This is a genomic window from Rhodococcus sp. MH15 (assembly GCF_019266045.1).
GTDB classification, from domain to species: Bacteria; Actinomycetota; Actinomycetes; order Mycobacteriales; family Mycobacteriaceae; genus Rhodococcus_F; species Rhodococcus_F qingshengii.
Map to the genome: position 1 here is coordinate 96,077 of NZ_LPNP01000081.1, position 56,720 is coordinate 152,796.

Below are 56,720 nucleotides of genomic sequence, written 5' to 3' on the forward strand. Positions count from 1 at the left end.
CGTTTCCGGGGTGCGGGACACCGTCGGGGTGGTGTGATGCCCATCATATTGTTCACTGGAACGATGGTGGCCCAACGGATCTCGATAATCTGATCTTGTTGTGCGGTCATCATCATCGGACGATGCATCACACGGAGTGGCGGGTGGAGATCGGGCCGGATCGGAAGACGGTGTTTTATCCACCGATGTCGATCGATCCGTATCAACAGCCGATCGGCGGGAACAGCCCACCTACAGCAGCCTGAACGGGCGCAACTGAATACGTACACACCGGGGCATAGCCATGCCCCGGTGTGTACGGCGTGTGCGGTCAGAGCATCGTCGAGATATGGTCCGGAAGCGCGACACCTGAGTCGAGATCCTCGGACGGGATCGGTTCACCGAAGTGCGTAGCTGCGGGAACTACTCCAGCCCAAACGGTTTCGATACCGATGTCGGCGGCATCGTCACCGGGGCCGCCGGTGCGAGCCTTGACGGAAGCCTCGTACAACGGCAGCGCAAGAACGATGGTTGCCGCCATTTCCTTGCGCGTGTGTTCCCGCAAGTGTTGGGAACGTCCGGGAACCACCTGGTCGACGATCAGATTCAAAGCCTTCACGCGCTCGTCGCCGTCGGTCACGACTCGAGGTGATCCGACGATGACGCCGCTGCGGTAGTTCATCGAGTGGTGGAAGCCCGACCGAGCCAACACGAGCCCGTCGAGGATCGTGATGGTGATGCAGATTTCGCTGTCGGGAGCCAAGCTCCGTGAAGCGACTGAACCGTGAACATAAATAGATCCGCCGCGGTCGGGGCCGTCGAGGTCGAACCCGTAGGCGGTGGGAAACACCATGGGAACTCCGCCGACGTTCACGCCCATGTGGCACAGCTTCGCGGACTGCAAGACGTCGACGAGTGCCGCGCGTTCTGCGACGCCGTGGTGGCGGGCGCGCTTGTGCGTCGTACGTGCTGTCGGGGACAGTGGAATAGGTGCAGTGGGGGCAGGAGCAGGAGCAGCAAAGACAACGGAATCTGTCATGCAGACAATGCTGGTGGCAAAGTGGCTTCAAGTCATGGTCCAATCAGTGGAGACTTCGATAGGCCACTTCGATTTGCCACTTCCGGGAGGGTTCTGAATGTTTCTGCCTTCGGCGGTAGCCGTGGTCCTCGATCGGACAGATCGGCGGGCGCTCCCGGTCCAGATTGCCGACCACCTGAGAGCTGATATCCGCAGTGGTAAGGCGGCAGTGGGTCTGAGGTTACCCAGTTCCCGGAAGCTGGCGGCGGAGCTCGAGGTGGCGCGGGGCGTCGTGGAACGGGCGTATGAGCAGTTGATCGCCGAGGGTTGGCTTGTCGCTGTGCACGGCTCAGGCACCTTCGTTGCCGAGGCGCCCTCCCCCATGGTCACTCCCACGACTACACCGAAGAAGGCCGCCGACAAGATGTCATCCAGGGTGCAGCTCCGGCCGGGCGTGCCGTGGACGCCGCCGCGTGCATCGGCAGCGTGGCGGCGGGCGTGGCGTGACGTCGGGTCCAAACCGCCACCTTTCGAGGATCCCGATCCTGCGGGTGACTACGAATTGCGTTCGGCACTATCGGAATTGCTGGCAAGAGCCCGCGGAATGTCGGTTGAACCCGAGAGAATCCTGATCACCTCAGGTGCCACGCATGGTCTCGGCCTCGCCCTGTCGGCTCTGCGTACCCGTGGTGCTGTTCTGGCGATGGAAGATCCCGGATACCGGTATGCGTCCTCGGCCGCAACAGCCTGTGGATGGTCGCTGCTCGACGTGCCCGTCGACGCTCATGGTCTCTGTGTCGACCAACTCGAAACGGCGTCGGAGAGCGTCCGCGGTGTGTATGTGACACCGTCCCATCAGTATCCGACAGGAGGGCTGCTTCCGATAGGTCGGCGCAACCAGTTGATCGAGTTCGCACGCGCCCGCGACGTCGTCCTGTTCGAGGACGATTACGACTCCGAATTCCGTTACGACGTAGCGCCTTTGCCTGCGCTTGCCCAGCTGGCTCCTGATCGGGTGGTGTATCTCGGAACGGTTGCCAAGACGCTCGGCGCCGGAATTCGATTGGGCTGGTTGGTAGCTCCCCTCGACCTGGTCGACCGCATAGCATTACACCGCAAGCGAATCGGCGACTTCCCGTCGGTTCCGCTGCAGCAAGCACTCCTGTCCCTGCTCCGTGACGGCGAATGGGATCGAGCGGTGCGTACCGCCCGGCGCAGGTACCGGGAGCGTGATCGGGCGGTCGAGGAAGCGCTGTCACCGTTCGGCGAACTGCGCGGACTCGGCGCCGGCATGCATACGACGCTCATACTCGACGCGGATCTGGCAGCCACCGTCGCTCGCGAGGCACTTGAACACGGCGTCGAAGTGCCCACCCTGGTCGAGTCCACCCGAACGCACGGAGACCCCGGCGGATTGGTCATCGGCTACGGGCGAGTGGAATCCGCGGACCTCGAATATGCGCTCGAGGTGATAGCCGAGTGCCTCGCACGTCACAGCGCGTGAAGTCTCGTTGATCGGGAGTGCGGCAACGGATGGGCGTGGTCCAGTTCTAGCGTCTGCTCGTGACGATCCGAAGCCAGACCTTTCCGCACCTGCTCGCACCAGGCACCATCGGCCCGATGACCGTGCCCAATCGCGTGGTTCTCCCTGCGATGGACATGAACCTGTGTGAAGACGGGGAAATCGAAAAGGGCGACATCGACCACTTCGTGGCGCGTGCAGCTGGTGGAACGGGTCTGATCATCACCGGTTGCTGCGCTGTTGCGTATCCGCTGGGCTGCACCAGCCGCAAGGAACCGGGGCTTTCGGAAGACCGGTTCATCCCCGGTCTCAAGGCGTTGGCCGACGCAGTCCACGACGCAGGCAGCAAGCTCTGTGTGCAGATGACACACCACGGCAAGGTGGCGCGCATCGATACCCTCGACGGCCGACCGCAGTTGGTCCCGTCCACGCCGAAGCCGCCGGGTGACATGAGCGCGATGGCCGATTGCACGCCAGAAGAACTGGGCAAGATGGCTGCCATCAACGAGGGCAAGAGGGCTACGTACCACGAGGCAACCAAGGAAGATCTTGATTGGCTGGTTCGCATGTTCGCCGAGGCTGCCGGACGGGTGAAGGCGGCGGGCGGCGACGCCGTCGAGATTCACTGTGCCCACAACTACGTCCTCGGAGCGTTCCTGAGTCGGTACACGAATCAGCGCAGCGACGAGTACGGAGGTTCCATGGAGAACCGTGCTCGCCTGGCTTGTGAGGTCATTCGAGCGGTCAAGGAGGAGGTCGGCGGTGCGCTCGCCGTCATCGTGCGTCTGGCCGGTCAAGAGTACGGCGAAACCGACGGGCTGACCGTCGACGAGGCTGCTGCGGCTGCCAAGATGTTCGAAGAGGCCGGCGCTGACGCCATTCACGTCACCGGTACCGCGCTGAATGCTTTTGCCAACTTCACCGACGGCCCCCTGCCCGACAAGGTCGGCTATTACACGGACAATGCAACGCGAATCAAGCAGGCGATATCGATCCCCGTGATCACGGTCGGACGTATGCTCCCCGAGGTTGGCGAGAAGATGATCGCGGAAGGTCGCACGGACTTCGCCGCAATGGGCCGTCAGCTCCTGGCCGATCCACAGTTGGTGAACAAACTCAAAGACGGTGCACCCGAGCGGGTTCGGCCTTGCATCAATTGCTACGTCTGCGTGCAGGAGAACTTCTGGGACGAGACGCCGCTGTGCGCTGTCAATCCCGCGCTCGGCAACGAAGCGCTTCTCCCCTTCGTTCGGACCAGCACTCCGAAACACGTTGTTGTGGTCGGAGCGGGCCCCGGTGGTCTCGAGACGGCCCGCGTGGCCGCTGAACGTGGGCACCGAGTCACGGTGTTGGACAAGTCCGATCGCCTCGGTGGCACCCTGTGGTTCTCGAGCCTCACTACCCCGGACAACGGGCGTCTGCTCAGCTGGTTGAAAGTGGAAATCGAGCGTCTCGGTGTCGATGTTCGACTGAAGACCGAAGCCTCGGTTGCTTCGATCCGGGCACTGAACCCCGACGCCGTAGTCGTGGCCACCGGTGCAGTCCGTGAGCGGCCTAGTGTTCCGGGCGGCGACTTGCCGCACGTGCACACCGGTGATTCGTTGCGCGCGTTGATGACCGGAGCTGGAGACGTCTCACAGGTACCGCCGTTCCTGCGGACGATGGCCAAGTTGGGCAAGCTGTCCGGTATCACCAAGAGCCCCGCGGCGATCCGAGCTGTGACCCGCAAGTTCCTGCCCATGGGTAAAGACGTTGTCGTGATCGGTGGTTCGCTTGTCGGACTCGAGCTTGCGGAGTTCCTGGCCGAGCGAGGTCGCAATGTGACGCTGATCGAAGAAGGCCAGCAGTTGGGTATTCCGATGGCGATGCCGCGCCGCTGGACGGCGGTGCGCCACGCCAAGCATGTCGGTGTGGACATTCACCGCAATTCAACGGTGCAGCGAATCACCAAGGAGCACGTCGAATTCCGTTCCGGTGACAAGACACGGACCGCTCCAGCCGACATGGTTGTCGTCGCGTCGGGAGTGTCGGCGCAGGCGCCACTGGCCGATTCTCTGATCGGTGTCGTGTCCGACGTACATGTGGTCGGTGACGCGGTGAACGTCGACTACATCGAGGGCGCGATGCACACGGCGTGGAAAGTCGCGATGGATCTGTAGTTCAGCATCAGGTAGCGCTTTGTGCCGCAACGATGTCCGGCCACCAGCGGGCCGCGACATCGGGGTGCGCACGTAGTCGACTCTTGAGGGCATTCGCCCCGTAGGAATCGTGTATCGGGTTGTTCGCGTCCACGGTGACGCCGGTGGCGCGCGCCGCCAGCTCGGGCGGTAGGTCGAACTCCGGGATCTGCGCTGCGTAGTTCGGGTTGAAGAAGAACGGCACCGAGATACGTTCGCCGTCGCCCTCGGGTGAAACTACCCGGTGCACAGTCGCTTTCAAGTATCCGCCGGTAGCGACCTCGAGCAGTTCGCCGATGTTGACCACCAGCGCCCCGTCGATCGGCGGCGCGTCGATCCAGTCGCCGTCGTGCTCGACCTGCAGACCGCCCTTGCCCGGTTCGACATAGAGCAGAGTCAGCACACCCGCGTCCTTGTGTCCGCCGACGCCCTGGGAGCCGGCACCTTTCGGGCGGCCCGGGTAACGCACCACCTTGATGAGGATCGACGGATCGTGAGCGAACGCGTCGTCGAAGATGTTCGCATCCTGGCCCAGGGCTACCGCCCATTCGCGTAAGAGGCTCAATGCGATCGAGGTGAGCGTGTCGTTCCACTCGGTGATGACGTCGCGAAGTTCGGGAAGGGCGTCGGGCCACTGGTTGGGGCCCTGCAGGATCTCCCAGGCCGGTGAGGTGTCGGTGCGCTCGGCCGCGGGCTGTTCGGCCCCGATGTCGATCTGCTCGCGCCAGTCCTGCTTGCCTTCGGTCAGTTCGCCGCCGAGCCTGGTGTACCCACGGAAGTGCGGGCTGCGGACGTTCTCGATCGCGAGCTTCTCGGCAGTCGGTAGCGCGAAGAACTCGCGGGCGACGTCGAGGAGGCGTCGCTGCAGTTCGTCGGGAATTCCGTGGCCGACCAGGTAGAAGAATCCGACCTCGTGGGTGGCCTCGCGCAGCTGAGTGCGGAACTGCTCGGCGGTGTCGGGGTTCTGCGCAAGCGACAGATCGAGCACTGGCAGCGACGTAATCGACATGGGGTCCTCGATCCGTGTGATGGTTCTGATGTCCATCATTCCACGCTGAGCGGCACCCGGACCCGCACGGCAATTCGGCAGCCGCAGGCGTGATTACCCGCGCGGATGCGGAAACACCCTGCGGATAACAGAATCGGGGCCTTGCGCCGTTGGCGCAAGACCCCGAATCAGCGTGAACCTAAATCAGGCCTCGTCGGCTCCGATGATGAAGGCTTCGAGCTCGATGCGAGCCTTGTCGTCGGCCATCTGGACCGGCGGGGACTTCATCAGGTAAGCGGAAGCCGGGTAAACCGGTCCACCGATGCCGCGGTCCTTGGCGATCTTGGCTGCGCGGACGGCGTCGATGATGATGCCGGCAGAGTTGGGCGAATCCCAGACCTCGAGCTTGTACTCCAGGTTCAGGGGAGCGTCACCGAAGGCGCGGCCTTCGAGGCGGACGTATGCCCACTTGCGGTCGTCGAGCCACTCCACGTAGTCCGAGGGACCGATGTGGACGTTGCGGTCGTGAACCTTGCCGGCAAGTGCGCCGGTCAGGTTGGACGTCACAGCCTGGGTCTTGGAAACCTTCTTCGACTCCAGGCGATCACGCTCGAGCATGTTCTTGAAGTCCATGTTTCCACCGACGTTGAGCTGGTAGGTGCGGTCCAGCACGACGCCGCGGTCTTCGAACAGCTTCGCCATCACGCGGTGGGTGATGGTGGCGCCGACCTGGCTCTTGATGTCGTCACCGACGATCGGGACGCCGGCGTCCTTGAACTTGGCAGCCCACTCCGGGTCGGAAGCGATGAAGACGGGCAGAGCGTTGACGAATGCAACGCCTGCGTCGATCGCGCACTGTGCGTAGAACTTGTCAGCGTCGTCGGAACCGACGGGCAGGTAGGAGACGAGGACGTCGACCTGAGCGTCCTTGAGTGCCTTGACGACGTCGACGGGCTCGGCGTCGGACAGCTCGATGGTCTCGGCGTAGTACTTGCCGATGCCGTCGAGGGTCGGGCCACGCTGAACGGGAACGTCCAGGGGCGGGACGTCGGCGATCTTGATGGTGTTGTTCTCGCTCGCGAGGATCGCCTCGGAGAGGTCGAAGCCGACCTTCTTGGCGTCGACGTCGAACGCAGCGACGAACTGCACGTCGCGGACGTGGTACTTACCGAACTTGACGTGCATGAGGCCGGGGACCGTCTGGGTCTCGTCGGCATCCTTGTAGTAGTGGACGCCCTGAACCAGGGACGAGGCGCAGTTACCCACGCCCACAATGGCTACGCGCACCGCGGTGCTGTTCTCACCCATGGTCGGGTTCTCCTTCTTTCCGGGATGTTCCTGTTGTCGATTGCTCGGCTGCGATCAATTCGTTGAGCCAACGCACTTCGCGTTCACTCGATTCGAGTCCGAGCTGATGGAGCTGACGGGTATAGCGGTCCAGCGATCCGCTGGCCCGACCGACGGCCTCGCGGAGCCCCTCACGGCGCTCCTCGACCTGGCGTCGCCTGCCTTCGAGGATCCGCATCCGCGCTTCTGCGGGGGTGCGGCTGAAGAAGGCGAGGTGAACGCCGAAACCGTCGTCGGTGTAGTTCTGCGGCCCGGTGTCGGCGACCAGTTCGGTGAACCGTTGCCGACCTTCCGGAGTGAGCTGGTAGACGCGACGCGCCCGACGCTTGAGCGTGCCGGTGGCAGTGTCGACGTCTTCTGAGATCAATCCGTCGGCTTGCATGCGCCGCAGTGCCGGGTACAGCGATCCGTACGAGAACGCGCGGAATGCGCCGAGCAGACCAGTGAGCCGCTTACGCAGCTCGTATCCGTGCATCGGTGACTCGAGGAGCAGCCCGAGGATTGCGAGTTCGAGCAACTGACAAACCTCCCGAGTCGTTGAACCTAACCGCTTGATGCGATAACCAACTATATCGCGCCGATATATAAAACCACACTGCGGCCCGATACGTGTACCAAGGTGTCACGGCTAGATCAGGGGGTGAACGGGTAGATCGACATGATTTCGCCATCGAGGGCAGCGGTCAGGTACCCGCTCTCGTCGAGGTCGTTGCCGACGTGAATCTGGATGGTCGGAACATTTTCGGTGCTGTCGACAGAGACGTACCGAGTGGTCGGATTTTGCACCGACGTCGTTGTTCCGGCGCCGTCGAGAAGGGCGATCACGATGCGAGGATCGAGCTGTCTGACGTCGATCTGTGTCACGTCGGGTTCGCGTGATCCTCCTGAAGTCGTGTCCTCGAGGTCGCCTCGGTAGTAGCTGTCCAGGCTCTTGCGCGGCGCGGCGGGATCGGCGCGCGTTACGCGTGCATAAGTGGGATAGATGGTCATCTCGTCGACCAGTCCGCTGCCGTACTCCGTTTCGATGGCATGGAACATCGCCCCCAGGCCGTCGACGGTGTGTAACTGTGGCTCGGGGCTCGAGAAGATCGTGACGTCGGACGCGGCGTATTTGATTCCGAAACCGACAGCCGAGACCAGTGACAGCGCGATGATCACAACGGCGATCCAACGCGTGTCCAGCGAAGGTTCTTTCCGAAGAATGGGTAGGGACGCCTCGGTCTGCAGATCGGACGTCAAATCTTCGAGATCGCCGAGAGTGACTGCCACCGCGGCGAGTTCGGTCAATTCGTCGTGCTCGGTCGCCGTGAGTTGTCCGTCGGCGAAGGCGGAGTCCAGCACTGCGCAGGTAGCCTCGCGATCGGCATTGCGAGCGCGGGTGGTCCTGGTCAGATCGTTCGGCATGTCCGGGGCCTATCGAGGAGTGAAGGGAGACAAGCGGATCGGGCGGCCATCCGGGGTCAAATCCATTGAGCCGCTCGCGCCGAGGTTGTTGCTGGCGTAGATGGAGACGCGTGGATCGTCGCTCGACGAACTCATGCTGATGTGTGTGATCTCGGCGTCGGGGACGTTGAGATTTGCGGACACTCCTGCCAGATATCCGGCGAGTTTGTCGATGTCGACGGCAGCGAGGTCGAAGGTGACGGTGCTGGCTGCTCGAGTCGACGTGCTGTCGCGTGGTGTGAAACCGCCTCGAAAGTCGATGTCTTCCTCCAGGTTCGGCGAGACAGCGGCGGCGCGAGTGACGCTTGCATAGCCGTCGTAGAAGTTGGCGGAATCGATTATCGTCGTGCCGTACTTGGCGCTGTATCTGGTGATGAATTCCCCGATCCCGCTTGCGGTGACCGTGTTCAACGTCGAACTCACAATGGGGGCAAGCGGTTCGACGTTTTCGGCTGCCGCCGGTGGAGGCGGTGGGGGTGAAGGGTCGGCGGACAAGGTGAGGTACCCGATCAGGCCGGCGAAGATAGTCGATGCGGCTGCGAGGTACCAGATCTTGTCGATACGGCGAACTTTGGCGACGGCGTTGCGCAGCGTTGCTTTCTGCAGATCGCGGACCAGCAGATCGAGCTGTCCGAGCGTGGTCGCGGTCATGGCCGATGCCGTTCGGTTCGCATGCTCGTCGACCGTGATCTGTCCGTCGGACAGGGCGGAGTCGAGAACGGCGCAGGTGTCGGAACGGTCGACGTCGCGCGCGCGGGTGCGCGTAGAGGTAGTAGTCGGGGACCCACTCACCGGCTCACCCTAGCTCCCGTACGGGTAGGAACGAGAGATCTCGCCCCACGGCGTGACCTCGATGCGTCCTTGGTGGCCGAGTCCGTTCTCTGCATAGATCGCGATCTCCGGGACGCCGTAGTTCGCGTCCACGATCAAGTGGGTGATCGCGGCGTCCGAAACGTTGACATAGTCGCCTATGTTCACCATGTACGGCGCGAGCTTGTCGATCTGGATGGAACCGAGGTCGAAGGTCGGCTGGCCCGTTCGCCGCGGAATGGACGTCACTTCCCTCTCGAAGCCGTCGCGAAAACTGATGGACTCGGTGAGAGCGGGAGCATCGGGGACCGCCCGGCTCACTGAGGAGTAGTCGCCGTGGAAGCTGGCGTCGTCTACGAACATGTCACCGAACTCTTCTCGATACCTCTCGATGAATGCGCCGATTCCTTCCGGCGTCAACGTGTCGATGTGTGCGATCAGGATCGGTTCGACGGTCGGCTCCGGCACCGGGGTGGTGGTCGGCAACGGCGGAGCGAGGGAAGTAGTGCTGGCATAACTGGCTGTGATGTCTTCCGAGGGCGTCAACGGTGACCGACTCCACGCCACTGCTGCGATCGCGCCGACGACGATCAGAGCAGCAGCACCGACGAACACGGCCTTTCGTGCCGTCGACGTCCGAGGCACCGTTTTGGTCTCGATCTTCGGCACCTGCAGATCGTTGACCAGGCGTGCGAGTGCGAGCAGGGTCTTCGCGGACTTCGCCTTCTCGGTCCGGTCGAAGTAGTCCTCCGCGCTCAACTGCCCTTCGGCGTACGCGGCGTCCAACACATTGCACGTTTCGACGCGATCAAGATCACGAGCACGCGTCATCGGAGAACGAGAAGACTTCACAGGAAGTGATCGTAATGGCTGGTCGCCATGCCCCCAGCCCCCGAAATGTGTTCATCGTGACCCTCCCGAACCGTCCGTCGCGGCACGGACGCACGTACGCTGGTCAGGTGCGGATACAGCGGCAAGTTGTGGACTACGCGCTCGCGCGTCGGTCTGTGCTGGCCGAAGTGTCTGCGGGTCGGACCGACGTCAAGCAGGTGTGTGACGCCGATCCGTACCTACTCAGAGCCGCGAAGTTCCACGGCCGGGGCAGCGACGTCGTCTGCCCCATTTGCCGCAAGGAACAGTTGACGCTCGTGTCCTGGGTGTTCGGCGACAAGCTCGGTCAGGTTTCGGGATCGGCCCGAACCTCGGACGAGCTCGCTCGGCTTGCGGAAACAGCAGAGGAGTTCACGGTGCACGTTGTAGAGGTGTGCCGTACCTGCAGTTGGAACCACTTGGTGCAGTCCTATGTGCTCGGCGCAGTACCTGCGCCGCCGCGACCGCGGCGAGCACGCCCACCAAGCCGGCGCACCGCCAGCGAGTAACGCCACACCCGAAGAAGGGCCCGATCGAAGTCTGCACGTGATCGGTCCGTGACCACTGGAGATTTGATTCGTGAGTTCCCCCAGCAACAACAACCCGGGCGGCAACAACCCGGGTGGCCGTCCCGTCGGTCCCAACCGTCCCGCCGGACCTCCTCAGGGTCGTCCGCCGCAGGGACGTCCCATGGGCCCACCACCGCAGGGACGCCCTCCGATGGGTCCGCCCCCTCAGGGTCGTCCGCCGCAAGGTCGTCCGATGGGACCCCCGCCCCAGGGTCGTCCGCCGCAAGCCCGACCTTCGGGCCCGCCTCCTCAGGGCCGCCCCGCCGGTCCCCCTCCTCAGGGTCGTCCGCCGCAAGGCCGACCTGCCGGCCCGCCGCCTCGAGATCGCGCCGTAGGCGCTCAAGGAGATCGCGCCTCCAGCACTCAGGCGAACGAACCGACCCAGCGCGTCGCGGCAGCAGCAGCGACCACCCGTAGCAACGCGGGCACCCGCCCGCCGGTCGGACCTCCGCCGACGAAGCCGCCGACAGGTGGCTCCGGTGGCGGTGGCAACGACGGACAACCCCCGAAGGGAAGAAAGAGCACCGTGAAGAAGAAGTCCAAGTGGCGCACAGTTCGCCGCTCGGCCTACGTCTTGGTGGCGCTCGGTCTTGTTCTGCCCGTCCTTGCCTTCATGGCGGCGTACATCGTGCAGGACGTCCCCAAGCCCGGTGACCTCAAGACCAATCAGGTGGCGACGGTCTTTGCCGCCGACGGCACCACGGTGATCAGCACTGTCGTCCCGCCAGATGGCAACCGCGTCGAGGTCTCGCTCGATCAGGTACCGCCGCACGTTCGCAACGCTGTTCTGGCCGCAGAGGACCGCGATTTCTACTCGAACCCGGGCTTCTCGATCTCCGGTTTCGCACGCGCGGCCCGAGACAACGTCCTCGGTCGCGACAGCGCCGGTGGTGGCTCGACCATCACGCAGCAGTACGTCAAGAAGGCGCTTGTCGGCTCGGAGCGTTCGCTGACGCGAAAGATGAAGGAACTCGTCATCTCCTCGAAGATGGCCAACGAGTGGTCCAAGGACGACATCCTCGCCGCGTATCTGAACACCATTTACTTCGGTCGCGGCGCATACGGCATCGGCGCAGCATCCAAGGCTTACTTCGGTAAGCCCGTCGACCAGCTGTCCATCGAAGAAGGCGCCGTCCTGGCGTCGTCGATCCAGCTTCCGTCGCTCCTCGATCCCGAGACCAACCCGACAGGCGCGAAGTCCCGTTGGGATTACGTGCTCGACGGCATGGTGTCCGCCGGCACGCTGGATCAGGCCGCGCGCACGCCGATGCAGTACCCCGCCTACATCCCGCTCGCCCAGGTCGACAACAGCAGCCAGGGCTCGACCGGACCCGAAGGCCTGATCAAGCGTCAGGTGCTCAAGGAGATCGGCGACGCTGGAATCAGCGAGCAGTTGCTCAACACCGAGGGCTTGCAGATCACCACGACCATCGACCCGCAGGCTCAGGCCGCAGCGGTCGAGGCAGCCCGTTCCAACATGGAGGGTGAGCCGGAGAATCTGCGTACCGCAGTTGTCTCGGTCGATCCGAAGACCGGAGCCGTCAAGGCGTACTACGGCGGTGAGGACGGCGCGGGATACGACTTCGCGAATGCCGGACTTCAGACTGGTTCCTCGTTCAAGGTGTTCGGCCTCGCAGCCGCCCTGGATCAGGGAATCCCGCTCTCGCAGATGTACGACAGCTCACCGCTGACCGTCAACGGCATCTCCATCGGCAACGTCGAAGGTGAAAGCTGCGGCACCTGCACCATCGCAGAGGCGCTCAAGCGTTCGCTGAACACCAGCTTCTACCGTCAGATGCTCAGCCTCGACGGCAACGGCCCGCAGGAAATCGCGGACATCGCTCACAAGGCAGGCATCCCGAAGGACATCCCGGGCGTCGGCCCGTCGCTCACCGAGGCCGACGGTTCCGGCCCTAACAACGGCATCGTGCTCGGCCAGTACCAGGCCCGCGTGCTCGACATGGCGTCGTCGTACGCGACACTCGCCGCGTCCGGTACGTATCACGCACCGCACTTCGTGCAGAAGGTCGTCGCGGCCGACGGCACCGTGCTGCTGGACCGCGGCGCGCCCGCCGGTGAAGACCGCATCGACGCTGCCGTGGCGGACAACGTGACGGCTGCGATGCAGCCGATCGCGGCGTACTCGCGCGGTCACAACCTGGCCGGCGGACGTCTGTCGGCGTCGAAGACAGGTACCGCGCAACTCGGTGACACCGGAGCCAACAAGGACGCGTGGATGGTCGGCTACACGCCGTCGCTTTCGACCGCGGTCTGGGTCGGAACTCCCGACGGTGAAGCGATCACCAATTCCGGTGGCGCGATGATCTACGGCTCGGGTCTGCCTTCGGACATCTGGAAGGACACGATGGACGGCGCCCTCGAGGGCACCGACAACGAGAAGTTCCCGACGCCGGGCAAGATCAACGGTCAAGCCGGTGGTGTTCCGGAGTACACGGCTCCCGCACCGCCCAAGACGTCGGCGCCGCCGACCACCGCACCGACGACGACGGAAACCACTCCGCCGCCCGTGGTGACAACGACGCAGGTCGAGGTTCTGCCGGGCATCACGATCCCGATTCCGGGCATCTCCCGGCCGACGACAACCACGCCACAGGTACCAGGGGCAGGCGAGACCACCGAGGAAGAACCGGCAGGTGTGAGCCCCGGCCAGTAGTTGGAGGGTGGTCGGTTCGAAAGACGGTAACCTCGCGGAGTGGCCGCGAATGCTGATGATGCCGAACCGACCTCCCCCGCTCCGCTGGCCGAAGATCTTCGTTCGGCGGATTGGCGGGACGTTCCCAGTCGCAACGACGCGATGGTGTCTGCGCTGTCGGGAACCGTCGGCGGTCCGGTAGGTCGTCACGCACTGATCGGGCGCACTCGCTTCTTCACACCGATGCGAGTGATCCTTCTGCTCGCCGTGGTGTTCTTGGCTTTCGGCTGGTTCGCCAAGGCGGGCTGTATTCAACAGGCGCCGGTCGGCGAGAGCGGGCAGGTCGGCCTCGACTGGAGTGGCAGCCGTCAGTACGTGGCGATGTGTTACTCCGATACCGTTCCGCTGTACGGAGCCGAGCGCCTCGATCAGGGAGCATTCCCGTACAAGACGTCGTGGGAAGAAGTACGCGGCGACGGTTCGATCCAGATGCGGTACATGGAGTATCCGGTCATCTCGGGGCTCTACCAGTACGGCGCAATGAAAGTCGCGAAGGCGTGGGATTCGATCACCTGGCTGCCGGGCGCTATTCAGGTGGCGCTCTATTTCAACGTCGTGGCGTTCGGGTTGGCGTTGGCGTGGCTGGTCACCGTGTGGGCGAGCACCCTGCTGGCCGGACGACGAGTGTGGGACGGCGCGCTCATCGCGTGTTCCCCGTTGGTGATCGTGCACGTGTTCACGAACTTCGATCCTCTGGCGACCGCGTTCGCGGCCGGTGGGTTGTTGGCGTGGGCACGCAAGCGGCCCGTGCTCGCGGGAATCCTGCTCGGCCTGGGCGGCGCCGCAAAGCTCTACCCGCTCCTCCTACTGGGACCGCTCTTGGTCCTGTGTCTGCGCGCGGGCAAGACGAGGGACTGGCTGGTGACCGCTCTCAGCGCGGTCGCGGCATGGCTTGCGGTGAACCTGCCCATTGCCGCGCTGTACCCCCATGGTTGGTACGAATTCTTCCGGCTCAACTCCGAACGCGGGGCCGATCCGGATTCGCTCTACAACGTGATCGCGTCGTTCACGTCGTGGAAGGGCCTCGACGGTCCTCTCGCACAGGGTGAGTCGCCGTCGAATCTCAACGCCGTCTCTCTGCTGCTGTTTGTCGCCGTCTGTATCGGTGTCGGATACGTCGCCCTGACGGCGCAGCGTCGTCCGCGAGTTGCGCAGCTGTGCTTCCTGTTGGTGGCGGGCTTCCTGCTCACGAACAAGGTGTGGAGCCCGCAGTATTCTCTGTGGCTGGTGCCGCTGGCCGTGTTGGCCTTGCCGCACCGCAGACTCCTGCTCGCGTGGATGACCATCGACGCCCTGGTCTGGGTTCCACGAATGATGTATTACCTCGGTGTGTCCAACAAGGGGCTGCCGGAGCAGTGGTTCACCGGAACCGTCGTGATCCGGGACATCGCGGTACTCGTTCTGTGCGCGCTGGTGCTCCGGCAGATCTACCGGCCGTCGGAGGATCTCGTGCGGTACGGGTTCATCGACGATCCGGCGGGCGGTGTTCTCGATCAAGCACCGGACAAACAACCCGCCTGGCTACCCGGTTGGTTGAAGCCGTCCAAGGCGAAGGAACCGGAAACCGTCGCGGTCTGAGGTCACCACTCGTCGAGGGTGGTGTACCCGTCCTGAACCGCGCGGGCGAACAACGCTGCCTTCGTGGGAGCCGGCCGCCCGATGTCGCTGTACTTCGTGCGGATCCGAGTGATGTGTGTGTTGACGGTGCAGACGCGTAGGCCGAGTGTCTCGGCGACCTCGGACTTGGAATCCGAACGTAGCCAGGCAAGAAGTACTTCGATCTCACGGACGCTCAGCTTCGGCTTGTGCTTGCCGTGCTTGGGGTTGCCGACTCGGGACACGTTTGCCTCGATCTTCGGAGAAATGCCGATTGAAGACATGCGAGTAGCGCCTTTCGACGGAGGGGATGGGCGTCGACTGCCGTATTTGCAGAAGGGCTGCTGGCTCAGGGTGCGACTGAGACGAGTATTTCGATCGAGGTGTCTCAGTGGAACGGGTGCAACTCTCTCGATACAGAGTCCATACAACGGAAAAATCCCCTACCTGCTCCGATAGAGTGCGTCGCTATGAACTCGAAGGCGGAAGCCGGTACGCACAATCAGGTCGATCCCGCCCGGATCGAGTCGCGTGGGCAGTTTGCTGAGACGCTCACTGCACTGCGGAACGCAGCCGGACTGACGGTCCGCGAAGCCGTCGAGCGTTCGGGTGGTTTGCACGGAACCGTCAGCGGAAGGTTTGCCGGCCAACACCTGCCGACGCCGGCGAGTACCCCGATGTTTTTCGCGCTCCTCGAGGCCTGCGGCGTCGATTCCGAGGATGAGCGGCAGCGCTGGATCAGTGCGGTGCAACGAGTGAGACAGCTGACGGCCAGACGACGCGGCGACGCCACCGTTCCGTATCGAGGTCTCGAGTCGTTCCGGCAGGAGGATGCCGAGTGGTTCTTCGGTCGAGACGAACTCACTGCCAACTTGGTTGAGCGGGTGGCGTCGGCGATACGAGGTGTCGGTCGCCGTCAGTTCATGGTGATCGGTGCCTCCGGATCGGGTAAGTCGTCGTTGCTGCGGGCCGGGCTCGCCCCCAAGATCGCCGGGGACGATCCACGGTTCGACGGTTGGCGGGTGGAAACCCTGCAGCCGGGTACGGGAGGAATTCCGTCGTCGATCTCCGACGAACCAACCGTCTTGATCCTCGACCAGTTCGAGGAACTGTGGACGCAGTGCGACGGTGATCGGCGCGAGGAAATACTGCGGACCCTCGCGGACCTTGGTGAGAACACCATCGCAGTCATCGGAATGCGCGCCGACTTCTACGGGCTCGCGGCGGAGGAACCGCTTTTGGTGCCGCTGCTCGACGATTCGCCGATGGTGGTCGGGCCACTGACCGACGAACAATTGCGCGAGGTGATCGTCGAGCCGGCGGTCAAGGCCGGGATGACCGTGCAGAGCGAATTGGTTCAGGTTCTGGTCTCCGAGCTGACACCACGCGGCTCGCGTACGGCGAGCGACCCCGGAGCTTTGCCCTTGCTGTCACACGCACTGTTGGGGACCTGGCAACGGTCGACGCGTAAAACTCTGACCGTCTCGGATTACTACGCCACCGACGGGATCGCCGGAGCTGTCCAGCAAAGCGCGGAGGAAGTGTACGGCGAGCTCACAGAGAGGCAGCAGCAGTTGGCGCGCAGGATCTTCCTGCGATTGGTCAACGTCGACGAAGTGACGCAGACGCGTCGGCGGGCACCGCGCACCGAACTTTTCCTCGGTGACGACGTCGACGACGTGAATACCGTCATCGACCGGTTCGCCTTACGCCGCCTTCTCACCGTCGACGAGGAGACCGTCGAGGTTTCGCACGAGGTCTTGCTGTCCGCGTGGAGTCGGCTTCGCGATTGGATCGACTCGGACCGCGCCGGTCTGGCGGTGCATCGCAGGTTCACCTACGCGGCGCAGGTGTGGGAAGACAGTGGACGCGACCCCGGCGCGCTGCTCGGACCCGCACGTCTTCATCTGACGGAAGAATGGCTGCGTTCGGGCGAACTCGGGCTCCCACTGGAACCGAGTCGGACCCGCGCCGCCGACCTCAATGCCACCGAGCGGGAGTACCTCGCCGCGAGCATCGAGCATCGTGATCAGCAGGAATTTGCCGATCGCCGACGTACACGCGTGCTACGACGGCTCGTGACTGCGTTGGCAGCCGCGTCGGTGATCGCTCTGGTGTTGGCGGTGGTTGCGACCGTCGCCGGTATCGGAGCCAATCGTCAACGTGTCCAAGCAGATACCGCGCGAGACGAGGCGATGTCGCGTCAGGTGGCCACCGAGTCGATCAGGATGCGCGAGCGGGATCCGTCGCTGGCGTCGCAGCTTGCTCTGGCGGCATTTGCGGTCAACGAAACAACCGAAGCCCGCTCGGCATTGCTGGATGCGTCGGGCGTTCATTCGGCTACTCGCATCATCGGACCGCCCGGCGCGATGAAGGCCCGGATCAACCCAGCTGGAACTGTTGTGGCGGTGGGTGGTTCGGACGGGAAGGTCAGGCTTTATCCGATGGTGGACGGTGTTGCCTCAGCCGTTCCGCAGGCAGAGTTCCTCGGAGTCTCGGAGGGCACGGCCCTCTTTGCCGTCGCCTACAGCCCGGACGGACGGCTCCTTGCGACCGGTGGTGCCGGCGGCGCTGCACTCTGGGATGTGTCGGACCCGAAGAATCCGGTCCGTGGAACACTTCCCGTCGACGGTGAACGCGTAGTGCAGGACATGGAGTTCAGCCCAGACGGAACCAAGCTGGTCGCCGGTACCTCGACGCCCGACGTCCTGCGATGGAACATCGACACCTCCACGAATGCCGTTGCTTTGCCTGCTCTTCCGCATCCAGCTGACGGCATTGTCACCGCGACGTTCAGCCCCGACGGACGTTTCCTCGTGGCGGGCGGGCGTCAAGCGACTCTGCGCGTGTGGGACGTCGCGAAGTGGGGTGAGGAATCGGCGCCGATCTTCGCGACCGAGCCCAACGGCACCACCGTCCACTACCTCGGCGTTGCCTTCAGCCCGGACGGACGTGAGCTCGCGGCGGGAACCACTGGCAGGGAGGTGGTTCGGTGGGACATGAGCGATCCGGCGCGCCCCTCTCCCCTGCAGGCACTGACGGGATTTTCCAGCTACGTCAACGAACTGAACTACGGCAAAGACGGAACACGTCTTGCCGCAGGAAGTTCCGACAACTCCGTGCGCGTGTGGGACCCCCGAACCGGGGCATTGATCGAAACACTTCCGGACAGTGGGGCGGTGACCACCGTCGACTACAGCGATGACGGCCGCAATCTGGTCACCGGGGGACTCAACGGTGTGACTCGCGTGTGGGCTCTTCCGGGTCCGGTCTGGGCGGGAGCTCGGGACACGATCTTCACCAGTCCCTTTGCCGCGGACGGCTCGCGTCTGGTGGCCGGCGTCGGTGCCAGGGGTGGCGCGATGTTGGCGTGGAACACCGAGGATCTCGATCGCCCCGCGGTGATGCCGGAGTTGAAACCGCAAGGGGCCGACACTTTCAGCGGTGCGTCGGCGGTGTCGGCAGACGGGAACCTGGCTGTGAGCGGCACCGGCGGCGGCGGTGCATATCTTTGGGACCTGAGTGATCCGGCGTCGCCACGTATCTACGGCGAGCCTGCGGTATATGTGAAGGGCATCGTGGCGGTTGTCGCCCTGAATCCCGCCGGAGATCTGCTGGCAGTGTCCTCGCAGGACGACAACAGTATTGCGTTGGTCGACGTTTCCGACCCGTCGGCTCCGAAACTGTTGTCGTCGACCGATGTCGGCTCTTACCCGCAGATGATGGCCTTTCAGCCAGGTACCGACATCTTGGCGATCGCGAACGCCAAGAACGAAGTGGATCTGTGGGACGTGTCGAACGCAGCGTCGCCCCGGGTGGCGGCGACGGTGGGTGGATTCGAAAGCTACGCATTAGCAGTGTCTTTCAGCGCCGACGGAACGCTGTTGGCCGCTGGAAGTGCGGATCACGGTGTCGCCGTGTGGGACGTACGCACACCGTCGGCACCCGAGGAACTCGCTCGTCTCGTCGGCCCCGAGGGCGCAATCTATTCGATCTCGTTCAACCGCGCCGGTGATCGGCTCGGTGCCGGTGTCGGCGACGGAACCGTCTGGCTCTGGGACATCGAGACTCCCTCGCAGGCAACACGATTTGCGACGCTGTCCGCCTACCCGGGTCGCGTCAACGACGCTCAGTTCGCCGGCGAGAGTGACATGATCGCGGGTAGCGGGTCGGACAAGACCGTTCGCTTGTGGGGAATCGACCCCGACGGCGTCGTTGATCGATTGTGCCGCACCGCAGGATCTCCCATCACGGAAGCCGAATGGGAGCGGTACCTGCCCGGTGTTCCCTACCAGGATCCGTGTGCCGGCTGACGTGGGTCAGTTCATCCAGAACTCGAGCGCCGGTTCCCGACCCAGCTCGCCTCCGCTGCCGGTGATCACCAGTCCGGCGGAGGTGAGCTTGTACGTCACGTCCTTGTTGGTGACGGTGAATCCGTTGCCGGTGGGCGTCGGATCGTCGAGTTCGATGGTGGCGCCGTCGCTCAGCCGTTGACCCTTGTAGTAGTAACGCCCGGCTCCGGTTTCGCAGATGACGATTCGTGATCCGGTCGTGACGGCGATGGCGACGGCAGGATTGGTGGAGTTGCAACTGGGGCCGCCGGAGATGAAGCCCTGACGGTTGGTGCCCGAGACGGTCGGCGCTGGTCCGATCGAGGTTGTGACGCGTGGGGGCGTCGTCGTTTTCGGCGCTGTGGTGGGTGCACTCGGCGCCCGAGTCGTGGTCGTGGAGTACGAGTACGGCGTCGTATAGGTGAGACTCCGCGAACTCGCTTCATTGGCGGCGTTGCCGAAAGCGGCGGCGAGCAGCCCGAAGAACGCGATCCACACGATCACGGCCAAGATGCCGAGTGCGGTGAAGATGTAGCCGATGATCAGTCCGGCAAGGGCGAGTCCGTCGCCTTCTTCGCCGGTCCGTTTGATCTGGCCGCGAGCGATGTGACCGAAGACGATCCCCAACGGCGCGATGAGGAACGCGAAGACGAGGGCGAGCACCGCGAGTGTGTTCGTCGGCCGCCTGCCGTACGGATCGGGCTGCCCGTACGGAGACGGTTGCCAATTCTGATTGCCCTGGTACCCGTACCCACCCTGATCGCTCATGAGGTGAATCTTGGCATGGACTTGGCCGAAGAGTGCAGGTGATCGCTAGTTTCGGGTACGTGTCTCGAGCTGAGGTGCGATGGTCGGCCAATCGTCGTCGGTCATCGCGAACAGCGCTGTTGTACGCCAACTGCCATCGGCGCGGCGTCGGTGCTTGCGCAGCAGGCCCTCGAACTGAGCGCCGAGCTTTTCGATCGCGGCCCTGGACTGTTCGTTGAACTCGTCCGTGTGCCACTCGACGCGTACGGCTTCGAGCTGGTCGAAGGCGTGACGAAGCAGGAGCAGCTTCGATTCGGGATTGATCCCGGTTCCCTGAACCGATCGCGACAACCACGTGTATCCGATTGCAAGACTGCGGTTTACCGGGTCGATCTGGTACATGGACGTGGTGCCGACCACGGCGTTCGTCGCGATGTTCACCTGCGCGAAGGCGATCCGATTAGGGTCGTCGGTTGCTGCAGCGATGTACTTCTGTGCCTGTTCCCGATCGGTGATGGGCGATGCGGTCCAACGAAAGATCGCCGGGTCGTCGGCAGCAGCGAGCAGAGCGTCGGTGTGCGCGACGCCCAGGGGTTCGAGTCGGACACGATCACCGGTCAGCGTCGGTGATTCGAACCATGATGCAGTCATCAGGCGTGCTCCCGTGAGTGAGTCGGAAGGTTGTTGTCGGAGTTGGCAATCTGATCGGTCCCACCGGCAAGCGGATACCGCAACGGGACTCGCAGGAACAGGAAGAAGAACACGGCGAGCAGGACGACGTGGCCCCACACACTCGCCTGGACGACGGCTTCGTACTTGCTCGGATCGAGATTCATGTCCAGTTGGTAGAAGTACCGGAAGATGCCGATACCCAACGCTGCGTCGGCGATCAGATAGGCGACGATCCAGAACCACCGGATCTTGAACAGTACGAGGAAAGGCAGGATCCACAGTGTGTACTGCGGTGAATTGACCTTGTGCAGCAACACGAATCCGCACAGCATCGCGGCACTGACTGCAATCCACGGAAAGTAGCCGTCGCGGACGTAGCGGCGCCAACCCAGATACATCGCGAGCGCGAACGACAACAGGATCATCACCGGAGACAGGATGCTCACCAGTGCGTCGTAGTCGGCGTTGAGTTCGCGAACTCCGAAACCGTAGAAGGGGCGCAAACCCCAGAACCACACCGAGTTGGTGGTGATGTCCGCGCTTCGCTTCTCCTGGAAGCTGAACGACGCGCGCCAGCCTTCGTAGGAAATGAGGGCGAACGGCAGGTTGACGAGGACGACGGTGACGATCGCCGCGCCCGCCGTCATCAGCGCTCCACGAACGTCGTAGCGCTTGCCTTCGGTGCCGCGTAGAAGCACGTAGGCCATGAGCGGCAGCACGAACATTCCCGGGTACAGCTTCAAACAGAAACCGATCGCCAGGATGACGGCCGCCAGAACCGCGCGAGTTCGCAGCGGGATCCGCTCGAACGTCATCAGGAAGATCGCGCCGACGCTGGTGGCCACCACCGGGAGCTCCCAGTTGTGGAATGCGTACAGAACCAGGGGCGGAGTCGCCGACCACACGAGCGCGTACGCGCCGCTCATCTTGCCGAGCATCCACGCCGTGAGCAGTCCGAAAGGAGCCAGGATGAGGGCCGAGTGCAGAAGGAAATCGGTGTCGGTGTGTGAGCCGATACCGCCCAGCCACATCAGAATTCCGCTGAGCACCGGGTATTCGACGGTTCCGCCGGTCAGGAATCCTTCGGGCGTTATCCCTCCGGTGACGAAGGGGAACAGATGCTGATCGATACCTCGTCCGAGCCAGAGCAACTGAATGTCGGAGTAGCAGACGTCGATGTTCTTGTTGACGTCGAAGTTCAGGCTTCGACCGTCGGGCGCGAACGGTGCACCGCCGCATCTGGCCTTGTTGAAATAGCCCAGCGCCATCGTCAGCCCGCACAATCCGACGACCAACGCCAGGATCGACGCCGGGGTCTTGCGGTCTGTTCGCATGATTCTCACCCTAGGGGGCGCAGTGGCTCGCGGGGTGATGCGTCTGCACCACGCGTCGCGCATCGACCTGGCGGTCTTCCCGGAGGGCCGGGACGATTTCCCTGGTCAAGGCCCCTCGTGTAACCTACGAGGGTTGCTGACGCAACGACCCTCCTGCCACGGATAGTCCGTGGCCGTTTTCACTTAGTCCACAGGAGGTGATGAGGTCTTATGCGTCATTACGAATTGATGGTCATCCTTGACCCCAGCCTGGACGAGCGCACTGTCGCTCCTTCACTGGATACGTTCCTCAATGTTGTGCGCCAGCACGGCGGCACGATCGACAAGGTCGATGTCTGGGGTAAGCGTCGTCTCGCCTACGAGATCCTGAAGCATGCTGAAGGTATCTACGCGGTGATCGACATCAACGCCACTCCCGCCACCGTCGCTGAGCTCGATCGTCAGCTCGGTCTGAACGAGTCGGTTCTGCGCACGAAGGTTCTGCGCCACAACAAGTAATTACTGTCGGTAGCGAGCTCTACTCTCGCGCCCAACGGTCTTACATCAATGCAGGAGGAACCACATGGCTGGCGACACCATCATCACCGTCATCGGAAACCTGACGGCTGATCCTGAACTTCGTTTCACCCCGGCGGGTGCCGCGGTTGCAAACTTCACGGTTGCTTCCACGCCCCGCACCTTCGACCGTAATTCCAATGAATGGAAAGACGGCGATGCGCTGTTCATGCGTTGCAACATCTGGCGCGAAGCAGCCGAGAACGTCGCGGAGAGCTTGACCCGTGGTTCACGAGTAATCGTGAGCGGCCGGCTCAAGCAGCGTTCGTACGAAACTCGCGAGGGCGAAAAGCGAACTGTCGTCGAGCTCGAAGTCGATGAAATCGGTCCTTCACTGAAGTACGCCACGGCAAAGGTCAACAAGGCCAACCGTGGTGGCGGCGGTGGAGGCGGCAACTTCGGCGGTTCCTCCGGCGGATCGGGTGGCGGACGTCCGAGCGCTGCACCTTCGGGTGGAGACGATCCTTGGGGCAGTGCGCCTCAGGCTTCGGGCTCCTTCGGTGGTGCGGGCAGCGACGAACCGCCCTTCTGATCCGTACCTGATCAGGAACATCCAGAAAAGAGCAAAGACATGCCGAAGCCGCCCTTGCGCGACAAGGTTATGAAGAAGAAGGTCTGCACCTTCTGCAAAGAGAAGAACACGCAGATCAACTACAAGGACACGACGTTGCTTCGTAAGTACGTCAGCGATCGCGGAAAGATCCGTGCTCGCCGTGTCACCGGCAATTGCGTCCAGCACCAGCGCGACGTTGCCATTGCCGTCAAGAACTCACGTGAGGTAGCACTGCTGCCTTACGCCACCGTGGCTCGCTAAGGAAAGGGAGGAAAGAACATGAAGCTCATCCTCACCGCTGACGTGGACAACCTCGGTGCGCCTGGCGACACCGTGGAGGTCAAGGACGGCTACGGCCGTAACTACCTGCTCCCCCGCGGACTGGCAATCGTCGCCACCCGTGGCGCCGAGAAGCAGGTCGAGGGCATCCGTCGTGCACAGGAAGCGCGCGCTGTGCGCGGCCTGGATCACGCCAAGGAGCTCAAGGCAGCTATCGAGGGCCTCGAGTCCGTAACGCTGACGGTCAAGACCGCCGGTGGCTCGGGCAAGCTCTTCGGTTCGGTTACCGTCGCTGACGTCGCTGCTGCGATCAAGGCTGCCGGTGGACCGGTTGTCGACAAGCGCTCCATCGTGTTGCCGAAGGCTCACATCAAGAACACGGGCAAGCACGCCGTGGTCGTGAACCTGCACCCCGATGTGGTTGCCAAGTTCAACCTGAACGTCGTCGGCGCATAGTCGACTGTTCGTCTCGCCGGGCCCCGCACACTTCGGTGTGCGGGGCCCGACGTTTTGTTTCGGGGTGCGGTGTGCCGCCGACAGCGTCCCGAATCGGACCTGGGGATAACTCTCACACTGTGATGTTCGACTTGGTGATCAGTGACGAATCGGGCGAGGCAACACGCCCGACACACCGACGCGCCGACTGTGGAAAAACTATTTTCATCAACAGGCCTGTGAAATTGTGGATAGCCATCTACCTGGTCTTTTGTGGTTGCTAGGCAAAGTAGTCCCCAAATGCTCCACAGGCGGTGCACACCGTGGGGCGGGAGTTTCCACAAAGCATCCACAGGTTTATCCACAGTCCGGTTTGTATGCGGACCTACTAGTCCCTAACGTCATCTCGGCGTCTATCTACAGCCCGGCCGAATGCGGCTAGGGGATGTCGGTGGGGGCAGGTACAAATGATGAGGGCGCTGCGGTTTCTGGCAGTGTCGTCGAGTGTTTTACGGGAAGGTCTCGCTTGTGGCTGTTGTAGATGATCGAGGACCTTCCGACTTCTCAGGGCCGGACTACCCGGGCCCTCCCGAGGCCGAGCCCGACCAGGAGTTCGGACGCCAGCCACCTCAGGACATGACTGCCGAGCAGTCGGTGCTCGGCGGCATGCTGCTGAGCAAGGACGCCATCGCTGACGTCCTCGAGGTACTGCGTCCGGGTGACTTCTACCGGCCCGCTCACCAGTCCGTCTACGACGTGATCCTGGACCTCTACAGCCGTGGCGAGCCCGCCGACCCGGTGACGGTCTCCGCCGAGCTCGACCGCCGAGGTGAGCTCCGCCGTATCGGCGGTGCTGCCTACCTGGTGACGCTGACCCAGACAGTGCCCACAGCCGCCAACGCCGCCTTCTATGCCGAGATCGTGGCCGAGAAGTCCGTGCTGCGTCGTCTGGTCGACGCCGGTACTCGCATCGTCCAGTACGGCTACGCCGGCACCGAGGGTCAGGACGTGGCCGAGGTTGTCGACCGCGCGCAGGCCGAGATCTTCGAGGTCACCGAGCGTCGAACCACCGAGGACTTCGTACCCCTCACCGAGCTCCTCCAGCCCACGATGGACGAGATCGACTCCATCGCCAGCCGCGGTGGAATTTCCCTCGGTGTGCCCACCGGATTCAAGGATCTCGACGAGATCACCAACGGCCTTCACGCTGGTCAGATGATTATCGTCGCGGCCCGTCCTGGTGTGGGCAAGGCGCTTGCCCTCGATACTCCCCTCGCGACGCCTAGTGGCTGGACCACGATGGGTGACGTTGCTGTCGGCGATCTGTTGATCGACAACCACGGCAAGCCGACGCGGGTTGTTGCCGCTACCGACGTGATGGTTGACCGTCCTTGTTACGAGGTCGAGTTTTCCGATGGAACAGTGTTGGTGGCCGACGAGCAGCATCAGTGGTTGACGGAGACGCGTGCTTCGCGCCGTTCAGCGCAGAACGCCAAGACAGGTTACAACCGCTATAAGAATCAAAAGACATTCGCCGAGGTCCGAACCACGGCGGAGATCGCATCGACGGTGCGATGCGCAACGGCGGATGGCCGCGTTAATCACTCTGTCGTGAATGCCAAGCCGCTCGACCTACCAACGCAGGATCTCCTTGTCCCGCCCTACACACTTGGCGCTTGGCTAGGTGACGGTTCTACTGCCTGCGCACAATTCACCACTGCTGATCCTGAGATCATCATGTTGATCGAGGCCGAAGGCCTGGTTGCAGTTCCGTCCAAGTCGGCGCATTTGCGCTACAGCCTTCAATTAGCCCCGGAAGATCCCGTCGCTCCGCGCGATTGCGTTGTGTGCGGAAAGAGCTTCGTGCCGTTCACCAGTCAGGTGCGAACGTGCGGTCAATCATGCGGCGGCAAAGCACGTTTCATGTCTGACCCTGTACCTGCGCCAACCTGTTCACACTGTGGTGGACCTTCGATCGGACTGCGACTGTGCCAGAAGTGCCGCAATGAGTACGGCACGGTTCAAGGACGCCTACGTACGATCGGTGTTCTGGGCAACAAGCACATCCCTGTCCAGTACCTCCGTGGGTCTGAGGCGCAGCGTCGTGCGGTTCTTGCGGGGCTTCTCGACACTGATGGAACTGTGACTGCCGGTGGCTCCGTTCAGTTTTCGGTAACCAACGAGCGCCTCGTCCGCGATGCCCAGGAATTAGTGGTCAGTCTTGGCTATCGCTGCCAAATGAGCACAAAGCGAGTCAACGGTCGCACCGAGGCTTCGTCGACTGCATTCACCTTGACCTTCTCGACTGATGACGAAGTGTTCGGTCTTACGCGGAAAGCGATGCTGCACAAGGAGCGTCGAGCGAGTAAAAGCGCTGCGCGCAGCGGATCGCGCTACATTGTCGATGTTCGACCAATTGCGAGTGTTCCGGTTCGCTGCGTCGAGGTCGACAACGCCGACCACATGTACCTGGCCGGTCATTCGATGGTCCCGACGCACAATTCCACGCTCGGAATGGATTTCCTGCGTTCCTGCTCCATCACGCACGGCATGGCCAGCGTCATGTTCTCGTTGGAAATGAGCAAAACCGAGATCGTCATGCGTCTGCTGTCCGCAGAGGCAAAGATCAAGCTCGGCGACATGCGCTCCGGAAAGATGACCGACGACGACTGGACCAAGCTCGCGCGTCGTATGAGTGAGATCAGCGAGGCGCCGCTCTTCATCGACGACTCCCCCAACCTCACCATGATGGAAATTCGCGCAAAAGCGCGGCGGCTCAAGCAGAAACACGACATTCGCCTGATCGTCATCGACTACCTCCAGCTGATGAGCTCCGGTAAAAAGGTCGAGTCCCGTCAGCAGGAAGTCTCCGAATTCTCACGTAGCCTAAAGCTTTTGGCGAAGGAGCTCGAAGTTCCGGTTGTCGCGATCTGTCAGCTCAACCGTGGTCCCGAGCAGCGAACCGACAAGCGTCCGCAGGTCGCCGACCTTCGTGAGTCCGGATCGCTCGAGCAGGACGCCGACATGGTGATTCTGCTGTACCGCCCCGACGCGACCGAGCGAGACGATCCCCGTGGCGGTGAAGCCGACCTGATTCTGGGTAAGCACCGTAACGGCCCGACCGCGACAATCACTGTGGCGCACCAGCTTCACCTGTCCAAGTTCGTGGACATGGCCCGGGGATAGTGGCTGCCGCCATCGCCTGAAGGTGGGACGGATTTCAGATCTTGTGAGATCCTGCTACAAGCACCAATTCGATTCCACTAGTGCAAAATTCGGTTTTTCTACAGGTGGGGTAGTGCTGCAGTGAGGAAGACGGCGCCGAAGGCGATTCCGGCAATGCCGGTGAGGATCCCGACCACGCCGGCGGTGTTGTCGCCCAGATCGCGTCCGGGGGTGTCGGGTCGGCGCGCTGCCAGGGCGGTTCCGATGGCGGCGGCACCGAGGAGGATGCCGAGGCCGAACATCCAGAACGTCAGTATCGAGAGTGCACCGAGCATCAACGCCATGTCGCTGTATTCGTCGCTGGTGATCGGGCGGTTGTGATCCCACCAATCGGGTGGAGTGTGCGCGCGGGATTCGGCGTTGTCGGTGTTGTCGGATTGTTCGTGCGGGGGGATGGTGGATGCAGTCATGGCAGCTAAAGGGTTCTCGCGCTGATTCTTTCGTGTGGTGGATGTACCGGTGTGCGCCACGGGTGTGCAGTGGGAGATCGAAGCGATGGTGGGTGAGGCCCGAGAACCCATCGCGTGTCCTCGGGAGTCACCCCACCATCAAGCGGTGTTCGGGCTAGGCGGATCAGGCTTCGATCTGCACCTGTGTTGTCGATCCGGCGTTATCGGTTCGGGAGGGCGGTCCGGAGGAGACCTCGATCCGCCGCGGTTTCGCCTTCTCTGCGATCGGCAACGTCACCGTCAACACGCCATTGTCGTACGAGGCCTCGATCTGTTCGGCGTCGATGTCGTCGCTGATGGACAGCTGCCGTTTGTATGTTCCAGCGAAACGCTCACTCGCCAGCCAGCTCACACCCTCTTCGGAGAGGGCCGTGCGATGCGCGGTCAACGTCAGAGTCGAGCCGTCGATGTGAACGTCCACCGAGCCGGGATCGACGCCGGGAAGATCGGCGTGCAGGACGTACTGGTCCTCGACCTTGTAGAGGTCCATCGGCATGAACCGTGGACTGCGTCCGTTGCCGGTTCCCGCGGCGAGGACGGACTTGGTGATCGCATCGATGTCGGTGAAAGGATCGAAACGAAGCACAGCAACACACCTCCCATGTCGTGAAAAGAAAGGTCACCGCCACTGTGGCGGTTGACCGAACTTACTGTGCGAGAACATGATAACCACACGAATTAGCACTCTGCAACCGAGAGTGCCAGACGCTTTGGGGAAGTGTTCCGGTCCCTGAAGATCGCTGCTTTGCCTGGTCCCGACAGCGGTGGCCGCCTTCGGCCTCGATTCGAAGCGGGCGGCGCGGTACGGCACTTCGTCAGTAGCGGCGGTGCGGCAACGGATCCGCCGGAGCCCCGACTCTGCGTGTGCGAGTCGGGGCGTATGACCGACGTCGGCATTGAGCACACAACACCGATGACCCACTATCCGTGCGAAGTCGACGTTCATGTCGTCCGCACATCTTCAACCATAAACAGTGCGATCGGTATAAATCATGTTCAGTCGCCTTCGATGCCAAGAAGTGACATGGCCGTTGCATGGCAAGGTGAACATCTTGGTCGTCACGCTAGCTGCGCAGTAGGCGCGGTGGCTGGAAAGGTGGCCCGTGCCTGGTATTTGGTTTGCAGACGTCTGTTCCGAATGCTTTTGCAAAATAGGTCTTTTCCCGATGTTTGCGGGTGGATCGGGCATCGAACATCGCGGGTGCTCGTTCGTCGGAGTCGCTGCGAACGATGTCGGTGTTCGTGCACACACCGAACCGGCTGTAAGGGAGAACACTTCGGCTACCGTCAAAGCTTGCTCATCACAATGGAACTGGGACTTTCGACCCTGTCGTCTACAAGCAGTGCGCAATAACCTTCGTCGGGTCGGGGGCACCCGTTCCGTTCGAGGGGGCAAACAATCGGGCGGGTGTTCGTCAAGGCAAGGCCATATCACCCTCACTGGTCTCCTCGCCGGGCCTTGAGCTGTGCGCGCCCAGAAGTGCTCAGGGCCCGCCCGATGCGGGGATCGAGAAAGTGAAGACGAAAGGTTCTCAGATGAGCCGAAGGAGTGATCGGCGATCGACAAGTTCTGCTCGCCGCCTGGCCACGCGGACTACCGGTGTCAGAGGTTCGGCGTGTAAGCCGAACTCGCTCACGGCAGAAGATCTGAGGGCTGTAATCGAGTCCCTCACTGGAGTTCTCGCTGCTCGAGAATCGAGCGCGGAAACCGCACCTCTCGCCGGAAATCCTCCGTTGTCGACGCCAACTGACAGGCAGTTCTGAATCGCACCGGTATTTTCGCAGCCGGACAGCATATTCGAACTCGGACGCGCTGTCAGCCGGGACGGGTGGTAATCACAGAAGTAGGTGGAAGATGTCGAAGGCGACTGTCCATTGGGCTGTGCCGGGGTTCTTGCGGTCCGGTTCGACCGTGGCGAAGGTTTGCGCCAGCGCTACGCTCAACCCTCCTGCGATCAGCGGCAGTCGTTGCTCTGTCTCCTCTGAGAGGGCCACGTCCAAGGGCGGGCGGGCCGTGAGCTGATCGAGCAGCGGTTGAAGTTCGATTTCCTCGTCGAGTTTTTCGAACCGGTGGATGCTCTCCTGTAATCCCTTGGTGATCGGCAGGTCCCACGGTTCGATCACGTCGCGCAAGTTTGCTTTCGCGGAGGCTTTCCCGATCAGGATCACGTCGTAGATCTTGTCGTCGATGAAATCGGTATAGCGCTTGAGATCGTTCCGGTCGACCTGCAGTCCGGCCGCTGCCCTGAAGAACCGCTGGAATTTCACGGTGCCCATTACTGGCATGTCGTCAGCTCCTTTCGAAGTATTCATGGATTTGGCGTACGGCCATCGCTCCTTCACCGACGGCGGATGCGACTCGTTTCACCGAACCGCGGCGGATGTCGCCCGCCGCGAACAGGCCGGGCAGGCTGGTTTCGAGCGTCCTGGACAGGCCGCCGTTGATTGGCAGGCTGCCGTCCGCTCGTGCGTGGATCGCGTCCACACCGGTGAGGACGAAGCCGTGGTCGTCGAGTGCGATCGCGTCGGCAAGCCACCCGGTGTGCGGTACCGCCCCGATGAAGACGAACAGGGCGCGCACCCGAATCGTGTCCTGGTCGCCGGTGCGATTGTCCTCGACCGCAATTGCTTCGAGGTATTTCTCGCCGTGGACCGCACGAATCTCGGTGTGCCGGTGCACGGTGACCCGCGGATGGTGTTCGATCTGGTCGACCAGGTATCGGGACATGCTCTTCCCGAGGTCATCGCCGCGGATGAGCAGGTGCACCTGTGAGACGTGCTCGGCGAGGAAGACGGCGGCCTGGCCGGCGGAGTTGCCGCCACCGACGATGGCTATCGGGTCGGTGCCGCATATCCGTGCTTCCTGATGCGTTGCGGCGTAGTACACGCTTGTTCCTTCCAGCGCCTCGATCCCCTGAACGGCCAACTTGCGGTACCGCGCCCCGGCGGCGAGCACAACGGCCCGGGCGTGCACCGACCCGCCGTCCGCCAGTCGGAGCACATGGTTCCCGGCCTCGGATCCCAAACCGGTCACTTCTGCCGACACCAGGATGCGGGCGCCGAACTTCCCGGCCTGGAGCACGGCTCGCTCGGCCAATTCGGAGCCGGAGACCCCGGCGGGGAATCCCAGATAATTCTCGATCCGGGATGAGGTACTGGCTTGGCCGCCCGCAGCGATCCGCTCCAACGTCACCGTGTTCAACCCGTCCGAGGCGCCGTACACCGATGCGGCCAGGCCGGCCGGTCCGGCACCCACGACGACGAGGTTGTAGACGTCCTTGGCTGCGTCCGCGACGGGTGCCGGGACAGGAAGCCCGACGACGCGTGCGAGTTCCGCATTCGTCGGATTGCGCAGCACCTTCTCGCCGTGCCAGATCACGACGGGTGTGTCCTCGGGTGCGACGTTCAGGCTGCGTAGCAGCTGCTCCACTCGTTCGTCCTGTTCCAAGTCGAACCACTTGTGGGGCAGACGGTTTCGCATCGCGAACTCACGAAGTCGCAACGTATCCGGGGAGAAGCAGGAGCCGATGATCCGGAATCCGGAGCCGAGCCCGATCAGCAAGTGCCGACGCACAAGGTAGGCGCGCAGGATCAAATCGCTGAGCACGGGATCGTGGGCAATCAGCTCGCGTACCTGCTCGGCCGGGACGACGAGTATCTCGCCGTCCTCGATCGCTTCGGCGGTGAAGAACGCCACCTGACCTTCCAGGAGTCCGAGCTCGCCCAGGAAACGCCCAGGACCGTGCACGCGCAGTATCCGGCGCTCGCCGTCCGCGTCGCCTTCGTCGACGACTGCGATCTTTCCGGAAAGGACGACGACGAAATCGTTGTCAGGCGCGCCTTCTCGGATCAGCACCTCGCCGGCGTGAACCGGTCGACGCGAGCCACCGACCTCGAGCTTCGCGACCTGGTCGTCCGTCAGCCGCGGGAAGGCGCCCTCCTCGTCCGGGGTCTCGTCGTCGACCGGCGGGCTGTACCCGATGGGTGAGGCGCCCTCAGACGAAGTTCTGGTCGACATAACACCACCGCCAATCCTCGCCGGGCTCCATCGACTGGACGATCGGATGCCCGATGGCGTGAGCGTGAGCACTCGCGTGCCTGCCCGGCGAAGAGTCGCAGCAACCGACGTGTCCGCACGTCAGGCACAGCCTCAGATGCACCCACGGGGTGCCGAGGCGAAGACATTCCTCGCAGCCCTGCGGGGTACGGGGCACCACGGCCCGGATCGCGGTTACATGTGGGTCCGCATGGACAGGACTCATGACTTCGCCTCCTCGCCGGCATTTTCCGAGAGCGCCTGATCGAGCCACGTGCGCAGCTGGGGGACCGGAGCTGCGCCCGACTGGCGAGCGAGAACCTCACCCCGGTCCATCACCAGCAGAGTCGGCACGGCGCGGACGGTGAATCGTTCAGCCGTCCGGGGTGCAGCATCGACGTCGACCTTGACCAGCTTGATCTGGCCGGCGTGTTCTCTGGCGAGCTGCTCGAGCGCGGGGCTGACCATGCGACACGGGCCGCACCACGTCGCCCACAGATCCACGAGCACAGGCACCGAGGATTTTTCGACGATCTCCGCGAAGTCACCGTCTCCCGCCGCGGCGATCCAGGGCAGCGGCTCGTGGCAGTTGCCGCAGCGAGGTTTTCCTTCCCCTGCTGCCGGGATGTTGTTGGTCTTGCCGCAGTTCGGGCACTTCACCTTTTCGGATCCCATGACCAGTTACCTCTTCTCAGGCCGCCGCGAAGGCGGGTTCGGCATACGCGACGGCAAGCTCGCCGCCGTCCACCGTGACGCTGATGGTGCCGTCCGGTTTGATCTCGCCGCGCAACAGTGCACGGCCGATCTTGGTTTCGACCTCGTGTGCGATGTATCGGCGCAGCGGCCGCGCACCGTAGACAGGGTCGAACCCGTGTTCGGCGATCAGTCGGCGTGCCTCCGGCGTGATTTCCAGGTGTATCTGTCTCTCCGACAACCTGTTTCGAAGGTCGGTGAGTTGCAGTTCCACTATGTACTCGATCTGGGGCAGGGTGAGTGGGGAGAACAGCACGATGTCGTCGACCCGGTTGAGGAATTCGGGGCGGAAATGCCCGCGCAGTTCTGCCATCACCCGTTCCCTGGCGTCCGGCTTGATTTCGCCGTCGGCTGTGACCCCGTCGAGGAGATGCTGGGATCCGATGTTGGAGGTCATGATGATCACCGTGTTCCGGAAATCGACTTGCCTCCCTTGAGAATCGGTGATCCGGCCGTCGTCGAGCACCTGCAGCAGGGTATTGAAGACGTCGGCGTGGGCCTTCTCGATCTCGTCGAAGAGCACCACGGAGTACGGCTTACGCCGCACCGCCTCGGTGAGCTGGCCACCTTCGTCGTACCCGACGTATCCGGGAGGTGCACCGATGAGCCGACTCACCGTGTGCCGTTCCTGGTACTCGCTCATATCGAGGCGCACCATGTTGTCTTCACTGTCGAATAGGGCGCTGGCCAATGTCTTTGCAAGCTCGGTCTTTCCGACGCCCGTCGGGCCCAGGAAAATGAACGAACCGATCGGTCGACGAGGATCACGGATACCGGACCTCGCCCGGATCACAGCGTCCGCGACCAGTTGCACCGCCTCGTCCTGACCGACGACCCGCTCGTGCAGGATCTCGTCGAGCTTCAACAACTTCTCCCGCTCACCTTCTTGCAGCCGGGCGACCGGGATACCCGTCCATGCGGCCACGATCTCTGCGATCTCGTCTTCGGTGACCACTTCACGCAGCAACGGATTTCGGCCTTGTCTGGTGGCCAGTTGCTCCTCCGCCGCCTCGAGCCGGCGTTCGAGCTCGGTGATCTCGCCGTATCGCAACTCGGCTGCCCGATTGAGGTCGTAGTTGCGTTCGGCGGCCTCGGCCTCGACGCGCAACCGTTCCAAATCTCCTCGCAGTTCTTGCACCCGCCGGATCGCCTGCCGCTCCGCCTCCCATTGAGCGTGCCGGGCGTCTGCCTCGGCCCGCAGGTCGGCCAGCTCCTTGCGCAATTCTTCGAGGCGCGCTTTGCTGGCCGCGTCCGTTTCCTTGGACAGTGCGGCCTCTTCGATCTCCAGACGGGTCACCTTCCGGGTGAGCTCGTCGAGTTCGGCAGGCATCGAATCGATTTCGGTGCGGAGCCGAGCGCATGCCTCGTCTACGAGATCGATCGCCTTGTCCGGAAGGAAGCGGTCGGTGATGTACCGGTGCGAGAGGGTCACGGCGGCCACCAATGCACCGTCTTGAATTTTCACGCCATGGAACACCTCGAGGCGTTCTCGAAGTCCGCGCAGAATCGAGATCGCATCCTCGGCACTGGGCTCGTCGACGAGAACGGTCTGGAATCGACGCTCCAGTGCCGCATCGGATTCGATGTGCTTGCGATACTCGTCGAGAGTGGTGGCACCGATCATGTGCAGTTCGCCGCGTGCGAGCATCGGTTTGAGCATGTTGCCGGCGTCGAGAGACCCCTCGCCGCCGACCGAGCCCGCTCCGACCACGGTATGCAACTCGTCGACGAACAACAGGATGCGCCCCTCGGCAGCCTTCACCTCGGACAGCACGGCCTGCAGTCGCTCCTCGAACTCGCCGCGGTACTTCGCACCGGCCACCAGAGAACCCATGTCGAGCGAGAAGATCGTCTTGTCGCGTAGGCCCTCGGGCACGTCGCCGCGGACGATCCGCTGGGCGAGACCCTCGACAATCGCAGTCTTACCTACACCGGGGTCGCCGATCAGCACCGGGTTGTTCTTCGTTTTCCGGCTCAAGATCTGAGTTACCCTGCGTATCTCGGCATCCCGGCCGATGACCGGATCGAGTTTGCCTGCCCGCCCCTCGGAGACGAGGTCGCGCCCGTACTTCTCCAATGCCTCGTACGCCCCCTCCGGGGTTGCCGACGTGACACGCTGATTGCCGCGCACCTTCGTCAGCGCTGTGAGGAAGGCGTCCCGTGTGACCCCGTGACTGGCGAGGATCCGCCCGGCCGCGCTGGCCGATCCTTCCTCGGAGAGGGCCATCACAAGATGCTCCACCGACACGTAGGAATCCTTGAGTCTCTTCGCCTCCCGCTCTGCGGCATCGAGCAGCTTGGCCAGACGCTGGGTGATCATCACCTGACCGGGGGTCGCGCCGGGGCCGCTGACCTTCGGCCTACGCGACAGTTCACGATCCAGATCGGATCGAAGTGCTTCGACATTCGCGCCGGCCTGTTCGAGCAGTCGGGGCACCAACCCATCCTGCTGATCGACCAATGCCAGCAGCAGGTGCTCTCCGTCGACTTCGGTGTGGCCCATTCTGGTCGCAACATTCTGGGCTTCCTGCAAGGCTTCTCGTGACTTTTCGGTCAAGCTGCCGGTGTCCATGAGGATGTCCTCCTTCTGCGGGCCGCTGTTTCGAGTCTTTCGATTCGATCCAGCAGATCGAGCACGAGCCCGATTGCCGAGTAGTTGAGACCCAGACCCGTCCGCAGTCGTTGGATGCGTGCGGCGTGGGTCACTTCGGATGGGTCGAACGACATCTCTCCGCCGGCGTAGCGGTGGGCGTCGAGCAGTCCGAGAGCCACGAGTTTTCGTGCCAGATCCGGGTGCAGGCCAGTACGTTCGGCGAAGGCGTCCGGCGACAATCCGGTACGGCGAACCAATACGTACTGAGTGATCGGCGTTGAGGTGCTCATGTCTCTTTCCTCGGATTGAAGTTCGATTCGGCGCCCAACTGCTCGAACAGTTCGCGTTCACGTGCTGTCGGTTTCGACGGAACCATCACCTTGATTTCGGCGTAGAGGTTGCCGTTGGCACCGCGCGGATTCGGCATTCCCTCTCCGCGCAGGCGCAGCTTCCTACCAGTCGAAGAGCCAGGCACCACTTTGACTTTCGCCTCTCCGCCCGGTGTGGGAACGACGACTGTCGACCCGAGAACCGCCTCCCATGGCGATACGGGCAGATCGACGTAGATGTCCCGACCCTGCACGCGGAACCGTGAATGCGGTTTGATCCGCACCACGAGGTACAGATCCCCAGGCGGCGCGTCACCGTTGCCTCGGCCTCCTTGCCCGGCCAACCGGATTCGCTGGCCGTCCAGGACGCCGGCTGGAATGTCGACGTCATACTGCCGTCCGTCCAGTCTGAGAGTGCGTTTTCCGCCCTGATAGGCCTCTTCCAGAGCCAGTTCCAGTTCGGCCTCCTGATCGGCGCCGGGAATCGGTCCGAACCCACCGCCTCCGCCGAACATCTGCCCGAAGAGGTCTTCGAAGTCGACGGCACCCTCACCACCGACACCGTGGCCGAAGTGCACCCGTCTCCCGCCACCGCCGTACCCGGCGGCGTTTGCCCGCACCCGTTCGTCGTAATCCTCGGGTACATGCCGGAAGTCGTCACCGAATCGGTCATAGCGTTTCCGGGTGTCCGGGTCGGACAACACCTGATAGGCCTCGTTGACCTCCTTGAACCTGTCCTCCGCAGTGGGATCCTTGTTCACATCGGGGTGGTACTTGCGGGCCAGCTTGCGGTACGCCTGCTGAATTTCGTCGGTGCCGGCGCCCTTCGGTACGCCGAGTACTTCGTAGTAGTCACGGGCCATCGGTGCTCACCCCTCTGGGCGGCTGACGACCACCGCGGCGGGCCGCAACTGTCGCCCGTCCTCTCCATAACCCGGGCGCAAGACCTCGACCACGGTCCCGGATGGAAGGTCGGGTCGGGTTACCACACTGACCACTTCGTGGAGTTCCGGGGAGAACGGCACACCGGCCTCGTCGTGGCGCTCGAAGCCGAGTCGTGAGAGCACCTGTACCGCCTGGTCCCGGATCGCCTTCACACCTTCGACGACGGCCTGCGGATCGCTGCCTGCGTGTGCAAGCGCAAGCTCCAAGTTGTCCAGTATCGGCAGCCACGCCGCCGAAACCTTCGCTACTTCCGCGGCGCGTTCACGGTCCAGATCTTTGGCGTATCGCTTGCGCAGGTTGTCCAGATCTGCGACGGCCCTGCGCCAACGGTCCTCGAGTTGAGACAGCTCGTCTGCCGTCTCGGCGCGATCGGACTCGGTCTTGCTTTGATCCGTGTCGGCGCTGTTGGTAGTCGGCTCAGTCGTCGAATGATCTGCAGACATTTCCATCGTGCGCCTCAGCTTCGATCGAATTCGGCGTCGATCACGTCGCCGTCATCCGACGACGCAGCATCAGCGCCGCCTGCTTGGCCGTCGTCCGACTGGTCCGGCACAAGTCCGTAGAGCAACTGTTGCAGCTCCGAGGTGAGTGGCTGAACCTCCGCGGGTGAAGCGCCGTCCTGCACGGCCTTTCGGGCGTCGGCAACCAGCATCTCGGCCCGCGCCTTCTCATGCGGCGGGGCACTGTCACCGAGTTCGGCGAGTCGCCGCTCCACTTGATACGCAACCGAATCGAGCCCGTTGCGCGCGTCGACCGCCTTGCGCAGCGCCTCGTCCTCACCCCGGTTCCGTTCGGCCTCCGCCAACATGCGCTCGACCTCACCCTGATCAAGGTTGCCCTGTTCACTGATCGTGATGCTCTGTTCCTTGCCGGTATCCTTGTCGCGAGCGGTGACGTTCAGGATGCCGTTGGCGTCGATGTCGAAAATGACTTCCACCTGGGCCTCGCCACGTGGCGCGGGGCGGATGTCTTCCAGCCGGAACCGGCCCAGCACCCGGTTGTCGGCCGCACGTTCGCGTTCGCCCTGCAACACCACGACGTCCACGGCGGACTGATTGTCTTCCGCCGTGGAGAACACTTCGCTGCGCCGTGCCGGGATCGTCGTGTTCCGCTCGATGATCTTCGTCATCACCCCGCCCTGCGTCTCGACGCCGAGGGACAGTGGGGTGACATCGAGTAACAACACATCGGAAACCTCGCCTTTGAGCACGCCTGCCTGGACTGCGGCTCCGAGGGCAACGACCTCGTCCGGGTTGACGCCCATGTGGGGGTCCTTGCCGCCGGTCAGCCGGCGAACCAGCGCCTGTACAGCCGGAATACGTGTCGAACCGCCGACCAGTATCACTTCGTCGATGTCGTTGGCGGCGACCTTGGCGTCACTCATGGCCTGCTTCACCGGGCCGAGGCACCGTTCCACCAGATCGGCAGTCAAATCATCGAACTTCGATCGCATGATCGTAGTGGTGAGATGTTTGGGACCATTCGCGTCAGCGGTAACGAAAGGCAGGTTTACCTGGGCCTGGGTCACCGAGGACAGCTCAACCTTTGCCTTCTCCGCGGCTTCGAACAGTCGTTGCAACGCCTGCGCATCCTTACGCAGATCGATGTTCTCCGCTCGCTGGAATTCGTCGGCGAGGTAGTCCACCACGCGTCGATCGAAGTCGTCGCCGCCCAAGTGGGAGTCGCCGGCCATGGAACGAACCTCGACTACCCCCTCTCCGACGTCCAGCAGGCTCACATCGAAGGTTCCGCCGCCGAGGTCGAAGACCAGTCCCCGGTCACCGCGATGCGGGTAGTGTCCAGGCCGTGCTCGGCTCCGTGCTCGAGTATCCACTGCCCAACCGCGTAGTTCTGTTCGACTTGGGTCGGGTACTGGGCTTCGGGCGCGCGGTCGTAGACGGGAAATACTCCGGCAGCGTCGGCGCCTACCGCGAGTTCGCGAAACAGTCGATCGTGTGTCTTGTCGTCTCCGAAAACCCATCCGGCGCCGTGGATGTAGAACACCACCGGCAGTGGTCCGGTAGCGCCTTTCGGTCGAATGATGCGAGTGCGGACCGTTCCCCATTGGCCTGCATCGACGTCCACCCACTCTTCGTCGACGTCGGGTCGTGCGACGCCGTCGCCACTTTGTAGGTCCCGCAGTATCTTTCGTCCTTCTTCGGGTGGCACTTCGTAGATTCGGGGGTGGGGGTCGGTGGCCTCGCACAGCTCCTTCGCTGCCGGTTCGAGGTACGGAGTGAGCGGTGGTGGTAGTTCGGACATGTCAGCTGGCCTCTCGGGTGGGGGAACGATGGGACGAAGCAGGCGATGGTTGGTCTTTCGAAAACTCGGTCCAGAAGTGCCGGTACATTCGAAGGGAGGGTACCTGGCAGAAGTACGCAAACCCGCTGCATAGCAAGTAGTTTCGTGCTCCAGTTGCATCGGGTAGTAGTCGCTACTTCGACCCCGCACTGCCGACGAGCGATCGACGTTCGGTTGAATGTGTGCACCTCTCACATGACCTAAACATATTGCCTGTCGGGTCGTCAATGGATCGATGTTCGCGCGTGTCGGAGAGGCGACCGTCATGGCTTCTCCCACCAGGCAACGATGCGTGCGACCACCTGTGAACTTCCCCGGACCCATCTGATGTGATCGTTGCTCGCACCGGGCAAGACGTCGTCGTGCTCGTACTGCCATCGTGTCACCGCGCGTGTGTCGAACAGTTTCTCCGCGAAGATGTCCACCGATCGTGGTGGGGCCATGGCGTCCGATGCGAAACTGATGACGAGAGCGGGCGTCGCGATCGGCCGATCGGCTTTGTACGGTGGGTTGCCTGTGATGACCGTGCGGGCCCATTGCCGCATCAACGTGCGAGCGCCGGGGCCGCCGAAAGCCGGTGTCGGTACGTAGCCGAACAGTGTGGTGAACAGCGGGACGGCTACTGCGCCCATGAGCAAGACGTGTAGCCCGCAGAATCGGTAGGTTCGATGGTGGGGGAGCGCAGCAGCTACGGTGACCATTGCCTCGACCGCCGGGTGGTTCAGTTGGTGTCCGGCGACGAGTTGACCGCCGAGACTGTGCCCGAGCAACAGGATTGGCTGTTCGGGATGATCCCTCCGCGCGCAGGTAATTGCGTCCTCGATGTCGTCGATTTCGTCCTGGTAGGACCAATCGTGTCTGCGGTCGGCGCGGGGCTCGCCGCGTTCGAATCCTCGTCGTCGAATAGCATGGGCCTCCCACCCGTGCCGTGCGAACTCTGCGACCAGCGGTTCGTAGAAGTGCGACCCTATTGCCATCGCGGGCGCGATCAGGACAAGGGGAGCGCTCGAGCTGTGCAAGCGGTGACGAATCGGAGTGCACAACGGACGAGGTGGGCCTTCGTCTTGTGCTGCGTGGTGTTCGTTTCTCACAGTTGGCAGATCACCAGTGGTATTTCGCGCTGTGTTCGTCGTTGGTAGTCGGCGTAGCCTTTATAGGCAGCAACGACTTTGGGCCACAGTGCGGCTCGTTCTTCTGTGGACGCGGTGCGTGTGTGTACCGCGAAGCGTTCTCCGTCCATGACGAGTTCGGCGTCGGGGTGGGCCTGGAGGTTTTTGTACCAGTCCGGATCGCGGTCGTCGCCGCCTTTCGACGCGACGAGCACGATCCAGTCCTTTTCTCGGACAGGGGTTGTCAGGTAACACGACCGCGGGAGTCCTGACGAGCGTCCGATCGTGTGCAGCTCGACGACCGGCATTCCGAAGGGTTTGGACAGCAGTCGCCCTCCACTGACGGTGAGCACGATTTTGTGCGCACCGTTCATCAGCTTGGCGCCGAGGTCTTTGACGGTGTCGGTGTTCGACATTTCTCATCCCTTCCTGAAGGTGGTGAGGGTGATTCTGTGTGTGCGTGCGCGGTGGGTGCCCTGTGAGGGGCCATTCGCTCCAGTCGGTTGAGATCTGTCACGAACTCTGCGGCAGGAGAAGGACTTTTCCCACCGAGTCTTTCGATTCGAGCAACGCCTGCCCCTCGCCTGCATCGGCCAGGGGTAGCTTTGCCGAAATGATCGGTCGAATAAGCCCTTGTTCGATCAACGGCCACTCGTCAGTGGCGACGGCCGCAACGATCTCCGCCTTCGAGCCGGGGCCAGTCAGCGGGCGGTTGCGCACGTTGAGGCCGATGATTCGCGCACGTTTACCGATGAGTGCACCGACGTTCGCCTCACCGGTGAAGCCTCCCTGCATGCCGATGATCACCAGCCGACCTCCGACAGCGAGGGCGTCGATGTTGCGGCTGAGGTAGCTCCCACCCATGATGTCGAGGATGACGTCTGCCTGGCCCGCCAGTTCGGCTGCGAAGTCCTGATCTCGGTAGTTGAGCACGATGTCGGCACCGAGGTCTCGGCAGCGCTGCGCCTTGGCCTCTGATCCGACGGTCACCGCGACGCGCGCCCCCAGCGCCTTGGCCACCTGAATGGCATGGGTTCCGATTCCGCTGCCGCCGCCGTGGACGAGAAGCAGATCGCCGGCTTGCAGGCCTGCGTCGGTGACGATCGTGGACCAGACGGTGCTCGCCACCTCGGGCAGAGCAGCGGAATCGATCAGAGTCACGCCTGCGGGTACAGGTAGTAACTGAGATGCGGGGACTACTGCGTATTCTGCGTACCCGCCTCCGGCGATCAGGGCACACACTTCGTGGCCCAGTGCCGGACCGTCGACGCCGGGACCAAGGGCGACGACGGTGCCGGAGATTTCGAGACCCATGATGTCGCTGATACCCGGCGGTGGCGGATAGAGTCCCTGCCGCTGCATCACGTCACCGCGGTTGATACCGGCGGCGGCAACGCGAATCAGGACCTCGCCAGGTGCGGGCGTTGGGGTTGGTACTTCCTCTACGGCGAGGTTCTTCTTATCGTCGACGACGATCGCTCGCATGGTGGGGGTGACGGTGCTCATCTTGCCTCTCCTGTGGTGGTGGCCGAAATCGGTTGGCAGGCGGTGTTTGTCAGCGTGCGCCGATGGTTTTCCAGATGCGTAGCGCGGCGTTCACCACGGGTGCCCATGCGTTCCAGGGGATTCCCGCTGGTGGGTAGAAACCGAATCGCGACTGGTGGGCGATGGTTTGGGCTTCGGTGTATTTGAGGATGCCGTCGATACCGTGCCGACGCCCGAGGCCGGAATCGCCCATTCCGCCCATCGGCGAGTCGATGCTGCCCCATGCCGCGGCGAAGGCGTCGTTGATGTTCACGGTCCCCGAACGCAATCGGGCAGCGACTGAGCGGGCGCGGGTGGCGTCGCGACCCCACACGCTGCTGTTGAGTCCGTAGACGGTGTCGTTTGCCCGTGCAACTGCCTCGTCGTCATCTGCGACGGCGTAGATCGAGACGACCGGACCGAACGTCTCGTCCGTGTGCAACGTCATCTCTGGTGTGACGTCGGCGAGGATGGTCGGCTCGTAGAACAGCGGCCCCAGGTCCGGACGTGGCTTCCCTCCGGCCAGAAGGCGTGCGCCCTTCGCGACGGCGTCGTTTACATGAGCCGACACTGTCTTCAGTTGTTTGTCGGTGGTGAGGCTCCCGACGTCGACCCCGTAGTCGTAGGAGGCTCCGATGGTCAAGGCAGAGGTTCGCTGAACGAACTTGGCAACGAACTCGTCGTGTACGGACTCGGCGACATACAGGCGCTCCACCGAGACGCACAATTGTCCTGCCGACGGGAACGCAGCGCGCACGGCCCCTTCGGCTGCCCGATCGAGATCTGCGTCGTCGAGGACGAGCATTGCGTTCTTGCCGCCCAGTTCGAGTGACGCCCCGATCAGCCGCTGGCCCGCGCCGCGGGCGATGTCTCGACCGGTCGCCGTGGACCCTGTGAACATGATGTAGTCCGCGTTCGCCAAGAGTGGGTCCCCGATCGAACTGCCTCGGCCGATCACCATCTGCCACACATCGGCCGGTAGGCCCGCTTGGTACATCAGGTCCATGGCCCACAAGGCGGTCAGCGCGGTCTGGGTGTCGGGCTTCTGCACCACAGCATTTCCGGCCATCAGTGCGGCGATGGCGTCCGTCGCCGCCATCGACAGTGGATAGTTCCATGGCGAGATGATCGCCACCACCCCTTTCGGGTGGTGCAGCTCGGACGTGCGGGTGAGAAAGGGCAGAGCCCCCCGGCGACGTTCGGGTTCAAGAACTTTCGGTCCGGTGCGGCCGTAGTAGCGGGCGGCGATGGCAGCGTCGGCGATCTCGAGGTACGCATCGCGACGAGTCTTGCCGTTCTCAGCCTGCATCAGGTCGAGCCCGGTGTTCTGATTCTTCAGGACCAGATCATGGAAACGCAGTAACACGCTGGCACGCTCCGCTACGGAAGTCGCTGCCCATCTCGCCTGGGCGCGGCGGGCACGAACGAATGCTTCGTCGACGTCAGCCGGGGCCGAGACCGGGAAGTCTGCGAGTGGTGAACCGGTGTACGGGGCAGTGGTGATCGAGCGGGGAGCGTCGGGCGAGGCCGTAACTCGTTCTGTCAGCCGTTCGAGTAATCCTGTGGTCAGTGTGGCAGGCAGCGCCGCGCGGGGATCTGTGGAGGTGTCGGTCGTTGTGGTCATGTCGGTGTACTCCTGAGATGTTCGGTCGATACGAGGTGTCAGCGAACCGAGACCGGGACCGGCATGTGCAGAGCGGCCTGAGCCGAGGTGGTGGCATCGAATCTGATCGTGCGGATGGGCCGGAGTGCGCGTAGGTCGTCGGACATCCTGCCCTCGCCGAGAGTCAGATCGAATCCGCGAGGAAACAACGACGTTCCGCTGGCGAGGACGTTGGTTTGGTTGAGGGTCGAGTGCCAGGATCCGTCTCGCTTCGTGTACGAGGTGAGGGTGGAGACGTTCGTGCCCGTTTCGAACGTCTTCTGCTCCGGGGTGGGGGCGGAGAAGGCGATGTCGGCGCCGCCGTCCGCGTTGGCGATGCGGGCCGTGGTGCGTGCGTGGTCGATGCCGACATCGAGATCGGTGACCCACTTGGGGAACCCGTACCCGTCATGGCCGCGCACCTGGGCGATGTCGGTGTTGACCGGAAGTGAGAGCACATAGGAGTGCAGGTGATCGTCACCGAGGGCGGCAACCAGATCGGCAGCGGCCGTGGTAAGTCCGCCGTGGCGCGCCGGGCGAACCGCCACACCCACAGCCGCCTCGGTGTAGAAATCGATGTCGCACACGTCGTAGCGGAACGCCATCACTGACACCAGCCCGAACCCGGGTGCGATTTCCAGCGGCGCCAGCTCCTCTGGGATCCGCTTACGGATCGCCCTGCTCGGGGCCACCATGGTCAAACGCGCGGAGGACATCGCGTAGTAGAAGTTCGGCGTCCTTGTCGTGCCGATCGGCGATTGGACCTGCGTTTTCGGAAGCGTGCGGAAGAAGTCGACACTCGGGACCCGCGGGTCGGCGGCGACCTTGTCGAGCGGCACATCCATCCGGTAGCGGTCGAACAGGCCGTCCTTCGGGATTTCGACGGTCCGGCCGCCCAGATCGACCTTGACGGTTGTCGCTGTGTTCGTCATTTTCATGCTTCCGTTCGTTCTGTCGACCATTCAATGTTTACATTGCTTACATCAGGCTAAGGGTGAATGTAAGCACTGTCAACACTGTCTGGGTTCGCCGCCGAAATGACGGAAAACTGTCCGCATTACCCGATCGAGGGGGTGCGGTGCTGTAGCCAGCGGCGATACCGCCGGAGCGCGCGGCGCTGCAGCAGCTGCTCTTTCAATAGTGCGACCACAGGACTGGCCGTCGGCCGCGTGGACTTGCCTCGGCCTAATCGTCGAAGCTGCTGTCGCACGCGAGCCATGCTCGCCGCCGACGCCATGGCCTTGTCCTTGATGGTCACCGGGGCTAATTCGACGGAGGCTGCGGCATCGAGGCGCCACCGATTCGGCAGATCGGGATCGATCGCCAACGCACTGCCCATGCCGACCAAATCCACACCGCTCGCCAGGACCTGCTCGGCAACAGGTCGCCGAACCACACCGCCGGTCAACATCAACGGCACCGGGCTGGCCTCGGCCAGTTCCTCTGCAAGAGTCAGAAAGTAGGCCTCCCGAGCGAGGGTGCGATCGTCCGGGCCTTGGCCGGTCATGGCCGGTGCTTCGTAGCTCCCTCCGGACAGTTCGACGACGTCGACACCGAGTGGTGCGAGCATGGCGATCACTTGCGCTGCGTCGTCGGAGTCGAATCCTCCGCGCTGGAAATCCGCGGAATTGAGTTTGACGGCAACCGTGAACGTCGGGTCGACAACCCTGCGCACTGTGCGGACGATGTCGAGAAGCAATCGCGCTCGGTTCTCTAGGGTGCCGCCCCATTCGTCGGTGCGCTGATTGACCAACGGAGAGAGAAACTGCGAGAGCAGATAGCCGTGTGCGGCATGGATTTCCACGCCGTCGAAACCAGCTTCCTCTGCGCGACGTGCTGTTGTTGCGAAACGGTTGACGGTGTCGTTTATCTGCCGTGCGGTCATGGCCTGGGGATGCGCAAATCGCTTGCTGTTCTTGCCGAGTTCGACGCGAGTGGCCGACGGGCCCCATGCGACACCGGGCATGTCGGCTTGAATCTGCCGACCGGGGTGATTGATCTGCATCCACACTTTCGCACCTCCGCCCTGTGCGGCATCCGCCCATTCGCGGAACGGCTCGATCGGGGATTGTGCGTCGAGAACGACGCCGGCCGGCCCGGTCAGCGCCTCCGCGTGAACCATGACGTTGCCGGTGATGATCGTTCCCACCCCTCCTCGGCTCCAGCGGTGGTACAGCTCGAACAGCTCTTTGCCGGGGAGCTGTCCAGCTACGGCCATGTTCTCCTCCATGGCTGCCTTGACCATCCGGTTGGGGAGTGTCGCCCCACTGGGAAGAGTGAATGGGGCGAAGGCCGGAGAGACTGTGCTGTCAGTCTCCAACTTGTCGGGTGCAGGGTCGGTGAATGGCATCGGCGCTCCTGAATGAGGTATGTTTACATTGCTCACATGAGCGTAGAAAGGAAAGTTAACGGTGTCAACATCTGTCAAGGGTGGCTACCATCACGGTGATCTGAAGGCCTCGCTGCTGGCGTCGGCGATGCGCATGCTCGAGGCGGGTGAGCCGTTTTCGATGCGCGCGATCGCGCGCGAGGTCGGTGTGTCGGCGACTGCGCCGTACCGACATTTCGCTGATCGTGAAGCACTCGAATCTGCTCTCGCCGCGCAAGGATTGCGCGATCTGAAAGCGGACCTGACAGACGGCCGCGAGCTACCGTCGACGTCGGCAGATCTTGCCGAATTCGCAGTCGCCTACGTCGAGTTCGCGCTGCGGCGACCGGCGCTCTTCCGGTTGATGTTCGGCAACGAGTGCGACACGGGTAACGACGAGCGCGTGCAAGCGGCTGGAGAGATTCATCTGCTGATGCAGATGGGGATGACGCTTGTCTTTCCGGATGCGGATTCCGAGGCGTTGGCATCGGCGGCATGGGCATTGGCGCACGGTTTGGCTTGTCTGCATCTCGACGGCAAAATGTCGACGGCCACGGCCGGTGAGGCTGCAGATCGGGTGCGAGCGGCTTTTGCTGCGATTCTGGCGGTACAAGGGTGAGATCCACTGACCAAAGCGATCGAGAGAAGAGTTCGATGACCAAGCGAATCTTGAACGTAGTCACCAACGTCGGCCACTACGACGATCCGTCTCATAAGACCGGGTTGTGGCTGTCCGAGCTCAGCCATGCCTGGCAGGTTTTCGACGACCACGGTTTCGAGCAGACTTTAGTCAGCCCCGAGGGCGGAGCGGTGCCCTTGGAACCGCGATCGCTCAAGTTCCCGAACTACGACAAGAGCGCAAAGGCATGGCGGTCCGACCCTGCTCGGATGGCGCTACTCGACTCCACCGCCAGCCCCGAACAGGTCGACTCCGCTGACTACGATGCGATCTTCTTCACCGGCGGGCATGCAGTCATGTACGACTTTCCCGGTAGCGAAGGTCTGCAACGCATCACCCGGGAAATCTTCGAACGCGGCGGGATCGTGTCGTCGGTGTGCCACGGGTACTGCGGACTTCTCGACACCACACTGTCCGACGGCAGCTACCTCATCGCCGGCCGCAAACTCACCGGATTCGCCTGGCGCGAGGAAAAACTCGCCCGCGTCGACAAACTCGTACCCTACAACGCCGAGGAAAAAGCCAAAGCGCGTGGCGCACTGTACGAAAAGGCGAAACTGCCCTTCGTGTCCTACGCAGTCGTCGACGGAAACCTCGTCACCGGCCAGAACCCAGGATCCGCAAAGGAAACCGCAGAGAAAATTGCAGACCTCCTGCTGAAGGCCTAGCGGAGCTGTCGATAGCGACCGTCCTGGACCGAACAGAGGGACGTCGAGATTGTGTGCTCAACGCAGATGACGACTAGCTGCCCGGCCCGACGTGCACGGTCTCGGTTGCGCCGCTGCCAAATCGCCCTGACTGACAGGGTTGCAGACCTTGTGGGATCTTTGGGACAGTTATAACAACGGTTTCGTCGGTGGTTCGGTGGTAACCCCGACCCACCGCTAGGGAACGGGCCCAGGTACGCGCCCGCGGTCCCTGAGTCCGGACAGTCGATACCGGTCGAGCGGGAGTAAAGGGTTGTTCTTGTTGCGGGGAATCAGGTTTGGCGCCGTTCGAGAGCGAACACAGAAAGATTTCATGCCGCGCATGTCTTGTACACCGATCACGTAGGGTTGTACTCGACGAACCGTTCGAAGGCGCTCTCCGCCTCTTTCCCTGTCAACAGGGTTGTGTTCACAGAAATCTTTTCACTTCCGATGGTCACCGTCGCCTCCCGATTGGCCAACATGTTCTCGGACCACGCTGGGTGGTACTCAGTCGAAGCCAAGAAGTGTCGGCGTGGCGTGGGGAAGCTACTTCGGACCGACGGTGATGTTATGCGCGTGCTGGCCGACTCATACCGAATCTGGATGTGCACAAGAACTATTGGAACTCTGGCAACAGTGCGTTGATCGCAATGGCGCGGGTGACAACAGGGTTGGTAGCACCATGGACACAACATTGAGTAGGTCGTGCTCGGTGCCGATCGAAATCCTTGCGGTTGTCACTCTGATGACCGCAAGCAATTCGGAGTACACCTCCTTTCCTCGTCCTGGCGTCAATGATCGTCGGGATGCACCCGAAACGATCGAGCGGCGATGGCGAGCCGCGAGGCGATCTGGAAGAGCTCCCCGTCACCGCACGACGCATCGAGGACGAGGTATCGGCGGCACGCGGGTCGACGAGCGCAACGGCAGGGGCATTCGCGAAGAACTGGCCGACGGTAGCGCCCAGTGGGTTCGGACGTAGTCAGGCGCTGAGAGGATCCAGGAGGCCGGTAAGCCGTCCGGCAATCAGTGCTTCGGCCTCTGTGACAATTCGTTCCACCAATTCACCCACTGTGGGGATGTCGTGAATCAATCCTTGCACAGTGCCAGCCGTCCAGATGCCAGCCTCCTGGTCGCCGCTGTCGAACACCGCTCGGCCCCGCGCACCGGCCACAAGATGTCGAACGTCTTCGAATTTGCCACCACTGGAGAGAATTTCGACAACTTCTCGGCTGATGCTGTTGCGTGCTACCCGTGCGGTATTGCGTAGTGACCTGAAAATCAGTTCCGTGTCGACCTCCGAGGCAGCGACTATCGCATCCTTGATGTTGCGGTGAATCGGAGACTCCTCGGTACACATGAACCGAGTGCCCATGTTGATGCCGTCGGCGCCAAGCGCCAGGGCGGCCACCAATCCTCGCGCGTCGGCAAATCCACCGGACGCGATCATGGGAATGCTGATCCGCTCTGCTGCTGCAGCGATGAGGACGAGACCCGGTACGTCGTCTTCCCCTGGATGCCCGGCACATTCGAACCCGTCGATGCTGATGCCGTCGACACCGAGGGCCTGGGCTTTGACCGCGTGGCGGACGCTGGTGCACTTGTGGAGAACCTTGATGCCTGCGCCGTGAAAGTGCGGCAGATGGGGCGCGGGAGACGATCCAGCTGTCTCGACGACTTTCACTCCGCAGTCGATGATCACGTTGCGATACTCATCGTAGGGCGGAGGTGTGATCGTCGGGAGGATTGTGAGGTTGACCCCGAAAGGTTGATCGGTGAGCTCGCGCGTTCGGGATATTTCTCGGGCAAGATCGTCAGGTGTCGGCTGTGTCAGGGCAGTGAGCATGCCGAGCGCGCCGGCGTTTGCAACTGCCGCTACGAGTTCTGCTCTCCCCACCCATTGCATGCCGCCCTGCACAATTGGCTGGCGAACGCCGAATGTCTCGGTAAATGCGGTGGTCAGCACTGGACATCTCCTCGATGGTGCATGGCTATCTGTTTGTCAGTTACGTTGGTGCAAAGTCAATTTCGACCCGAACGGCGCATTCAGCGCGTCGATGTTGTCCACTCGTTCAAGGCCGGAACCTGTGAAAGTTCAGTTCGTGCCATCGGAGGTTCGGCGCGATAGGGCATGGCAGGCGTCAAATACTGTTCGCCATGTTCGTTGGTGCCGGGGATGAAGGTACGGTTCGCAACCACGTCGTCGGCGCGGATCACCTGGTCGTAGTCACGCACAAGTGCGGCAACCACTCCGGCCGCAGTGAGATGCTCAACCGCTTCCGCGGCGCTACGGTGGCACAGCTGCTTCTCGATCGTGGCGACGAGGTCAACACGGTTTTCCACGCGCAGCGCGTTGGTGGTGAACCTCGGGTCGTCGGCCAACTCGGGTAGGTCGATCGCCTTGCACAGTTCGATCCATGCGCGCGGTTGGTATCCGCTGATCACCAGCTCGCCGTCGGCGGCGCGAAAGACGTCTGCTGCCGGTGCGACGCTTGGTTGTCCGTTCCCTTTGCGACTCATGGGCTTTCCGGATACCTGCCACTCGATCCAGTTGGCGGTCTGCAAGTGGATTGCGACGTCCAGCAGGGAAACTCGGACGGACGATCCTTTGCCGGTGCGTTCGCGCCGCAGTAGCGCTGCCAGTACCGCTTGAGCGACAACGTAGCTCGATGCATGATCTATGACCGGTGCGCCCACACGTTGTGGCGGGCTATCCGCCTCACCCGTCACCGACATCAGTCCGCTCTCTGCTTGCGCAGCGATGTCGAGCCCCGCGCGGGTGGCGGACGGACCCTCCGCCCCGTACCCGCTCACCGAGACGGCGATGATTTCCGGTCGCAGGCGTTGGAGTTCGGCAGAGGAGAATCCCAATCGATCGAGGGTTCCCGGGCGAAGATTGTGCAGCAAGATGTCGCTCGACGCGATCAGATCCCGAGCTCGCTGCAGATCGGCGGAGTCTTTGAGGTCGAGGCAGATTGAACGCTTTCCACGGTTGTACCCGTAGAAGATGCCGCGCGCGTAGTCGGCGTCGATTTGTCGGGCCGGTTCACCACCTGGAGGCTCGAGCTTGATGACCTCGGCGCCGAGATCGGACAACTGCTGCCCGGCGCTGGGTATTGCGATCAGTTGACCGATCTCCACTACTCGGACACCTGCCAACGGCAGGTCTACTTCGTCGGTCATCGAATGATCTCCACATGAGGCGAAGTGACATCCTCAGCGGGCTCCAGGCAGCGCGCCAACAAGATGCCTTCGGTGTGGTTGCAGGGGTTCAATCGATTTCTGTCACCTTCTACTCCCCCGATTCGGATCGTCACGGTTCCATCGTCATTGCGCTCGAAGTGCGCGTCGTTGAGATTGACGGTGTGGTCGCGGTACTCGAAGGACTCGAACCAGTGGTTGTACAGCATCACTCCGAAGTAGGTGCAGTCCGGGAGAGTGAATGTAATATCCACGGCAGTAGCGTCTTTCAGTGACCACCAGCCGGCAATGTATTGGTTGGAGCTGGTGCCGTAGAAGTCTCCCCACCCTCGTTGCTCCGAGGTCACGCGAATCTCGTTGGGAGACTGACTGAGTGTTTCGATGAGCTGAAGACTGCGTCGAAGGCTCACGTCCATGCCACGAGCAAGTTTCGTCAGGCGCTGGGCCAGCCACGCCGTGTCGAGATCGGGGCGTGTACCAGGCGGCGGACCGATGCGCTCGATGTGGAGAACGGGATCGATCTCCGCGTTACGCGTCTTGTGATACACACGCACTACTACGTCGAAGCAGCGCTCATCCAGCCGAATGCCGCTGCGCCCCTCCAGCTCTTGTGCGACGAAGATCTCGAAGTTGCCGTCCGCGTCACACACCTTGTCGTCGATGACGATGTTGTCGGCGACCCTGTCGGTCCCAGACGCGCCCACACGATTGGCGAGGACGGCGACGTAGGGCACTGTGCCACGGTTACCGTGAATGCGATATGTCTCGTTGGGGTCGATCATCGCAGTCCAGTAGTCGACGTCGATGCCGTCTCCCCAGAACTTTCGCATCGGTGACATCAGGGTGAAGAGTTCAGGCCGGAGCACGTCTTGGCGCTCGATGTTCATCTCGGCGAGATATCCGAACAGGCGAAGTGCGTGCCGTACACCTTCGGCGCTGTCCAGCAGCGATCCGGTAGCGGCAGCTGTCGAACCGAATGTCGCAAGGCTGTCGGTGACTGCAGACCAAGCCCCGGTGAGCTGCCGGCGATCGTGCTGGGACTCGGATTGTGTTGACTGGTCAGCGAGCTGTGTCATCGTTTCTTCTCTTTCGTAGTAGACGAACTGGATTGTGTGTGGGGGCGTTGGTCAGCAGAGGGGGTCGAAGGGGACGTCTGCGTCGGACTTGCCCGAGGTCTGGTTGTTCACCCATGCGACGTTCTGGGTCCATCGGTCGGCTGAAATCTCGACCGGCCAGAGGGTCTTCTGCGAAGCCCACACCTGGTTGGCTTTGTCAGCAGGAACATTCATTCGCTCGGTGAGAAGTTGAGCTCCTGCTTGCTCGTTCGCAGGATCGGCTATCCACCCTGCTGCGGCCTCGAGCGCCGCACACACGGGGGCAGCAGCATCGGATTCAGCGAATGTGGCTGTCGTGACGAGCACCGTGCCCAGGCCGTATGAACTCACGCCGTCAGAGCCCACCGGGTCTACTTCTGTAATCGCCGTCATCGGTATTCCTTGAGCATCGAATACGGCCTGGCTGGCAGCGGTGAGAACGGCGGCATCTATGTCGCCCTTTCGTGCGAGTGGTATCTGACTCGCGGTGGGTGCCGCTGCGATGAATTGCACCGTGGAGGCGTCGATGTTTCTCTCTGCGAGAAGCTGATTGACGAATTGCTCGGCCGCGCCGCCACGTGACGGTATGGCGATCCGCTTGCCGGGCAAATCCTCGATGGTGGTGATGCCGCTGTCTTTCGTCACGGCGATGGCAAGATCGATCGACCCGTAGGGGGACAGTGGCCGCAGACTCTGCCCTTGCTCTATGGCCGGCACGACGGTTCCGGGTGCACCGACCGCGAGATCGGTTGTGCCGCCGATGAGACCGCTGATGAGTTCGGGCCCGTTCTTTCCGTCGATGAGCTCGACGTGGAGGCCTTCCTTGTCGAACATTCCTTGTTGGACAGCGACGTAGACAGGCAGGGACAAAGCACTCGCAGGGTAGACCCCGATGGCGACGCTACCGTCGTTCGGACGCCCTCCCCCTCCACACGCGGAAAGCAGTAGGGCCGCTGCAATGACTGTGCCGACAAAAGGTCGAAGTTTCATGGGATTCCTGTTCCTTGATGGCTGGGCGCATCAGAAATCAAGCTGAGTTGGGTGGGCGCATCAGAAATCAAGCTGAGTTGGCTGGGCACATCAGTGGTCGAGCTGACCACGCAGCCGGTTGAAGATTTCGATGTATCGAGGTTCGGCGGTGAGGGTTTCGAGTTCGCGGGGGCGTTCGATGTCAATGCTGACGTCGTCGATCACCCGGCCGGCCCCGAGCAGCAGAACGCGGTCGGAGAGACAGATGGCTTCGCCGAGGTCGTGGGTTACGAAGATGACCGTCCGGCCTACCTGGGATTGCCAAAGCTCGAGGAATTCTCGCTGTACTTCGACTCGGGTTTGCGCATCGAGGGCGGCAAAGGGTTCGTCCATCAACAAGATGTCCGGATCCAGTGCCCACGTTCGGGCCAACGCGACACGCTGGCGCATCCCTTGGGAGAGTTGCCAAGTCCACAGCCGTGACGCCTCGGACATTTGAACGGCAGCGAGCCAGCGCTCTGATTGAGTTCGTCTCTCCGCCTTGGGTACTCCCCTCAATTCGAGACCGTACTCCACGTTCTTCTGCGCTGTTCGCCACGGGAACAGCGCATCTCGGGCCATCATGAAGCCCATCCGAGAACGAGCGTCGAATGGTGTTGTGCCGAGGACCTCAGTCTTACCTTCTGTTGCGTCCACCAATCCAGCGAGCGCGTTGAGCAGAGTGGTCTTTCCGCAACCGCTCCTGCCGACCAAGCTCACGAACTGTCCGCGAGGGATGGTGAGGTCGAGATTGTCGACCACAGTTTTCGTCGACCCGTCGGGTGAGGGGAAGGATATCGTCAGTCCGTCGAGTTGTACGGCGGGTGTAATCACGTTGGTATCCATGATGATTCCTGTCATCGTCGAGCCGGCGGCTGCCACCGAAGGAGGTAGCGCTCGGCGAAGTTCATGACCTGGTTGAGGACGACTGCGACGATTGCGAGAAGTATGAGGATCGCGTAGACCGCTTCCATCCGGAACTGGGCCGAGTAGATCGACACAAGCTGGCCCAGCCCGTCCCGTGACGAGATCAGTTCCGAACCGACAACGCCAAGTAGCGAATAGATCAGCCCCAACCGAAGACCGGCAAAAATGCCAGGTGTTGCGACGGGGAGGAGGATGTGCCAGAACACCTGTGTCTTACTGGCATTCAGGACAGTGGATAGTCGGAGCCATTCGTCGTCCACCGACTTCACACCGGCTCGTGCACTCGAGCAGACGATGAAGAAGACGAGTGTGAACGCGAGAGCGACCTTCGCCGTCATCGTGATCCCGAAGATGACGATAAGCAGAGGCGCCAGCGCAAGACGTGGCATGGCATTCGCCGCATCCAGGAACGGACTCATGATGCGTTCGAGGGTCGGAAGCAGTCCGAGAGAGAGTCCGACCGCCACCCCGACTGCGCTGGCGAGGATCCACGCGATCACGACGGCAGTCATCGTGGCACGCAAGTTCGACGAAATCTCGCCCGACTGCACCGCTGCGGTGAAGTAGGCCCAGGCCTCGCCTGGCGTTTTGGCCAGAACTGGCTCGATCCAACCGTGCGATGCGACGAGCTGCCACGCTCCGAGTAGGACCAGAAGCAGCGCGACCTGGGCCAGTCGTACCCCGATGGTGAGTCGCGTACCGGATCGACGCTGTCGAGCGGGCTTCGGCTCAGAGCGCGCCCGCCTCACGGAACGGGGTGACGTAGCACCGGATGGCGAACTTGCGGTGATGGTTTCGGTCATTTCGGCGCCTCCTCCGTTGTGCTCGCAGGCGGCGATTGGTGCTCGACAAAAGCAGACGGGTGCCTCTGGTCGAAGCTCCCCGGGTTGTTGCTCACTGCGTTCATATGTGAAGCAGATCACGGGATTCTTCTTCCCGTCTACGCCACATTCGAGAGGTATGCCATAGGGTTTCCCTATGCCTGACGGGCGCAAAATCGGGCGCGCGCGATGACTTCCACGAGAAGGGAACCCCAATGGACCGGCGTCATCTGGAATACTTTCTTGCCCTTGCTGATCGGGGCAGCATTTCCGCTGCTGCTCGCGGACTGGGGGTCAGCCAGCCGACAATCTCGGAGGCTCTGGCCAGGATGGAGAAAGAGTGCGGCCTGACGCTCGTCCGCCGTGGATCGCGGGGAGTCACCCTGACCGACGCTGGACGCGATCTCACAGGTCCGGCGGCCCAAGTACTTCGGGCATACCGGGATTTGGATCACGCTTTGCATCCATTGAACGTCGTGCAGCGGGGTCGGCTGACGGTCGTGTGTCCGCGAACACTGGCGCGTGATCCAGCGGCCACGGCCCTGGGTGCGTTCAAAAGCAAATTTCCGAACGTTGCGGTGACGATGCTCAGCAATGACACCGACGGAATCGGAACGGTGGTCGCCTCGGGTCAGGCTGATATCGGCCTCGGGGTGGACGAGGTGTTCGACGAGGGCGTTGAACGTATCCTTCTCGGCCGGCAACAAATCGTTGCGCTGGTGCCGGCCGCACGAAGTGAAGGCGAGGGGGTAGCGGCGTTGACGGATCTGTTGCGAATCGGATTGATCACCAGCCCGCGTGACGATGTCACTCGGCGACTGTTGGCGGAACGCCTGGGCGAAGGCACTGTGGACGAGGCAGTGGTTGCGGAGACTATCTCTGTGGCTTCGATGATCCCACTTGTACGCGCGGGAGTCGGCGTCGCTTTCCTTCCCGAATCTGTCGCCGATACAGTCGGAGAAGGTGTGGTGCTGTGTCGTACTCGGCCCCCGCTCACTCGTGATATCTGGATGTTCCACGGTTCGACGCCATCGCCTGCGGCACAAGCGTTTATCGAGACGACCAGCCGATTACGTGACGAAGGTGGAATGGGGAACGCCGGATGAGCAAGTTTGGAGAGTCCGCCACCCCGCGAATCGATCCGCGGCAGCTACAAGACTTCCTTGCCGTCGTCGAACACGGCAGTATCACGGCGGCAGCGGCAAATCAGTTCACGGGAACATCGAGCGTCTCTCAATCAATTGCGCGGCTCGAAAGACGCGTCGGAGGACGGCTTTTCAATCGAGGCCGGACCGGCGCGACGCTGACTGCGCGCGGACGGAATCTCATCGATCCAGCACGCGAAGCGCTGGCCGCGCTCGACCGATTAGTGGTCGAGCGCGAGTTCTTACTGTCAGCAGTCCCCCACCTCAGTGTTGCCACGACAGCGAGCCTTGCGGACGATCCCGCAGCGGTACTGCTCGGAGCGCTGCGCACGGAGGTGCCGAACCTGAGGATCACCATCTCGGATCCGCCTGGGTCGTCCGTGGCCGATGCGATTCACCCGGTCATGGCAGGCACCGCTGACGTGGCAATAATGGAGTCGCTGCCCACCGGTGTTCCCGGGACGCGCACGGTGCGCCTTCCGGACCACAAGTTGCGGCTCGTCTGCCCGCCCGGTACCCCGCCACCGGTGGACGGGGTATTCATCGGCGAAGATCTCATGCGCATCGGCTTGGTTGTCGCACCACGGTTCGAAACTTCCGATGTCTATCGCCATCTGCGGTCGATCGAACCGCGAATCGACCACGCATTCGTGATGAGGTCACAGCACCGCGATGCCTTCGCGGATTTCGCGTACGAAGGGATCGGTGCTGTCATCCTCGAACTCTCCAGTGCCGAGCGAGCATCCGAACGCGGGTGCACTGTGGGCGAGATATTCGAACTGCCCCCACGGAAGATCGCAGCCGTGGCAAGGGACGGCCAGAACACGCAGATCGTCGAACATTTCCTACGGCTGTGTGCCGAGCAATCCGCGCGGAAGCCGTAGGCCGAGGCGAACTGGACCTTGCGCTCTGGGTATTCGCGTCGGCCGGGCGTCCACCGAGAACGATGATTTTGTCCACAGACACAACACTTCTGGGATAGTCCGTTTCCTGAAACAAAGCCGACGGGTTGCCTTCCCGTGAATATGTAATACACGTCACTCCGGATCAACTTCGAAAGGTTGACTTTCATGCGAAAGTCTCTGAAACATTTCGTGAATGCTGCAGCGGCGGTTGCGTTGTGCGCGACGCTAGGACTCACGGGCGCAACCGGAACAGCGGCTGCCGATGCGCCCGGCATCCCGAGCGTCGGGCACGATTGGGCGAGTGCAGGGCCGTACACGCCGAACGTCTCGATCGGGCTGGTGCACACTCTGTACTACCCGCGCCAGCTCGGCGCGCGCGGCGAGAAGCACCCTGTTGTGATCTGGGGGAACGGGACCGGTGTGCTCCCCGGTGCGTACACCTCCTTGTTGCGCCACTACGCCAGCCACGGATTCATCGTGGTCGCCGCCAATACCCCGGCAAGCAATTTCGCCATCACCATGCGGTCGGGAATCGACCTCATCGCGGACAAGGCGGCCAGCCCGTCGAGTGTCTTCTACGGCAAAGTCGACCTGGAACACATTGGTGCGGTGGGGCACTCGCAGGGCGGGTCTGCGGCGATCAACGCGGCGATCGACGACCGCGTCGACACCGCCGTCGCGATCCAACCAGGCCCGCTCAATGATGTCGATCTCATCGACGAGCCGGTTCTCTATCTGGCCGGCCAGGCCGACGCAATCGTTTGGCCGGCGATCGTGCGGGCGATGTACGAGGACGCCGACCACGTGCCTGCCGAGTATCTGGAACTGCGCGGCGCCACGCACTTCGGTACGGCGATCACCGGTGGCGATATGCGCGGTCCGAGCACGGCGTGGCTGCGGTACTGGCTACTCGACGATCCGAACGCCCGCACCGAGTTCTTCGGAGCGAGCTGTGGATACTGCACTGACACCCAGCAGTTCTCCGATTTCGACCGCAACGATCTGGCCATGCAGATCCCGGGGTGACGGTCAGATCCGG

The 56,720-nt window shown here is 62.6% G+C and carries 50 protein-coding genes and 2 pseudogenes; 17 read left to right on the forward strand and 35 right to left on the reverse strand.

The window, feature by feature from the left end; all coding sequences use genetic code 11:
• The coding region (locus ATN37_RS32835) for an HNH endonuclease signature motif containing protein (RefSeq protein WP_256933557.1) at positions 1 to 245 on the forward strand (245 nt) is incomplete at its 5' end.
• Between the two features lie 65 nt (positions 246 to 310).
• Here ATN37_RS32835 and ATN37_RS29575 read toward each other — a convergent pair.
• A complete protein-coding gene (locus ATN37_RS29575) occupies positions 311 to 1,018 on the reverse strand; it encodes a pyridoxamine 5'-phosphate oxidase family protein (RefSeq protein ID WP_218696022.1) in 708 nt (235 codons plus the stop codon).
• A 97-nt stretch (positions 1,019 to 1,115) separates the two neighbouring features.
• On the opposite strand from ATN37_RS29575, the gene ATN37_RS29580 reads away from it, so the two are divergent.
• Complete coding sequence (locus ATN37_RS29580; RefSeq protein WP_218696023.1) at positions 1,116 to 2,501, forward strand: PLP-dependent aminotransferase family protein; 1,386 nt, start codon at positions 1,116 to 1,118, stop codon at positions 2,499 to 2,501.
• Between the two features lie 59 nt (positions 2,502 to 2,560).
• The gene (locus tag ATN37_RS29585) at positions 2,561 to 4,678 is read left to right on the forward strand and encodes an FAD-dependent oxidoreductase (RefSeq protein WP_063315404.1); all 2,118 of its coding nucleotides are present in this window, start codon (positions 2,561 to 2,563) and stop codon (positions 4,676 to 4,678) included.
• Positions 4,679 to 4,685: 7 nt separating this feature from the next.
• Here the strand turns inward: ATN37_RS29585 and ATN37_RS29590 are convergent, their stop codons facing one another.
• The 6 genes from ATN37_RS29590 to ATN37_RS29615 all read right to left on the reverse strand — a co-directional run bounded on the left by ATN37_RS29590 (position 4,686) and on the right by ATN37_RS29615 (position 10,115).
• Positions 4,686 to 5,744, reverse strand: coding sequence for an isopenicillin N synthase family oxygenase (locus ATN37_RS29590; protein WP_223304565.1), 1,059 nt, complete (start codon positions 5,742 to 5,744; stop codon positions 4,686 to 4,688).
• A gap of 144 nt (positions 5,745 to 5,888) precedes the next feature.
• Positions 5,889 to 6,992, reverse strand: a complete 1,104-nt coding sequence (locus ATN37_RS29595; RefSeq protein WP_003945979.1) for an inositol-3-phosphate synthase — start codon at positions 6,990 to 6,992, stop codon at positions 5,889 to 5,891.
• Positions 6,985 to 7,548 (reverse strand): PadR family transcriptional regulator, encoded by a 564-nt coding sequence (locus tag ATN37_RS29600; protein ID WP_003946014.1) that lies wholly within the window; start codon positions 7,546 to 7,548, stop codon positions 6,985 to 6,987. The genes ATN37_RS29595 and ATN37_RS29600 overlap by 8 nt, the downstream gene beginning before the upstream one ends.
• Before the next feature lie 116 nt (positions 7,549 to 7,664).
• Positions 7,665 to 8,435: a DUF1707 domain-containing protein gene (locus ATN37_RS29605; RefSeq protein ID WP_054827438.1), complete on the reverse strand. Its 771-nt coding sequence runs from the start codon at positions 8,433 to 8,435 to the stop codon at positions 7,665 to 7,667.
• Positions 8,436 to 8,444: 9 nt separating this feature from the next.
• Positions 8,445 to 9,266, reverse strand: a complete 822-nt coding sequence (locus ATN37_RS29610) for a DUF1707 domain-containing protein (protein ID WP_063315405.1) — start codon at positions 9,264 to 9,266, stop codon at positions 8,445 to 8,447.
• Between the two features lie 9 nt (positions 9,267 to 9,275).
• Positions 9,276 to 10,115 (reverse strand): DUF1707 domain-containing protein, encoded by an 840-nt coding sequence (locus tag ATN37_RS29615; RefSeq protein WP_007735521.1) that lies wholly within the window; start codon positions 10,113 to 10,115, stop codon positions 9,276 to 9,278.
• Positions 10,116 to 10,243: 128 nt separating this feature from the next.
• Here ATN37_RS29615 and ATN37_RS29620 point away from each other — a divergent pair, with 128 nt between their 5' ends.
• The 3 genes from ATN37_RS29620 to ATN37_RS29630 all read left to right on the forward strand — a co-directional run bounded on the left by ATN37_RS29620 (position 10,244) and on the right by ATN37_RS29630 (position 15,014).
• On the forward strand, positions 10,244 to 10,663 hold the full coding sequence (locus tag ATN37_RS29620; protein ID WP_042448217.1) for a DUF5318 family protein: 420 nt from the start codon (positions 10,244 to 10,246) through the stop codon (positions 10,661 to 10,663).
• A 586-nt stretch (positions 10,664 to 11,249) separates the two neighbouring features.
• Complete coding sequence (locus tag ATN37_RS29625) at positions 11,250 to 13,397, forward strand: transglycosylase domain-containing protein (protein WP_007735524.1); 2,148 nt, start codon at positions 11,250 to 11,252, stop codon at positions 13,395 to 13,397.
• Positions 13,398 to 13,436: 39 nt separating this feature from the next.
• On the forward strand, positions 13,437 to 15,014 hold the full coding sequence (locus ATN37_RS29630; protein ID WP_054826678.1) for a glycosyltransferase family 87 protein: 1,578 nt from the start codon (positions 13,437 to 13,439) through the stop codon (positions 15,012 to 15,014).
• Between the two features lie 2 nt (positions 15,015 to 15,016).
• Here ATN37_RS29630 and ATN37_RS29635 read toward each other — a convergent pair whose 3' ends face one another.
• The gene (locus ATN37_RS29635; protein ID WP_082845708.1) at positions 15,017 to 15,316 is read right to left on the reverse strand and encodes a LuxR C-terminal-related transcriptional regulator; all 300 of its coding nucleotides are present in this window, start codon (positions 15,314 to 15,316) and stop codon (positions 15,017 to 15,019) included.
• 186 nt (positions 15,317 to 15,502) lie between these two features.
• Between ATN37_RS29635 and ATN37_RS29640 the strand changes: the two genes are divergently transcribed.
• Positions 15,503 to 19,345, forward strand: coding sequence for a helix-turn-helix domain-containing protein (locus tag ATN37_RS29640; RefSeq protein ID WP_218696024.1), 3,843 nt, complete (start codon positions 15,503 to 15,505; stop codon positions 19,343 to 19,345).
• Between the two features lie 6 nt (positions 19,346 to 19,351).
• Here the strand turns inward: ATN37_RS29640 and ATN37_RS29645 are convergent, their stop codons facing one another.
• Genes ATN37_RS29645 through ATN37_RS29655 form a run of 3 tightly spaced genes read right to left on the reverse strand, consistent with a single transcriptional unit; the run spans position 19,352 to position 22,116 of the window.
• Positions 19,352 to 20,131 (reverse strand): DUF4190 domain-containing protein, encoded by a 780-nt coding sequence (locus tag ATN37_RS29645; RefSeq protein WP_166502852.1) that lies wholly within the window; start codon positions 20,129 to 20,131, stop codon positions 19,352 to 19,354.
• 45 nt (positions 20,132 to 20,176) lie between these two features.
• A complete protein-coding gene (locus tag ATN37_RS29650) occupies positions 20,177 to 20,761 on the reverse strand; it encodes a GNAT family N-acetyltransferase (RefSeq protein WP_218696025.1) in 585 nt (194 codons plus the stop codon).
• A complete protein-coding gene (locus tag ATN37_RS29655) occupies positions 20,761 to 22,116 on the reverse strand; it encodes a glycosyltransferase family 87 protein (RefSeq protein WP_029256727.1) in 1,356 nt (451 codons plus the stop codon). Before ATN37_RS29655 ends, ATN37_RS29650 begins: the two co-directional genes overlap by 1 nt.
• 210 nt (positions 22,117 to 22,326) lie before the next feature.
• On the opposite strand from ATN37_RS29655, the gene rpsF reads away from it, so the two are divergent.
• The 5 genes from rpsF to dnaB all read left to right on the forward strand — a co-directional run bounded on the left by rpsF (position 22,327) and on the right by dnaB (position 27,124).
• Complete coding sequence (gene rpsF / locus ATN37_RS29660) at positions 22,327 to 22,614, forward strand: 30S ribosomal protein S6 (protein WP_003941237.1); 288 nt, start codon at positions 22,327 to 22,329, stop codon at positions 22,612 to 22,614.
• A 64-nt stretch (positions 22,615 to 22,678) separates the two neighbouring features.
• Positions 22,679 to 23,203 carry a single-stranded DNA-binding protein gene (locus ATN37_RS29665; RefSeq protein WP_003941248.1) on the forward strand — a complete coding sequence of 175 codons (525 nt, stop codon included), beginning with the start codon at positions 22,679 to 22,681 and terminating at the stop codon, positions 23,201 to 23,203.
• Positions 23,204 to 23,242: 39 nt separating this feature from the next.
• Positions 23,243 to 23,485: a 30S ribosomal protein S18 gene (rpsR, locus tag ATN37_RS29670; protein ID WP_003941245.1), complete on the forward strand. Its 243-nt coding sequence runs from the start codon at positions 23,243 to 23,245 to the stop codon at positions 23,483 to 23,485.
• A gap of 18 nt (positions 23,486 to 23,503) precedes the next feature.
• Complete coding sequence (rplI, locus tag ATN37_RS29675) at positions 23,504 to 23,959, forward strand: 50S ribosomal protein L9 (RefSeq protein WP_007735531.1); 456 nt, start codon at positions 23,504 to 23,506, stop codon at positions 23,957 to 23,959.
• A 507-nt stretch (positions 23,960 to 24,466) separates the two neighbouring features.
• On the forward strand, positions 24,467 to 27,124 hold the full coding sequence (gene dnaB, locus ATN37_RS29680) for a replicative DNA helicase (protein ID WP_308125240.1): 2,658 nt from the start codon (positions 24,467 to 24,469) through the stop codon (positions 27,122 to 27,124).
• A 98-nt stretch (positions 27,125 to 27,222) separates the two neighbouring features.
• On the opposite strand, the gene ATN37_RS29685 is transcribed toward dnaB, so the two are convergent.
• The 18 genes and pseudogenes from ATN37_RS29685 to ATN37_RS29770 form a co-directional block, all read right to left on the reverse strand.
• Positions 27,223 to 27,573 (reverse strand): hypothetical protein, encoded by a 351-nt coding sequence (locus tag ATN37_RS29685; RefSeq protein WP_256933559.1) that lies wholly within the window; start codon positions 27,571 to 27,573, stop codon positions 27,223 to 27,225.
• Between the two features lie 163 nt (positions 27,574 to 27,736).
• A complete protein-coding gene (locus ATN37_RS29690) occupies positions 27,737 to 28,198 on the reverse strand; it encodes an Hsp20/alpha crystallin family protein (protein ID WP_030537131.1) in 462 nt (153 codons plus the stop codon).
• Positions 28,199 to 29,448: 1,250 nt separating this feature from the next.
• On the reverse strand, positions 29,449 to 29,889 hold the full coding sequence (locus tag ATN37_RS29695; protein WP_024487875.1) for a DUF1931 family protein: 441 nt from the start codon (positions 29,887 to 29,889) through the stop codon (positions 29,449 to 29,451).
• 13 nt (positions 29,890 to 29,902) lie between these two features.
• Positions 29,903 to 31,630 (reverse strand): FAD-dependent oxidoreductase, encoded by a 1,728-nt coding sequence (locus ATN37_RS29700; RefSeq protein ID WP_020971360.1) that lies wholly within the window; start codon positions 31,628 to 31,630, stop codon positions 29,903 to 29,905.
• On the reverse strand, positions 31,608 to 31,874 hold the full coding sequence (locus tag ATN37_RS29705; protein ID WP_007735548.1) for a UBP-type zinc finger domain-containing protein: 267 nt from the start codon (positions 31,872 to 31,874) through the stop codon (positions 31,608 to 31,610). The genes ATN37_RS29700 and ATN37_RS29705 overlap by 23 nt, the downstream gene beginning before the upstream one ends.
• On the reverse strand, positions 31,871 to 32,323 hold the full coding sequence (gene trxA, locus ATN37_RS29710) for a thioredoxin (protein ID WP_007735549.1): 453 nt from the start codon (positions 32,321 to 32,323) through the stop codon (positions 31,871 to 31,873). The genes ATN37_RS29705 and trxA overlap by 4 nt, the downstream gene beginning before the upstream one ends.
• Before the next feature lie 16 nt (positions 32,324 to 32,339).
• Positions 32,340 to 34,973 (reverse strand): ATP-dependent chaperone ClpB, encoded by a 2,634-nt coding sequence (clpB, locus tag ATN37_RS29715; RefSeq protein ID WP_166502851.1) that lies wholly within the window; start codon positions 34,971 to 34,973, stop codon positions 32,340 to 32,342.
• Positions 34,955 to 35,284: a chaperone modulator CbpM gene (locus tag ATN37_RS29720; RefSeq protein WP_020971358.1), complete on the reverse strand. Its 330-nt coding sequence runs from the start codon at positions 35,282 to 35,284 to the stop codon at positions 34,955 to 34,957. Before ATN37_RS29720 ends, clpB begins: the two co-directional genes overlap by 19 nt.
• A complete protein-coding gene (locus ATN37_RS29725; protein ID WP_007735552.1) occupies positions 35,281 to 36,186 on the reverse strand; it encodes a DnaJ C-terminal domain-containing protein in 906 nt (301 codons plus the stop codon). Before ATN37_RS29725 ends, ATN37_RS29720 begins: the two co-directional genes overlap by 4 nt.
• Before the next feature lie 6 nt (positions 36,187 to 36,192).
• On the reverse strand, positions 36,193 to 36,717 hold the full coding sequence (locus ATN37_RS29730; RefSeq protein WP_007735553.1) for a nucleotide exchange factor GrpE: 525 nt from the start codon (positions 36,715 to 36,717) through the stop codon (positions 36,193 to 36,195).
• An 8-nt stretch (positions 36,718 to 36,725) separates the two neighbouring features.
• Positions 36,726 to 38,039 (reverse strand): annotated as a pseudogene (locus ATN37_RS29735) (Hsp70 family protein); the annotation flags it as partial.
• Positions 38,039 to 38,530 (reverse strand): annotated as a pseudogene (locus ATN37_RS29740) (alpha/beta hydrolase); the annotation flags it as partial. The pseudogenes ATN37_RS29740 and ATN37_RS29735, both read right to left, overlap by 1 nt.
• Before the next feature lie 302 nt (positions 38,531 to 38,832).
• The gene (locus tag ATN37_RS29745; protein WP_306300766.1) at positions 38,833 to 39,612 is read right to left on the reverse strand and encodes an alpha/beta fold hydrolase; all 780 of its coding nucleotides are present in this window, start codon (positions 39,610 to 39,612) and stop codon (positions 38,833 to 38,835) included.
• A gap of 44 nt (positions 39,613 to 39,656) precedes the next feature.
• Positions 39,657 to 40,094, reverse strand: a complete 438-nt coding sequence (locus ATN37_RS29750) for a nitroreductase/quinone reductase family protein (RefSeq protein WP_166502849.1) — start codon at positions 40,092 to 40,094, stop codon at positions 39,657 to 39,659.
• Between the two features lie 97 nt (positions 40,095 to 40,191).
• Positions 40,192 to 41,163, reverse strand: a complete 972-nt coding sequence (locus tag ATN37_RS29755; RefSeq protein WP_054827905.1) for an NAD(P)H-quinone oxidoreductase — start codon at positions 41,161 to 41,163, stop codon at positions 40,192 to 40,194.
• A gap of 70 nt (positions 41,164 to 41,233) precedes the next feature.
• Positions 41,234 to 42,826, reverse strand: a complete 1,593-nt coding sequence (locus ATN37_RS29760; RefSeq protein ID WP_166502848.1) for a succinic semialdehyde dehydrogenase — start codon at positions 42,824 to 42,826, stop codon at positions 41,234 to 41,236.
• Between the two features lie 38 nt (positions 42,827 to 42,864).
• Positions 42,865 to 43,776 carry an acetoacetate decarboxylase family protein gene (locus ATN37_RS29765; RefSeq protein WP_064689124.1) on the reverse strand — a complete coding sequence of 304 codons (912 nt, stop codon included), beginning with the start codon at positions 43,774 to 43,776 and terminating at the stop codon, positions 42,865 to 42,867.
• Between the two features lie 125 nt (positions 43,777 to 43,901).
• Complete coding sequence (locus ATN37_RS29770) at positions 43,902 to 45,194, reverse strand: NADH:flavin oxidoreductase/NADH oxidase family protein (protein ID WP_217018112.1); 1,293 nt, start codon at positions 45,192 to 45,194, stop codon at positions 43,902 to 43,904.
• 61 nt (positions 45,195 to 45,255) lie between these two features.
• Here ATN37_RS29770 and ATN37_RS29775 point away from each other — a divergent pair, with 61 nt between their 5' ends.
• Positions 45,256 to 45,831 (forward strand): TetR/AcrR family transcriptional regulator, encoded by a 576-nt coding sequence (locus ATN37_RS29775; protein ID WP_058039359.1) that lies wholly within the window; start codon positions 45,256 to 45,258, stop codon positions 45,829 to 45,831.
• A 35-nt stretch (positions 45,832 to 45,866) separates the two neighbouring features.
• Positions 45,867 to 46,559, forward strand: coding sequence for a type 1 glutamine amidotransferase domain-containing protein (locus tag ATN37_RS29780; RefSeq protein ID WP_054827898.1), 693 nt, complete (start codon positions 45,867 to 45,869; stop codon positions 46,557 to 46,559).
• Between the two features lie 1,003 nt (positions 46,560 to 47,562).
• On the opposite strand, the gene ATN37_RS29785 is transcribed toward ATN37_RS29780, so the two are convergent.
• The 6 genes from ATN37_RS29785 to ATN37_RS29810 form a co-directional block, all read right to left on the reverse strand.
• Entirely contained in the window at positions 47,563 to 48,546 is a 984-nt protein-coding gene (locus ATN37_RS29785) for a nitronate monooxygenase family protein (protein ID WP_166502847.1), read from the reverse strand.
• Positions 48,547 to 48,626: 80 nt separating this feature from the next.
• Positions 48,627 to 49,763, reverse strand: a complete 1,137-nt coding sequence (locus tag ATN37_RS29790; protein ID WP_166502846.1) for a CaiB/BaiF CoA-transferase family protein — start codon at positions 49,761 to 49,763, stop codon at positions 48,627 to 48,629.
• On the reverse strand, positions 49,760 to 50,857 hold the full coding sequence (locus tag ATN37_RS29795; RefSeq protein WP_166502845.1) for a hypothetical protein: 1,098 nt from the start codon (positions 50,855 to 50,857) through the stop codon (positions 49,760 to 49,762). The genes ATN37_RS29790 and ATN37_RS29795 overlap by 4 nt, the downstream gene beginning before the upstream one ends.
• A 51-nt stretch (positions 50,858 to 50,908) precedes the next feature.
• Positions 50,909 to 51,865, reverse strand: a complete 957-nt coding sequence (locus ATN37_RS29800; protein ID WP_030537154.1) for an ABC transporter substrate-binding protein — start codon at positions 51,863 to 51,865, stop codon at positions 50,909 to 50,911.
• A gap of 90 nt (positions 51,866 to 51,955) precedes the next feature.
• Entirely contained in the window at positions 51,956 to 52,729 is a 774-nt protein-coding gene (locus tag ATN37_RS29805; RefSeq protein WP_042448237.1) for an ABC transporter ATP-binding protein, read from the reverse strand.
• Positions 52,730 to 52,740: 11 nt separating this feature from the next.
• Positions 52,741 to 53,613, reverse strand: a complete 873-nt coding sequence (locus ATN37_RS29810; RefSeq protein WP_030537155.1) for an ABC transporter permease — start codon at positions 53,611 to 53,613, stop codon at positions 52,741 to 52,743.
• Between the two features lie 233 nt (positions 53,614 to 53,846).
• Between ATN37_RS29810 and ATN37_RS29815 the strand changes: the two genes are divergently transcribed.
• From ATN37_RS29815 to ATN37_RS29825, 3 genes are all read left to right on the forward strand, one after another.
• Positions 53,847 to 54,737, forward strand: coding sequence for a LysR family transcriptional regulator (locus ATN37_RS29815; RefSeq protein ID WP_003942975.1), 891 nt, complete (start codon positions 53,847 to 53,849; stop codon positions 54,735 to 54,737).
• Positions 54,734 to 55,660: a LysR family transcriptional regulator gene (locus ATN37_RS29820; protein ID WP_050654935.1), complete on the forward strand. Its 927-nt coding sequence runs from the start codon at positions 54,734 to 54,736 to the stop codon at positions 55,658 to 55,660. Before ATN37_RS29815 ends, ATN37_RS29820 begins: the two co-directional genes overlap by 4 nt.
• Positions 55,661 to 55,846: 186 nt before the next feature.
• Positions 55,847 to 56,707, forward strand: a complete 861-nt coding sequence (locus tag ATN37_RS29825) for an acetylxylan esterase (protein ID WP_050654936.1) — start codon at positions 55,847 to 55,849, stop codon at positions 56,705 to 56,707.
• The last annotated feature ends 13 nt before the right edge of the window (positions 56,708 to 56,720 follow it).

What these genes read in the sequence shown, in the direction of transcription:
- ATN37_RS29575 (WP_218696022.1), bottom strand. Translation starts at nt 1,018, where the DNA reads ATGACAGATTCCGTTGTCTTTGCTGCTCCTGCTCCTGCCCCCACTGCA.
- ATN37_RS29580 (WP_218696023.1), top strand. Translation starts at nt 1,116, where the DNA reads ATGTTTCTGCCTTCGGCGGTAGCCGTGGTCCTCGATCGGACAGATCGG.
- ATN37_RS29590 (WP_223304565.1), bottom strand. Translation starts at nt 5,744, where the DNA reads ATGATGGACATCAGAACCATCACACGGATCGAGGACCCCATGTCGATT.
- ATN37_RS29595 (WP_003945979.1), bottom strand. Translation starts at nt 6,992, where the DNA reads ATGGGTGAGAACAGCACCGCGGTGCGCGTAGCCATTGTGGGCGTGGGT.
- ATN37_RS29605 (WP_054827438.1), bottom strand. Translation starts at nt 8,435, where the DNA reads ATGCCGAACGATCTGACCAGGACCACCCGCGCTCGCAATGCCGATCGC.
- ATN37_RS29615 (WP_007735521.1), bottom strand. Translation starts at nt 10,115, where the DNA reads ATGACGCGTGCTCGTGATCTTGATCGCGTCGAAACGTGCAATGTGTTG.
- ATN37_RS29635 (WP_082845708.1), bottom strand. Translation starts at nt 15,316, where the DNA reads ATGTCTTCAATCGGCATTTCTCCGAAGATCGAGGCAAACGTGTCCCGA.
- ATN37_RS29640 (WP_218696024.1), top strand. Translation starts at nt 15,503, where the DNA reads ATGAACTCGAAGGCGGAAGCCGGTACGCACAATCAGGTCGATCCCGCC.
- ATN37_RS29645 (WP_166502852.1), bottom strand. Translation starts at nt 20,131, where the DNA reads ATGAGCGATCAGGGTGGGTACGGGTACCAGGGCAATCAGAATTGGCAA.
- ATN37_RS29650 (WP_218696025.1), bottom strand. Translation starts at nt 20,761, where the DNA reads ATGACTGCATCATGGTTCGAATCACCGACGCTGACCGGTGATCGTGTC.
- ATN37_RS29655 (WP_029256727.1), bottom strand. Translation starts at nt 22,116, where the DNA reads ATGCGAACAGACCGCAAGACCCCGGCGTCGATCCTGGCGTTGGTCGTC.
- rpsF (WP_003941237.1), top strand. Translation starts at nt 22,327, where the DNA reads ATGCGTCATTACGAATTGATGGTCATCCTTGACCCCAGCCTGGACGAG.
- ATN37_RS29665 (WP_003941248.1), top strand. Translation starts at nt 22,679, where the DNA reads ATGGCTGGCGACACCATCATCACCGTCATCGGAAACCTGACGGCTGAT.
- rpsR (WP_003941245.1), top strand. Translation starts at nt 23,243, where the DNA reads ATGCCGAAGCCGCCCTTGCGCGACAAGGTTATGAAGAAGAAGGTCTGC.
- rplI (WP_007735531.1), top strand. Translation starts at nt 23,504, where the DNA reads ATGAAGCTCATCCTCACCGCTGACGTGGACAACCTCGGTGCGCCTGGC.
- ATN37_RS29685 (WP_256933559.1), bottom strand. Translation starts at nt 27,573, where the DNA reads ATGACTGCATCCACCATCCCCCCGCACGAACAATCCGACAACACCGAC.
- ATN37_RS29695 (WP_024487875.1), bottom strand. Translation starts at nt 29,889, where the DNA reads ATGGGCACCGTGAAATTCCAGCGGTTCTTCAGGGCAGCGGCCGGACTG.
- ATN37_RS29700 (WP_020971360.1), bottom strand. Translation starts at nt 31,630, where the DNA reads ATGTCGACCAGAACTTCGTCTGAGGGCGCCTCACCCATCGGGTACAGC.
- ATN37_RS29705 (WP_007735548.1), bottom strand. Translation starts at nt 31,874, where the DNA reads ATGAGTCCTGTCCATGCGGACCCACATGTAACCGCGATCCGGGCCGTG.
- trxA (WP_007735549.1), bottom strand. Translation starts at nt 32,323, where the DNA reads ATGGGATCCGAAAAGGTGAAGTGCCCGAACTGCGGCAAGACCAACAAC.
- clpB (WP_166502851.1), bottom strand. Translation starts at nt 34,973, where the DNA reads ATGGACACCGGCAGCTTGACCGAAAAGTCACGAGAAGCCTTGCAGGAA.
- ATN37_RS29720 (WP_020971358.1), bottom strand. Translation starts at nt 35,284, where the DNA reads ATGAGCACCTCAACGCCGATCACTCAGTACGTATTGGTTCGCCGTACC.
- ATN37_RS29725 (WP_007735552.1), bottom strand. Translation starts at nt 36,186, where the DNA reads ATGGCCCGTGACTACTACGAAGTACTCGGCGTACCGAAGGGCGCCGGC.
- ATN37_RS29730 (WP_007735553.1), bottom strand. Translation starts at nt 36,717, where the DNA reads ATGGAAATGTCTGCAGATCATTCGACGACTGAGCCGACTACCAACAGC.
- ATN37_RS29750 (WP_166502849.1), bottom strand. Translation starts at nt 40,094, where the DNA reads ATGTCGAACACCGACACCGTCAAAGACCTCGGCGCCAAGCTGATGAAC.
- ATN37_RS29755 (WP_054827905.1), bottom strand. Translation starts at nt 41,163, where the DNA reads ATGCGAGCGATCGTCGTCGACGATAAGAAGAACCTCGCCGTAGAGGAA.
- ATN37_RS29760 (WP_166502848.1), bottom strand. Translation starts at nt 42,826, where the DNA reads ATGACCACAACGACCGACACCTCCACAGATCCCCGCGCGGCGCTGCCT.
- ATN37_RS29765 (WP_064689124.1), bottom strand. Translation starts at nt 43,776, where the DNA reads ATGACGAACACAGCGACAACCGTCAAGGTCGATCTGGGCGGCCGGACC.
- ATN37_RS29770 (WP_217018112.1), bottom strand. Translation starts at nt 45,194, where the DNA reads ATGCCATTCACCGACCCTGCACCCGACAAGTTGGAGACTGACAGCACA.
- ATN37_RS29780 (WP_054827898.1), top strand. Translation starts at nt 45,867, where the DNA reads ATGACCAAGCGAATCTTGAACGTAGTCACCAACGTCGGCCACTACGAC.
- ATN37_RS29790 (WP_166502846.1), bottom strand. Translation starts at nt 49,763, where the DNA reads ATGACCGACGAAGTAGACCTGCCGTTGGCAGGTGTCCGAGTAGTGGAG.
- ATN37_RS29795 (WP_166502845.1), bottom strand. Translation starts at nt 50,857, where the DNA reads ATGACACAGCTCGCTGACCAGTCAACACAATCCGAGTCCCAGCACGAT.
- ATN37_RS29800 (WP_030537154.1), bottom strand. Translation starts at nt 51,865, where the DNA reads ATGAAACTTCGACCTTTTGTCGGCACAGTCATTGCAGCGGCCCTACTG.
- ATN37_RS29805 (WP_042448237.1), bottom strand. Translation starts at nt 52,729, where the DNA reads ATGGATACCAACGTGATTACACCCGCCGTACAACTCGACGGACTGACG.
- ATN37_RS29810 (WP_030537155.1), bottom strand. Translation starts at nt 53,613, where the DNA reads ATGACCGAAACCATCACCGCAAGTTCGCCATCCGGTGCTACGTCACCC.
- ATN37_RS29815 (WP_003942975.1), top strand. Translation starts at nt 53,847, where the DNA reads ATGGACCGGCGTCATCTGGAATACTTTCTTGCCCTTGCTGATCGGGGC.
- ATN37_RS29820 (WP_050654935.1), top strand. Translation starts at nt 54,734, where the DNA reads ATGAGCAAGTTTGGAGAGTCCGCCACCCCGCGAATCGATCCGCGGCAG.
- ATN37_RS29825 (WP_050654936.1), top strand. Translation starts at nt 55,847, where the DNA reads ATGCGAAAGTCTCTGAAACATTTCGTGAATGCTGCAGCGGCGGTTGCG.